We start from the raw sequence: 50208 nt of genomic DNA on the forward strand, positions 1-50208 counted from the left end.
TAATAGACCACATCTTTAGACGGTTCTTATCATTTAGACTCACAGACAATGGAATATTAATACCTCCCTGATATACTGTTGCTGAACCTTTGCTATTTCCGATCTTTTCATCTCGATCTCCTTCTGTCATACGGTAACCGGATTTACCGAAATATTCCGTTTTAAACATGATTTGTGCATTTATGTTAGTATATCCAATAAGTATAAATGCAATAACTAATATCTTTTTCATATTGAGTTTTTTTAATGAATAATTTGATTCTGTTTCATCAAAATTCATTTTTTTAGAATGTTATTACGATTTTTTTTGACGAATCATTGAGTTGCCTTTGACGAATGATAATAGACCTGTCAGTTAATGCGTTAAATTTGTAGTATGAGAATAAAAAACTATATAATAGAGAATTACATTATTCTTATCTTTTGGGTAATTGTAACTTTTGTTATGTGGTTACAGATCATTCCACAAACAGAGTCTTTGATTGAAGCTACATTATATCCAGTTTTGGCAATGTTATCTGTTTTCCCATTTGTAAAATATCTAAGCGAGACATTATTACAGAGGGCAATGAAGCAAAAAACAACAGTGGTCTTCATCCTTCAGTTTTTAGGTATTTCAATCATTACAGGTATAATTTTCACCTTATATCAATATTTTTTCACTTTTTTAGAGAAAGAAGGAGTTTTTCCTCTATCGATATATTTCAATATGGATGATCTTCCTAACTTTTATATACTTATCTTTCTCTCGTCAGGAATTTTGATCAATTTATGCATTTGTGGACTACGTTTTTTCAGGAAAATACAAAGTTGAAACGAACACTTATCGAGTACCAGCTTCGATCTTTACAACACCAAGTTACTCCGCATTTTATGTTCAATGTATTGAACCATATCCATATATTGATGCAGACAAATGTAAAATTGGCATCTAATCTGTTGATTAAATATTCCGAAATTTTGCGTTATCAACTATATAATGGAGACAAGCAAATAACATTGGAGCAAGATATTCAATTCCTGAAAGATTATATTGCGGTTGAAGAGTTTCGTTGGGAAGATAAATTAACAGTTTCTAGTTCTTGGGAAATAGAAAAACCTCAAATGGAGATACCATCATTGTTGTTTATCACATTTATCGAAAACGCATTTAAGCATGTATCGAAGTCCGGTTTTGAAAAAGGATATATCAATATTGACTTTGAGCAAAAAGAGAATACAATCTCCCTAAATGTGGAAAACTCTAAGTCCACATTATCCACAAAGAAAAAGAACGTAGGAGGTTTAGGTTTAAAAAATATAAAACAACGATTGGAAATTCTATATTTTGGAAAATATAACTTGTCTGTAAAAGAAACAGAGGCTACATACCATACCAAAATTATTATTAATATATAAAAATGACTGAACTAATCTCAAAAAATACAATACAAACTCAACTAAGCTGTTTAGTGGTTGATGATGAATCTATTGCGATAAAAGGAATTGAGAATTATATAAGCAAAATAGATTTTATGGAAGTTACTGATACATGTTCATCAGCATTAGAAGCAGCTGAGATATTCAAAAAGAAAAAGATCGATCTGATGTTTTTGGATATTAATATGCCTCATCTTTCAGGGTTAGAGTTCTTAGAATCACTTGGGAAACCTCCGTTAACGATAATCACTACCGCTTATTCTGAGTATGCACTTGATGGCTTCAGACTTAATGTCGTTGATTATCTCTTGAAACCAATTGCATTTCAGCGTTTCTTTCAAGCTATATCGAAAGCTCAGGATATGTTTCGATCTCAAGAGATATTGCAAAATGAACAAGAGGGAGTGAGGACAAATATGTATGTTCGGCAAGGAGATGCTTTTCAACGAATTGCATGGGAAGATATTCTTTATGCCGAAGGAATGCAGAATTATGTGAAATTGTATTTTACGAATAAGGTATTAACAATACATCAGACAATGGCTTCTTTGGAAGAAATCCTACCTCAAGATTATTTTTTCAGGATACACCGATCGTACTTGATAAATATATCTCATATTCATAAAATATCGGGAGGACAGGTTCTTATTAATGGCAGTCTTCTACCTATTGCGAAGCCAAGACGAGAGAAACTTTTAAACACTGTGGTATATAAAAATTTGATAAGTAAATGAGATTCTAAATATTATGTTATCTATTTGTAATATAGCTATTTGAAATAATGGAAACACAAAATTATTATCATTGTTGACTTTCCTATCTTTAAACATCTGTTATTCAACAGATAAATTTTATTTACCTCTTGTTCATACGGATTAAACGTTTCTATGAATACCAACTCCATATGAGTTTTGTTTAATTTCAGAATATTTTAGTGTAGTCGAATTCTGCTTTGCAGTTTTTTGTCTAATATCAAAACTTATTAATTTTAGATAATACTGTTTTTAAAACATCAAGTGCTATTAATTTAAAGCTTTTATAAGTTTTAGTAACTGTAGAAACTAAAAAATAATGTAATAATTTCGTAAACCATAAATCATAAATAACTTGTCAATCATAATATTGAGAAAAGATTTGAGGATATCAGTATTTAAAACAGTTTCATTAATATCAAAAAATAAAACATTTAGTTTTAGAAAGCATCTAATTTTTCATGATATAATTATTTTATAAAAACAAACATTAATATATATTTTGGGTTTAATAAATTAAAGTTTAGTTATGTATCTGATAATACTATCTTGTGCATTCATTTCTGTATGTTTTTTAGATTAAAATAATTTGAATATTTCAAATAAAATGCAAATAATATTTTCCTAATTTGATTTAATCCTTTTATAACTGGTTATAGAAAAATAAATTTAATTTGTTTAATTACTGTCTTATATCACAATAAATTTTAAAACAAAATAAAAGTCCTGTATTCTAGTGAAATATCAGGACTATTTAGTTTTAAACACTGAAAATTAATTTACTGAAAATTGTTCATAACTCTACTCTTAATTATAAGAAATAAAACATTTTAATATTAAATTTAAATATAAAGATCAATTTATTTTCAATTAAAAAATATTTTAATTATATTGCTGATAATTAACATATATTAGAATTATTATATGTTTTTTACTTATTGATTTTTGTGTTCTTGTATAACTTCTTTTAAAGAGTTTGTACCATTAATAGATGCCGGAAAACCTGCATAAACTGTCATCATTAACATGATCTCTTTTATTTCATCAACAGTCAATCCAATATTTAAACCTGCCTCAATATGAAATTTTAATTGGGGTTGTGCATTACCTAAAGTAGCTAAAGCCGAAATTGTTGAGATCTGTCTATACTTTTTATCCAAATTGTCACGAGAGAAGATATCTCCGTATCCATATTCAATAGTAAGTCTGACTAATTCTGGAGATAAATTTTGGAAATTTTCCTTTAGAATTTGCTCTTGATTATCTTTTAAAATGGCTAAAAATTTAGCTCCTAAAGTGTATTTATCAATAGTGGTATTTGTCGATGCTGTTTTTCCTTCTTTATCAATAATGCCTAAGGCTTTTCTTTCCTCTAAAACTTGCCTCAAAGCTTTCATTCCATTTATACATTTCGGAAATCCACAATAAACAGACATTTGTAAAATAATTTCTTTAACTTCATTAATAGTACTTCCGGTATTTAAAGCTCCATTTAGATGAACTTTTAGTTCAGGAATAGCACCTTGTGCAATTAAAGACGAAATGGCAACGATTTCTTTAGATTTATTATCCAAAGTAGTAAGGCTATAGACTTCTCCAAAAGAATATTCTATAATAAACCTGCTGAGTTCAGGTGAAATATCTTTTAATCCATTCACCACTTTTTCTCCTGCTTCTCCATCTATTTCTTTTAACTTATTCCAGCCTTTGTTATATTTCTCTGAAGTTTTGTTGGGTTGTGAGTTCATTATTGTAATATTTATAAGTGTTAAAAATATAAAAATGTATGATTTCATATTTGTTGATTTACATATTTTATTTGAATGCTAGTAAAATTTTTTCTTTTGTTTTTAACTTACATAAAAGATCAGATTTTTTTACATTTTCATCTATTAAAATCTTTGCTCCTTTTGATTTAATTGATATAAAAAGACAAAAATTGTTTTGCACAATTTCCAGATTATTTATTTAATATCTGTTTTTAATTTACAAATACAAAATTAGTGGGATCAGAAATATATATTATAGGATTTTTATAAGTGTTTTCGGTACTTTTTTAAAAATTCAGTAGGAGATAGGGTAGTTCTTTTTTTGAAAATACGAGCGAAATAGGAACTATCTTCAAAGCCTAGTGAAAAAGCTATTTCGCTTATATTGTTAGAAGTATAGATCAATAAACGTTTTGCTTCAGTTACTTTAATATCTAATATATATTGTTTTACAGAAATTCCGGTAATATTTTTACATAGAATATTTAAATTTTCAATTGGCATTCCGATTTTCTCTGCATATCTTTCAATTTTAATACAGTAAGGGTCTTCAAAAATTATTTGGTTTAATTTATTTATTGTTTTATTTACAACCGTTCTAACTACTTGACTTTCTTCTGCAACTCTTTTTAAAACAGAATGAAGATATAAAATTCCCGCTTTAATACTCTCATATGTCAAATGGTCATTACGTTTTTTTTCTTTTAATAAATTTGTAAATATATTTTCAATAAATAATTTGTTATATGTTATATCTAAGTAAGAAGCAATAGAGGTTAAATTAAGCTCTAAAACCAAGGTGGGATCGCATAATAAAATATATCCTTTACAATTTTCCGAATAGTTCCAATTATGAATTTGTTTCGGATAGACTAAAAACAATCGATTAGGGACTATTTCATATTCCTGCATATCAATAACATAAAACCCATTGCCTTGGGTAAACCAGACTAAGGAGTAAAAATTATGACGATGAGGCCAGTCTAATTCAGCATCTTCAGTATTTTCAAATGTTCCTACAAAATATGGAATATGTTGAGAAGGTAAATCAAGTATATCAGAGATGGAGTATTCTTTCAACATAGTTCAAATTTAATGAAAAACTTTCAATTCAGTATTTGTATGTTATACTGAATTTATATCAATAACACCTAATATTAATAAATAATATTTTATAACTTACGAAAGGAAGTTGTAAATAATTTAAAAAAAATATTTAAAATATTAAGTTTTTAGTTTTTAACATGATATCTTTTTGAACTTTTAATGAAAATTATATTGAGCTCTATAGGAAAACAAATAGCTAAAAATTTACTTATTTTTACTTTATATATGAACTGAATGAAAATATATCATTCACAGAATTAGGATTTTATTATCGTTGAAATAGAAAAATTGAAAAAGAAAATTTATTTTGTTAATTCGTTAGTAAATGTTAGAAGTCTTCCATAAATTTCAATATTTTGTATATTGTAATTGGATAAAAAGTTAAATTCTTTTTATATAATATAGAAAAATTAATAATTAAAAGTATCTCTCTGCATATTACCTAATAAAATAAATATTATAAACATGGAAAACACTCATAATGATGCACTAAAATTTAGTTATTCAAATATTTTTTTTTCATATTATTTTAATAATGAACGTATTTGTAGAAATATGATAAAAGATCATATGTTAGTATTTGTATATTCAGGAGAATTATTGTTGTTAGAAGAAAAAAATACAATAAAAATACATAAAGGAGAGTGTGTTTTTTTAAAAAAAGATAACCGGGTAAATATGATTAAACAGCCTAATGGTAAAGAAAAGTTCAGTGGAATATTTATGGTTTTTAATCGTAATTTTTTACGTGAATTTTATCAGTCATTAGATAAAAATAAAATACCTCAAAATATAGAAAAACTTAAGCAAAGTGTTATAAAATTACCCAAGAGTTCTGCCATAACCAGTCTTTTTCAATCAATGATTCCTTATTTTGATTCTGAAGAAAAACCGATGGAAAAACTTATGAAGCTTAAACTTTTAGAAGGTGTATATTCATTATTACAAATTGATGAGCATTTTTATACTTGTTTGTTTGATTTTACAGCTATATGGAAAATCGATATTATGGAGTTTTTAGAAAATAACTATATGTATAATCTTTCAATTGATGAAATTGCTCATTTTACAGGACGTAGTTTATCTACATTTAAAAGAGATTTTAAAAAGATAAGTGATTTATCTCCACAAAAATGGTTAATCGAAAGACGTTTGAAAACTGCTTATGATCTTTTGAAAAACGAAAATAAGAAAGTTTCTGAAGTGTATTTAGAAGTGGGATTTAAAAATTTTTCTCATTTTTCTACTGCATTTAAACGGCAGTATGGTTTTCCGCCTTCTAGATAAAAATGAGCGATTTTGCAAAATCTTTTGAGCTTCTGAAAAAACAGATAAGAATTTTTAATTTGTACCTTTCGTGTGTTGAATTGAAAAATAATATAATAAGTTACTTTATATAATAAAATTAATATAATTTACAGAATATTTAATTAAAAAGGGAGGGGTAGCCTATGCATAGGCTACAGATGTAACAGACTCTAATCAGGTGAAAAAATTAGTGGAAGCAGCAGTAGAAAAATTTGGCAAAACAGATATTATGATAAATAATGCAGGATTAATGCCACAATCTCCATTGGTCTGTTTGAAAATTGATGACTGGGATAGAATGATAGATGTAAATATTAAGGAGATATTGTATGGAATCGCAGCAGCTTTACCTTATATGAAAAAAACAAAAATCAGGACATATAATAAATTTTTCTTTAGTAGTAGGGTATAAGATATCACCTGGTAGTGAGGCTTATTCAGCAATAAAATTTGCAGTTCGTGTAATTAAAAAAAATAAAAGTTATTAGGTCATAAAACGGAATGTGAAAATTTTAGTTTATATGGAGACATATGTAACAGAAAAATGTTAGGTATTTAAAATAGTTAAAAAAACAATCATAAATAATCTTAGTATTATAAATAAACTTAAAAAAATGAAAAAAAGAAAATTAGGTAAAAGTGGACCAGAGGTATCCGCAATAGGATTTGGTTGTATGGGGCTAAATTATGCTTATACTCAAATATTAAATGAAAAGGAAAGTATATCACTTTTAAAATCTGCTTATGAAAGTGGAGTTAATTTTTTTGATACAGCAGAAATGTATGGACCATATACAAATGAAGAACTGGTAGGAAAAGCTTTAACATCTGTACGTGATAAAGTAGTAATAGCTACTAAATTTGGTATTAAGCTAGTAAATGGTAAGCAGGAACAGGATAGCAATCCTAAACATATTCGTAAATCAGTGGAAGGGTCTTTGAAAAGACTTGGAACTGATTATATTGATTTATATTATCAACATCGTGTTGATTTGAATACCCCAATTGAAGAAGTTGCTATGACAATGAAAGATTTAATTAAAGAAGGAAAAATAAGATATTGGGGTTTATCTGAAGCAGGTGTTGAAACTATAAAAAGAGCACATAGAGTTCAACCCGTAACAGCTGTAGAAAGTGAATATTCACTCTGGTGGCGAAAGCCAGAGGAAAAACTTATTCCAACATTAGAGGAATTAGGAATAGCACTTGTTCCATTTAGTCCATTGGGAAAAGGTTTTCTTACCGGTGAAATTAAAAAAAATGCAACTTTTGAAAAGGGAGATTTCCGTAGTATTGTGCCTCGTTTTACACAAAAAAATCTGCAAGCTAACCAAAAACTTATAGAGTTACTTCAAAAAATAGCACAGGAAAGAAATGCTACTCCGGCACAGATAGCTTTAGCCTGGTTATTAGCTCAAAAGCCTTGGATTGTACCTATTCCTGGTACAACTAAAAAAAATCGAATGCTTGAAAATAATAAAGCCGTAGAAATCGATTTGAACAGTCAATCTTTACAAGAAATAAACAGAGCACTCGAAAAAATTAAAATAGAAGGAGATCGTTATCCGGAAGAACTTGAAAAAAGAACAGGGTTATAATTTTATGAATACAAGATACTTTCTTTCAAAAGATTAAAAAATGTGAAAAAATAGAAATAAAATATTATTTTAAATGAATGTAAATTATTTTATTAGTAAAGTTCAGATAATAATATTATAAATCTGTTATTATTAAAAGGAATTCATTGAAAGCAGGATCAAAAAAATACACTGTACATACCAGTCAGCAGTTAGATTTTTCTTCTTAGACGATTTCCAATCTGAGGGGCTTACCCAAATTTCAGAGTATGAGCACCCAAATTTTGTTTCCGTTATCATGTGTAATTTACATTGCCGTTTTCAGTAATTACACCTTTGAAGTGATTTAGTAAAAAGCTCTAAAACCTAATATAGGAGCGGCTTTAGAGCTTTGGGTGACCAATGGGTCTCGAACCCACGACCTTCGGAACCACAATCCGACGCTCTAACCAACTGAGCTATGGTCACCGTTTTGAGAGTGCAAATATATAAATAGATTTTTTATTTTCAAACAAAATTTTCAAAATCTTTAAGACCGATCCATTGAGGTGAAGTAAACCCTTCTCCGGCATCAGTACCTATAAGTCTACCTAAATTTTCTGCTCTGTAAATAATACTTTTTTTAAAATTTTTGGATGTAATAGGTGTAATTGGTTCCTGAGATTTAGGATCATAAAATTGAGTTTTGTAAGCCATACAAGCTTCAGTTTTCTTGTATAAATATTCCGAAATATCTATAATAAAATCAGGTTTATCTTCATTCCACTGAATATAATTAAAGAGGTGTTTAGGTCTCCAACATTCTTGTTCAATGTTATTTATTTCCGTTTTAATTTTTCTTAATCCCGAAAGGAAACAAGAATCATAAACTAATTTAGAAGCTTTTCCATGATCCGGATGCCTGTCTGCTATAGCATTAGCCAATATAATAGTAGGTTTATATTTCCTAATAATTTTTATAATTTCTAGTTGATGTTTTTCATCATTTATAAAAAAACCATCTCTAAATTTTAGATTTTCTCTTATAGAAATTCCTAAAATTTCTATACTTTTTTCAGCTTCAATTTTTCTGGTTTCAAATGTTCCGCGTGTACCCAACTCTCCTTGGGTTAAATCTAAGATTCCTACTTTTTTATTTGAAGCAACCATTTTAGCCAAAGTACCTCCACAACCAAGCTCTACATCATCTGGATGTGCACCTATGGCAAGAATATCTAATTTTGTCATAATAAAGAATTGATGCTCATATATAAAGATACATTATAATACTAAAATTTTTATATAATAATTTTTAAAATATAATTTATAATTGAGATTCAACCTGTGCCATCAAACTTTCTATTTTAGATTTAATGTCTGAATTTGAGGATATTTGCCAGGCTCTTATAGTAAATGTATTACCTTTGGTTCTTATTATTAATCCGTAATCTGCACTTTTAGAAGTCCATATTCCTGGAGAAGATGGCTCTCCGAATGTTTGTTGTATTAGAGATTCCACTTTTTCTATTTTTTCAGGGGTAGATTGTATTTCATTACTATATTTATACATATTTTCTTGTGCTATACCAAAAACTGAAAAAATAGTTAAAAATAAAATTAAAAGTTTTGTTTTCATAATTGTTATTTCATTTGTTAGTTATAAAGTTGTTTTTTGTTAATGTATTAGGGGGGAAATGTATAAAATTAGAATAAATATCTTTTAAAAAAATATGCATTTATTAATGTCAATATTTGTGCCATAAGTTTAAATAAATATTATAAAAAAAGTAACCCTGTTCCGTATTTAGGATCAGGGTTGTTTTTCTTTAAGTAAAAAATATCTTTAAAAATATTATTTTTTATAATTTTTGTATTTATTAAAAAATTTATCTACTCTACCGGCAGTATCAACTAATTTTACTTTTCCTGTATAGAAAGGATGGGAAGTACTGGATATTTCCATTTTTATCAAAGGATATTCTTGCCCTTCGTATTCTATAGTATCTTTAGTTTCTGCAGTAGATCTGCAAATAAACATTTCGTCATTACTCATATCTTTAAATACAACCAATCTATAGTTCTCAGGATGAATGTCTTTTTTCATTATTATTAAATTTGAGATGCAAAAATACAATTTTTTTCTAAATTAACAAGAACTGTAATTTATTTTTCAAATATATTTTTTAAGTTTTCATTTATAATATCTAAAAAATCTTCAGTATTTAGATAATCATCTTTTGTCATTTCTTTTCCTTTAACTAAAAGCGCTAAATCTTTTGTCATTTTTCCGGATTCTACCGTATCGATACAAACCTTTTCTAAAGTTTCTGCAAATTTTGTTACTTCAGGAGTATTGTCTAATTTTCCTCTATGCATTAATCCTCTGGTCCAGGCAAAAATCGAAGCAATTGGATTGGTTGAGGTTTCTTTACCTTCCTGATATAAACGATAATGTCTTGTTACTGTACCATGAGCAGCTTCTGCTTCAACAGTTTTACCGTCAGGGGTTACTAAAACAGAAGTCATAAGTCCTAATGATCCAAAACCTTGCGCCACAGTATCAGATTGTACATCTCCATCATAATTTTTACAAGCCCAAACAAAACCTCCGTTCCATTTCATAGCCGATGCTACCATATCATCAATTAGTCGATGTTCGTAGGTAATCCCTAGTTCTTCAAATTTATTTTTATAATCTTTTTCGTAAATTTCTTGGAATATATCTTTAAAACGACCGTCATAAGCTTTTAATATAGTATTTTTTGTAGAAAGATACAAAGGCCATTTTTTTGTTAAAGCCATTTGAAATGATGAATGTGCAAAACCTTTAATAGATTCATCTGTATTATACATAGACATAGCAACCCCACTATCTTTAAAGTCAAATACTTCCCATGTTTGAGCTTCTCCATTTTCAGGAGTGAAAGTCATGGTAAGTTTTCCGGGACCATTGGTAAGAACATCGGTAGCTTTATATTGGTCCCCAAAAGCATGTCTGCCTATAACTATTGGCTGCGTCCATCCCTGAACATATCTGGGAACATTTTTCATAATTATGGGTTCTCTAAAAACAGTACCTCCTACAATGTTACGAATAGTACCATTGGGAGATTTCCACATTTTTTTTAAGTTGAATTCTTTAACTCGTGCTTCGTCGGGGGTTATAGTTGCACATTTTACGGCAACATTATATTTTTTAGTTGCTTCTGCTGAATCTATAGTGACCTGATCATTGGTTTTATCCCGGTTTTCAATTCCTAAATCATAATATTTAAGATCAATATCTAAGTAAGGGAGAATCAATTTATCTTTAATGAATTTCCAGATGATTCTTGTCATTTCATCACCATCCATTTCCACAATAGGGTTAAGTACTTTTATTTTTTGCATAATTACCTTTAATTGATTTCTTCAAATATAATAAGAGTCATCATAGAAAAAAAAATATTTACTTTATAAATATTAAACATTTATTAAAAACCTGTATTAAAAATTATATATTATTTAAGATTTTTTTAAATAATATTTTGGTTAAGTTATGTAAATATCAGTTTATAGCTGATTAATAAAATGTTTAAAATCTGTTTGAGACGATTGATTAAAATATGATTTTACATACAATTTGTTTATTTAATTGTATAATTAGTATCATATGAGAATATCATTTTTTTAATAAAAATGACAGGGTAATTGTTATATTTTTAACTTATAAAAGTTGAATTTAGAATAGAAATGAATATTATTTTAAAATTTGGTAACATAAAAATGCTATAAAATAAGCTATACCTGTCATAAAAAAGAGTTGTAAAAAAGGCCATTTCCATGAATTTGTTTCTTTTTTCACAATAGCCAGAGTACTTACACATTGCATAGCAAAAGCATAAAATAAAAGAATAGAAATACCAGTAGCAAAATTAAATGTTGGTTTTCCTGTATTATGGTTTATGTCTTTTTTCATTAATTCTTTTAGTTTTAAATTTTCAGCCCCGTCATCTTCCATACTGTATATGGAAGCTAATGTCCCAACAAAAACTTCTCGGGCAGCAAAAGAAGATAATATACCAATATCAATTTTCCAATCAAATCCTAAAGGTTCAAATATGGGTTCAATAGTCTTACCAAAAGCACCTAGGTAGGAATTTTCTAATGTAGTTTTTGTGAAATAGGAAGTTTCTTTAGATTTGTTATTAGCCTTACCAAAGGAACCTAGTACCCATAAAATAACACTGACGGCTAATATTATTTTACCGGCATTAGCAACAAAACTCCATGATTTTTCAAATAACCCGTAAAATACATTCCTCCAAAATGGAATTTTGTAATTAGGCATATCTAAAATAAGATAGCTTTTATAGGTAGATTTAAGAAACTTATTGGCAAATGCTGCTCCTATAAAGGCCATTATAACACCTAATAGATACATAATCATCATAGTTACTCCTTGTAAGTTAAATAAACCATGTCCTTTAGGTATAATTAATGCTATAATGATGGAATAAATAGGCAATCTTGCAGAACAGGTTATAAAAGGAGTTACAAGAATGGTAATTAATCTTTCTTTAGAATTTTCAATATTTCTTGCAGACATAATTGCAGGGATTGCACAAGCTGCACCTGATAAAAGTGGAACCACACTTTTTCCACTTAAACCAAAAGGTCTGAACCACCTATCCATAATGAAAACAACCCTCGCCATATATCCGCTTTCCTCCATTAATAAAAGGAAGAAAAATAAAATAGCAATTTGCGGAACAAAAACTACCACACCACTAATACCCGGAATTAAACCATCTGCTAATAACTCAGTTAACGGTCCGGCAGGTAATTTTTCTGATAAAAAGGAGCTAAAACTTGCAAAAAAACCTTCAATCCAGTCTTGAGGATAGCTTGATAAAAAAAATAAAGCTTGAAAAATCAAAAATAAAATTCCAAAAAATATTACATATCCCCAAAAAGGATGAAGTAAAACTTTATCCAGCTTATTAGTAATGGTTTGATATGTAGGATCTTTATATACAACCTTTTCAATTAAGTTATCTATAAATTGATGTCTGGATATGGTCTCTTTTATTTGTAATCTTTTGGGTATTATTTTGTATTCTTTAATAACTTCAGATACTTTTTTTCTGTATTTTTCAGGAATATTCTGTAAGTTGGTTTGTGATAAAAATAACCATGCTAAATAATCATTTGTATGAAATGTCTGGGTAATAATATTTATAGCTCCAGTTATTTCTTTAGGATAATTGAAAGTGTTTTGTTTTTTTTTACTTCCGCCATTATGTATGGCTTCTTTAAGTTCTTTAATACCTATGCCTTTTCTGGAACTTATAAGTATAACCGGAGTATCAAAACAAGTAGAAAGATTATCTTTTCGTAAAAGAATACCTTCTTTTTCTATTTCATCTATTTGGTTAATAGCTAATATGGTTGGTATTTCTAAATCTATTACCTGTTCATATAAAAAAAGACTTCTTTTCATATTATGAACATCGGCAACAACAATAATTAGATTAGGGTAATCTGAATTTGAAGGGTCGGAAAATGCATTTAAGACTACTTTTTCATCTTCAGAAGAAGGACATAAACTATACGTTCCCGGTAAATCTATAAGTGTATAGTTAACATCTTTATATTTGAATTTTCCTTTTTTTTGTTCAACAGTAATACCCGGATAATTTCCTGTTTTTTGGTGTAATCCACTTAATTGATTAAAAAGAGTGGTTTTTCCTGCATTTGGATTCCCTACAAGAATAATATTTTTTTCACTCATTTTATTATTTTATTCCAGCTTTATTAATATACAATTAGCTTCTTCTTTTCTTAACATAACCGCACTTTTTTCTTTGCCGTATTCTAAAAATAGCGGACCGTTCCAAGGAGCTTTTCTTTTAAGTCTCACAGATACTCCTGGAACAATTCCCATTTCCAAAATTTTATTTGGTATAATATCTTCAGTGAAGCCAATTACTTTAGCCATTTGAGTGGGCTTCAACTCGGAAAGGGAAAGTTTATTATCAGAAAGCATAATTCAAATTAAAAATATATGTACTATATATAATGTACTAATTGATGGCAAATATATATAATTATTTGTATTTAATCTAAATTAAATATTCTAAAAAAAAAATAGATATTTTTAAAATGTAATTGATAGTATAAATCCATTATTAATGTATATTATTTTAATTATAAAATAAGAGCAAAATATTAGTATGAATATTAAAAGATAGTCTTAGCTTTGTTTTCACACTCTAAGTTCAGATTTATGAAAAAAAGATTATCTTTTTTACTATGTTTTATGATTACTTTTTACTTATTACAAGCAGGAGGTTTTAGGGTTTCTTTACAAGGAATACGCCAAGCAGCCATGGCACATACCAGTGCACATACAAGAGATGCTAGTGTTGTTTTTTTTAATCCTGCCGGAATGTCTTTTATTCCTTCTAAATTAAGCATTACAGGAGGAATGTTTGCTGTGATAACAAAAGCTGAATTTCAGAGTGTTAATAGTTTATACAAAGCAAAAACAGATAATCCGGTTAGTCCTCCCTTTAATTTTGCTGCGGCATATAAGGCCACAGATAATTTATCTGTAGGTTTAAGTGTATCTACCCCTTATGGAAGTAGTGTAGATTGGGGAAAAGATTGGATGGGTAAAAATTTAATTACAAAAATTAAATTAGAAGCATTTTTTATTCAACCAACAGTAGCGTATAAAATAACAGATTGGTTTAGTATTGGAGGAGGTTATATTTTCGCGACAGCATCAGCAAATTTAGAAAAGGCTATATCTAATATAAATGGAAGTATGAAATTAAAAGCTGGAGGTGCTCCCGGGTATGGGTATAATCTAGGTATGTATTTTAGACCTACAAAAGAACTAGATGTAGGAATATCCTATAGGTCTGAAGTGAAAATAAAAGCTAGAAAAGGAAATGTTTATTTACATATCCCGTCTTCATTAATTGGAACAGATAAGTTTGCAACTACTACAGATCGTTTTGATACAAATATACCTTTGGCATCAGAATTAACATTGGGATTAACTTATAAAATTTCTAAATGTTGGTCAATATCTTCAGATTGGAATTTTTCCGGATGGCATGAATATAAAGATTTAACATTTAAATTTTATCAAAATAAAATAGGGAATGACCCTCATAATCCCACTATATCTTCATCTCCCAGAAAATTTAAAAACAGTAGTGCATACAGGATAGGTACAGAATATTCGCCTTCAGATAAACTTGCTTTTAGATTAGGGTATTATTATGACGAATCACCGGTAAAAGATGAATATTGGAACCCAGAAACACCCAGTACGGATAATCAGGCTATAACCGGAGGACTAGGTTATAAGTTGACAGATAATTTATATATTGACTTGTCAGGAATTTATTTTGTTGGAGAATCTAGAAATATAGATAATGATAATGCAGGATTTTATGGACAGGTAAAATCAAGTAGCTACATGGTTGGTTTAGGGTTATCATGGAATGCCTTTTAAAATTTATACTATTTAAAGAAACAATGAAAAAAATTTTATCCCCCTTTTTATTTAGTTTTTTAGCTATTATTTTCTCTTGTAACAACGATTTTGATGGGGAAGGAAATGTTTCTGATATTGAAGTGAACTCTGGAGAAGCGAATTTTTCTAAATATATAGCTTTAGGAGGATCATTAACATCAGGTTTTAAAGATGGAGCTTTATATATTGAAGGACAAAAACAATCTTATCCTGCTATTATAGCAGAACAAATGAAAAGAGCCGGAGGAGGGATGTTTAACATACCCTATATGGAAGATGAATTAGGCGGAATTCCTTTTTTAGGAATTTCTAATAAATTATCTTTAGAAATTGTAAATGGAGGTCTTTCTCCGACTGTAGCACAAGGTAAGGGAATAACCACATTAACGAATATTTATTCACAAGGTCCTTATCAAAATATGGGGGTACCCGGAGCTAAATCATATCATTTAATATCATTAGGATATGGTGATCCTACAAATCTACCATTAGGTGCAGCAAACCCCTATTTTATAAGATTTGCATCATCACCTAATACTTCAATACTAGAAGATGCTATGAAGCAAGATCCAACTTTTTTCTCTTTATGGATAGGGTATAATGATATATTGGGTTACGCTATGTCCGGAGGGGATGGGAGTAATACCCTCACCTCAGTCTCAACATTTCAAACTACATATAATACTTTATTAAGTAAATTAGTATCTAAAGGAGCTAAAGGAATAGTGGCTAATATACCCAATGTAACAGCAAGTCCTTTTTTTACCACTGTTCCATATAATCCATTAACCCCTCAAAATTTAACAAAAAACAACCCTAATCAGATTAAGGAGTTGAATAATGCTTTTGAATCTATAAATAATGTTTTTGATTTTTTACAACATCCGGAAAGAAAAATAAAGTATTCCTCTACGCAAGCTAATCCATTATTGATAAAAGATAAGGATTTAGTAGATTTAAAATCTCAAATTAAAATGGTTTTAATTTCTAAAGGTGTTTCTACAAATCAGGCCGAATTGATGGGGACTTTATATGGACAATCTAGACAGGCAACTGGTGAAGATTTTATTGTTTTAACAGCATTAAGAAGTATTGCTCAAATCAATTCAAAAGCTATCTCTGAAGGAATTCCTTCTAGTTTAGCGGTAAATGGAGTAACTTATCCATTAGTAGATTCATGGGTTCTTACAGCGAAAGAAAGAGAGAAAACAAATTTAGCAACAATGCAATTTAATAACATAATAAAGAATCTCTCAGATAAATATAACTTAGCTTTTTTTGATGCTAATGTCTTAATTAATGATTTAAATAAAAATTCTGGTCTAAATTTTAATGGGGTAAATTATACTAGCCAATTTATTACAGGTGGTGCTTTTTCTTTAGATGGAATTTATTTCACAAGTAGAGGATACGCTATAATTGCAAATGGATTTATAAAAGCTATTAATAAAAAATATAAATCAAATTTACCCTATGTAGATCCTAATGCATATGAAGGAATAAAATATCCTTGAGAACCTAATTAATAAATTAAAAAAATAGGTGAAATGTTACTCATTTTTTTATATATTACTTAAAAATAATAAATTTGTAACATCGTAAAATTTTATGGAACTATATAAATAAACTATAATAAATGAATCAGCCAGTTCATATTTTTGCAACAAGAGAAAATATTTCATTAGCAGAAACTATTTCTCAGTGTTATGGGATGCCTTTAGGGAAACTTAGTTTTTTGGATTTTAGCGATGGGGAATATCAACCTTGTTTAGAAGAATCAGTAAGAGGTTCTAGAGTTTTTGTAATAGGATCGACCTTTCCTCCGGCTGATAATTTAATGGAATTGCTTCTTATTATAGATGCTGCAAAAAGAGCTTCAGCAGAAAAGATTACAGCAGTAATTCCTTATTTTGGTTTAGCTCGACAAGATCGGAAAGACAAGCCTAGAGTTCCTATAGGAGCAAAATTAGTAGCAAATCTTTTAACAGCAGCCGGAGCAACGCGTGTAATGACTATGGATTTACATGCAGATCAAATTCAAGGTTTTTTTGAAATTCCGGTAGACCATTTGTTTGCATCTACAATTTTCATCAGCTATGTTAAATCCTTAAATTTAGAAAATCTTACAATAGCTTCACCGGACATGGGAGGAGCTAAACGGGCAAGAAGTTATGCCAGTTATTTAAATGCAGAGGTAGTAATTTGTTATAAAGAAAGGAAAAAAGCTAATAATGTAGATTTCATGACCTTAATCGGTGATGTTAAAGGAAGAAATGTTATTTTAGTAGATGATATGATTGATACGGCTGGAACATTAACTCGTGCTGCTGATTTAATTATGGATGCCGGAGCATTAAGTGTTAGAGCTATGGCTACTCATCCTATATTTTCTGGGGGTGCTTTTGATAGAATTAATCAATCTAAATTACAGGAAGTAATTGTTACGGATTCAATTCCGTTGAAAAATACTTCCATAAGTAAAATAAAAGTATTATCTTGCGCCCCTCTATTTGGTGAGGTGATGAACTTAGTTCATAATAGAGAATCCATTAGTACAAAATTTATCATGTAAATATAATTTTATGAAATCAATTACAATTCAAGGAGAAAAAAGAGAAAGCGTAGGTAAAAATTCATCTAAAGCCTTACGTAATGCTGAAAAAGTTCCTTGTGTTGTTTATGGGGAAAAAGAAGTATTACACTTTTCTACAAACGAAAAAAGTTTTAAGAATTTAGTTTATACTCCCGAAGCACACACAGTTACTTTAGAAGTAGAGGGTAAAAAAATAGAGGCTATTTTACAAGATGTTCAGTTCCATCCTGTAACTGATAAAATTATCCATGCAGATTTTTACGAATTAAACCCTAAAAAATTAGTAACTATGGAAGTTCCTGTAATTATTACGGGAAGATCTAAAGGGGTAGTTAGAGGAGGAGCACTTCGTGTTAACTTAAGAAAGTTAAAAGTTAAATCTTTACCTGCAAACTTACCGGATGAGGTAGTAATAGATGTTACTGACTTAGATGTTGGAGATAAGTTTGAAGTCTCTAAAATAGAAGCTGAAAAATTTCAAATTTTACATCCGTCTAATACGGTTATTGCAGCTGTTAAAACATCGCGTAATGTTAAAGGTGATGCAGATACAGCAGAAGATAGTACTGAAGCTGATTCAGCAAAATAAGAAAGAAGTTTTCAAAAATAAAAAAACTGCAATTTTTTGCAGTTTTTTTGTTTTCTTAATTTATATTTATAAAACTTTTAGATATAGAACTCAATATGTTTTTTACTTTTGAAATATTTAATTATCTATGTTAGGTTTCAAATGTAACATTTTGTTTGAAAATTCTTTTTTTAATTATATCTATAACTTGCTTCTGAAATCTTAAATTAATATTTCAAAAAGTAATTTCAATAAAAAATAGTTATTTTACCTTTTTATTTTTAGCTAGCATAAACACAGAAATCAATCCCATAATAATCATAATTATTAATTGTAAACTATGAGATAATATGGCATAAGAGTACCCAATATCTTTACCTAATTTAGCCGATTGATTCATACTTAAAAAAAGAGCTGAAAATCCTATCATCATAGCTCCATGATAAGCACCTATTCCTCCGGAAGCAGGAACTAGCATACCTAAAGTTCCAACAGCTAAAAGGAAAAAACCGGTTTTAATTGGTATAAAAGAGGTTTCTGGAAGAGCAAATACAACCATATAGGCAGCAAAAAAATAACATATCCATATACCAAAAGAAAGTAAGAAAAATTTGACTCTTTGCTTTAGTTTAAACACAGAAATTAATCCGGTAACTATACCATTTAAAAGATTTATTAATTTTTTTGTAAAAGATAATTTTAAAATTCTTTTTCTAAATACAAGGAAAGAAATACCTAAAAGAATACAGATGCCTAGAAAAATATAATATATTGTATAACTTTTTTCGACGTTTGATGTATCGGAGTTATTTCCAAGTAAATCAAAAAAGGAAAGAAGGGAACTATAATTAAATAAGAGAGCTAAAAGTAAAAATAAGATCATAAAACAAAAATCAATGATTCTTTCAGTAACGATAGTTCCAAAAGAGTTTGAAAAAGGAACATCTTCTACAGTTTGTAAAGCTGTAGCTCTTCCGATTTCTCCCATTCTGGGTATGCCTAAGTTTAAAAAATAGCCAAAAGATAAAGCCCATAAAGAATTAGAATTGCTTATTTTATATCCCATAGGTTCTAATAATAAATTCCATCTTATAGCTCTAATCCAATATGCCCCTAAACCAAAAATAGCAGCAATACCTACCCATAAGTAATTTGCACGTTTTACTACAGAGACTGTTTTTTGTATGAAATCACCACCAAGGCTTCGCGAAACTAAATACATCAAAGTACCCGCTATAAATAAAGATATAACAATAGTGATAAAATTTTTTAATTTTTTACTCATAAATAAAAGAAATTCGTTTAATATTTAATTGATAAATAATGATTTAAAAAGATAAAAAAATAACAAGCTAAAATATAATCTTAGTTTATACTTTTAAAATTAATATTATATCTTTTCTAATTTGCTATAAAAATAGCGTTCAATTTTACTTTAAAATTTATAATTTAATAGTAATTTTTTATATAATTAGCGATTTTTGTGTTATATATTTATAATGATAAATGAATAATCAAATATTTTATAGTATTCTAAGATTATCTATTAGTCGGACATCTCCGGCATAAGCTGCAATAAATGCACGGTAATGTGTACCTTGTAAAAATTCCTCAGGTGTCAGTAAAGATTCTTCATCAGCTATATTAAAATATTCAAGTTTCAGATCTGAATTATTAAATATTTTTTTAATAATTTTAATTATTTCCTTCGGATTATGATATTTAACTAACTCTTTAGCTTGTATTAATGACTTATAAAGTATTGTAGATTTATTAATATAATCCTGAGACAATCTAATATTTCTAGAACTCATAGCCAGACCATTTTCTTCTCTTTTTATGGGAATTCCTATAATGTTAATTGATAAATTTAGATCTTTAACCATTTGTTTAATTACTTGTAATTGTTGAAAATCCTTTTCTCCAAAATATGCATTGGTGGGTTGAGTTTGTAAAAATAATCTTTTTACCACAGTAGCAACCCCTTCAAAATGTCCAGGCCTAGAAGCTCCTTCCATAACAGAATTTAGCCCTTTTAAATCAATCGGATCAATTTCAGTACCTTTAGGATAAATATCTTCTATTTTAGGCAGATAGACAGCATCACACCCCACAGCATTTAACTTCTCTATATCAGAATCTTCAGTTCTAGGGTATTTTTCCAAATCCATTAAGTTATTAAATTGAGTAGGATTAACAAAAATGCTGCATATAGTATATTGGTTATCTTCTATTGATTTTTTTATTAAGGAAAGATGGCCAGAATGCAAAGCTCCCATTGTAGGTACAAAGCCTATGGTAAGCCCTTTATATTTAAGAGATTGAATAAAATCTGTTACCTCTTGTTTATTTTTTAATACCAGCATAACTATGGTAAATTTAATTATCAATATATTTGAAAACGACGCAAAAGTACTACATTTCATTAATTTTTTGTAACTTTGAGAATTAAAAATCAGTCTACAGTTTATAATGAGTTCAAAAAGAATACTTCATGTAACTTCTGAGTTAGTTCCCTATTTTAATGAAAATCCTATTTCATCAGGAGTTTACAATTTAGCCAAACAAATGTTTGCACAAGGAAATGATGTAAGAATTTTTATGCCAAGGTTTGGAATGATCAATGAGAGACGATTTCAGCTTCATGAAGTAATTAGATTGTCTGGAATGAATTTGATCATTAATGATTTAGATCAACCTTTAGTTATTAAAGTTGCTTCTTTACCTGGAGAAAGGATGCAAGTTTATTTTATAGAAAATCAAGAATACTTTAAAAGAAAAGCAATATATCATGATAATTCTAATCAATGGTTTGAAGATAATGATGAAAGATCTGTTTTCTTTACCAAAGGAGTATTAGAAACTATAAAAAAATTAAACTGGGTGCCCGATATTATACATATTCATGGTTGGATGGCCAGTTTTTTACCCATTTATTTAAGAACTATTTATGCAAACGATGCTTTCTTTAATGATATAAAGATTATAACATCTGTATATAATCATGGTGATGGGGGATTATTTAGTGAAAATCTAAAAGATATTTTAGAGTTTGATAATATAGATACTAGTAAATTACAATTTTTAACAGATAATTCGTATACAAGTATTATTAAACAGGCTATGAATGATTCAGATTCAATTGTTAAAGGGGAAGAAGTTTTATTAGACGAATTAGAAGATTTATTTAATAAATTAGATACTCCAAAATTTGGCTTTGTACAAGATGAAAATGTAGAAAATATCTATCAAGATACAAATGAAATAAATATTCAAGAGTAAAGGAATATATGAAAATATTGAAATTTAATCTTAAGTTATTGGTATTGTGTTTTATATCAATAACTTTTTTGTTAAGTTGTGAAAATGATACTACAGATATTGGAGCTAATCTCATTCCGGATAAATCTGCAGGAAATATTGCTTATGTTGATTTAGTTGCTTATAATGTTTCAAATAACGATACCATTAGAGCCGATTATAAAACTCTTACCAAAGGTTTAATTGGTGTTTATGAAGATAATATTTTTGGCAAATCGAAAGCTTCATTCAGTACTCAGTTAAGATTAAGTACTTCCGATGAAATTAAAGGTTCTATGCAAATAGTAGATTCTGTGGTATTATCTCTATTTCCTGAATATAACAGTTCTCAGTCAAAAGTAAAACAAATTACACTAAATCCGGGCACTACAAGTGGTATTGATACTATAAAATATATAACTCGATATCCTATAACTTCATTTTTAGGAAAAACTGGATCCACAATGCAACTGTCAGTAAACAAAATTAATACTTTTTTAGAATCAATAGAGTCTAAATTTTATTCAAATAAAACTGTAACTATAGGAGAACTTTTAGGTACTAAAACTATAGGGGATTCAGTAATAAGCACATCTATAAGAACCAGTAATGGAAGTACGATTTTGGAAGCAACAACTCCTGGTTATTATATAAAATTAGACCCTACTTATTTTAAACAAAATTTTTTCGATAAAAAAGGGAGTGTCAATATTGCGGATAATTCTCATTTCATTCAATACTTTCAAGGACTAAGAATTTCACCTATTAATGAATATTCTCAATTTATGTTTAATTTTCCTGTTAATAAAATAAAATTAATAGCATATTACAGATATAAAGTTAATTCATCAGATTCAAAATATACTAATGCTTCTTATTCCTTCACTATGGGAGGTAATTATAATACATCTTTAGGGGAATATAACTTTTATAAAAGAGCTACTGCTAGTAATGAATTTTTACATAATAGAGATAACCCAGATAAAATATCAGGAGAATCTAAATTATTTCTACAAGGAATGGGAGGTCCATCTATTCATATAAAATTAAATGATTCCCAGTTGTTAGCCGTAAAAGATTCAGTACAAAATAAAGGTTGGGCTATTATGGGAGCTAAATTAAAATTCTATATGACAGAAAATTTTGCTTCTAAGCCAAATTATATTTATGCATATAATGTTACTCAAAAGAAATTTTTGCCCGATCTGACTAATGGTTATGGAAGTTCATATATCTTTAATCCGATTTATGATATTATTGGGAATCCAGGATATTATACTTTAAATATAACAAAACAAATAAAAGATATAATAGAAAAAAATCTTCCTAATGATGAAATTTTAGTAGAAATGGGAGATTTTTTAAAAAATAGTTCAAATGCATATTTAGGATATACCAAAACAACACGGGCCTATGAACCATTCAGGTTAGTTTTCTATGGTAATAAAACAGCAGGAGACAAACAATTAAGGTTAGAAATAGCCTATACAAAAAATTAAATTGTAAATATTAACAGTAATTAAATTTTATTTTTTATGTGTGGAATAACCGGATATATAGGACATAAACAAGCATATCCAATCATTATAAACGGATTAAAAAGATTAGAATATAGAGGGTATGATAGTGCAGGAATTATTCTAAACGAAAATAATAGTTTTAAGCTAAAAAAGACAAAAGGAAAAGTTTCAGATTTAGAAAAAATATGTTCTAATTTGAATTCTACCGCAACTGTGGGGATGGGACATACCCGTTGGGCTACTCATGGAATTCCCAGTGATAAAAACTCACATCCTCATCTATCTAATAATGGTAAAATAGCTATAGTACATAATGGAATTATAGAAAATTATGATACCATTAAAAAAATGTTATTATCAAAAGGATTTACCTTTCAAAGCGAAACAGATACCGAAGTTTTGGTAAATCTTATTCAATACATTCAGGATTCTCAAAAATTAAATATAAGTACAGCTGTTAGAGTTGCTTTAAATGAAGTAATCGGGGCATATGCTATAGCGGTAATGGAAGTAGATCAGCCTCAAGAGATGGTCGTAGCTAGACTTAGTAGCCCCTTAGCTATAGGTATTGGAGATAATGAATATTTTGTAGCCTCAGATGCTTCTCCATTTATAGAATTTACCAAAGAAGCTGTATATTTAGAAGATGGCGAAATGGCAACTATTACACTCAAAGGAGTAGATGTACATAAAATAAAAGATAATAAAAAAGTTAATCCGATAATCCAAGAATTAAAGATTAGTTTAGAAGAAATCGAAAAAGGAGGGTATGACCATTTTATGCTAAAAGAGATCCATGAGCAACCTAAATCTATTATGGATACTATGAGGGGACGTTTGTTAGTAGAAAAAGGCATAATTCAGATGGCTGGAATTTGGGATTATCAGGAAAAATTTTTAAATGCCAAACGAATTATTATTATTTCTTGTGGAACCTCATGGCATGCAGGATTAATTGGAGAATATTTAATAGAAGATTTAGCCAGAATTCCTGTAGAAGTAGAGTATGCTTCTGAATTTAGATATAGAAATCCCATAATAACAGATGAAGATATAGTTATAGCTATATCGCAATCAGGGGAAACAGCAGATACTCTCGCTGCACTTAAATTGGCAAAAGAAAAAGGAGCATTTATATATGGTATATGTAATGTGGTAGATTCTTCAATTGCACGGTTAACAGATGCAGGGTCTTATACCCATGCAGGGCCAGAAATTGGTGTAGCTTCTACTAAAGCTTTTACAGCACAACTTGCAGTCCTAACTATGATTGCCATAAAATTAGCAAAACATAAAGGAACCATTAGTAAAGAAAAATTTAATTCTTTATTAACAGAATTGGAATCAATTCCAGCAAAAGTAGAACAAGTAATTAAAGATACAGAAGAGCAAGTTAAAAAAATAGCAGAATTATATGTAAATGTTAATAACTTTTTATATCTAGGTAGGGGTTATAATTATCCCGTAGCATTAGAAGGAGCATTAAAATTAAAAGAAATCTCTTACATCCATGCCGAGGGATATCCTGCAGCAGAAATGAAACATGGTCCTATTGCATTAATTGATGAAAATATGCCGGTAGTAGTAATAGCACCGAAAACTACTCATTATGATAAAATAGTTAGTAATATACAGGAAATTAATTCTAGAAAAGGAAAAGTAATAGCTATAGTAACTCAAGAAGATACACAAGTTAAGAATATAGTTTCTCAAGCTATAGAAATACCAGCTGTTTCAGAATATTTTGTTCCTATTTTAGCCTCTGTTCCATTACAATTATTAGCCTATGATATAGCTATAATGAGAGGGGTGAATGTAGATCAACCTAGAAATTTAGCTAAATCAGTTACAGTAGAATAATCTAAAAAAGTATATGTTATATAAAAGACTTAGGTATCTAAGTCTTTTTTTTGATAAATAGTACAAAAATCATAAAAAAATAGAAATATTTAGTTACATTAAAAAATAAAAATAGCCTATTTTTGCAAAAAATATCAAGAGATGAATAAAAAAGTAATTTTAATGATTTTAGATGGCTGGGGAATTGCCACAGATAAAAAAGTATCAGCAATAGATCAAGCAAAAACTCCATTTATTGACAGTTGCTTTCAAAAATATTCTAATACAACATTGATTACTTATGGACTAGATGTAGGCTTACCAAAAGGACAAATGGGAAATTCAGAGGTAGGACATATGAATTTAGGAGCCGGAAGGGTCGTATATCAAAACTTAGCAAAAATAAATCTTGCCGTTGAAAATGGAACTTTAGGAAATGAAGAAGAATTAAAAAAAGCCTTTGAATATGCCAAAAAAAATAATAAATCGGTTCATTTTATAGGATTAGTTTCTGATGGTGGAGTTCATTCGCATATTTCACATTTAAAATCTTTGGTAGAAGCAGCGAATACTTCCCAAGTAAAAAATATTTTTGTTCATGCTTTTACAGATGGACGAGATTGTGATCCTCAAAGTGGGAAAGGTTTCATTAAAGAAACCTTACAATTTTGCAATAAAAATAACGCAAAATTAGCATCAATTGTTGGTAGATACTATGCAATGGACAGAGATAAGAGATGGGAAAGAGTTAAAATAGCCTATGATACTATAGTAAATGCTGAAGGAATAAAAACTTCTGATCCACTGAATGCTATACAAAAATCTTATGAAGATGGAATTACTGATGAATTTTTAATGCCGATTATTGTGACGGAGAACGATAAACCTATAGCAACCATACAAGAAGGAGATGTAGTGATATGTTTTAATTTTAGAACAGATAGACCAAGAGAGATAGTAGAAGTTTTGACACAAAATGATTATCCAGAACAAAGCATGAAGAAACTAGATTTATACTTTGTTACAATGACGGAATATGATGAAAATTTTAAAAATATCCGAGTAATTTTTAAAGAAGATACCATTAAAAATACCTTAGGAGAAGTAATAGCCAATGCTACAAAAAAACAAATCAGAATAGCAGAAACTGAAAAATATCCACATGTAACATTCTTTTTTTCAGGAGGAAAAGAAGAAGAGTTTAAAAATGAAAGTAGAATATTATGTCCTTCTCCTAAAGATGTTCCTACCTATGATTTAAAACCTCAAATGGCAGCATATGATATTAAAAATGCCATTATACCGGAATTAAAAAAGAAGGAGGTAGACTTTGTTTGCTTAAATTTTGCCAATGCCGATATGGTTGGTCATACCGGTGTTTTTGAAGCAGCCGTTAAAGCTTGTGAGGCAGTTGATGAATGTGCTAAAGAAATATGTCAGACAGCTTTAGAAAATGGCTATGTTACAGTTATTATAGCAGATCATGGGAATTCAGATAAAATGAAAAATGAAGATGGCTCACCTAATACTCAGCACACTACCAATTTAGTACCAATGATAATTGTAGATAATCAACAATATAAATTACATCAAGGAAAGTTAGGAGATATAGCTCCTACAATTCTAACTCTTATGGGAATACCTATACCTAAAGAAATGACAGGAGATGTATTAATTTGAAAAATAATTAAAAATTAAAAAAAAGGAAGATTATAATCTTCCTTTTTGCTTTTATTTAGATAAATAATAATTAAATAAAAATCTTATTTTTTGAATTTTCAATTCAATATTTTTTTTCTGAATAATAATTTATAAGACATTATCTTATACCTGTGATATTCTTGAAAGAAAGTATTTTAATATTTAAAAATACTACTAAATATTAAATAAATGATATTTTTGGATTATAAAAAATAACTTATTTTATATTTGATTATAATACCCTTTATTATTTCGGCGCAATATTAATCTATATAAAATTATTCGAAAATAAAATCCTAAAAAATTATTTATTTAAAAACATTTTTTTATACTACTTTTTATATATAATTTCTTTATATTACTTTTTATTTTAATAGTATGATTATAATTTTAAATGTTTTTATATATAAAAAATATTTAATGCAAATAATTTCATTTAATTAAATTATTTAAAATTATTATGTCATAATATTAAATAATGTAAGCTATTAGAGTTTAAGAAATGAATAATTTAATTATTTTAATTTAAATATAAAATAAAATTATAAATAAATATGCATTATTGTTAATATAATATAAATATATTAAGAATTTATTTTTTATTAAGTTAAATAAAAGGAATGAAATTTGTTATATTCGAAAAAAAATATTATATTAATTATGAGTCAAAAAGTAGCGGATCAAGTAGTAGATATACTTGTACAAAGCGGAGTTAAAAGAATTTATGCTGTTACAGGAGATAGCTTAAATGAATTAAATAGCTCCGTAAAAAGAAATGGAAAGATAGAGTGGATACATGTTAGAAATGAAGAAGCAGGAGCTTTTGCAGCAGCGGCAGAAGCAGAGTTAGAAGGTATAGCTTGTTGTGCAGGAAGTTCAGGTCCTGGTCATGTTCATTTAATTAATGGTTTGTATGAAGCTAATAGAGGTCATGTACCCGTAATAGCCATAGCCTCCACCTGTATAAGTACTGAATTCGGAACAGATTATTTTCAAGAAACAAACACCACAAAATTATTTGATGATTGTAGTGTGTACAATCAAATAGCCACAACTCCGGAACAAGCACCTAGAATGTTACAGGCAGCTATACAACATGCTATAACAAAAAAAGGAGTAGCTGTTTTTGGTATTCCCGGAGATTTAGCAGCGAAACAAGCCAAAGAAGCATCTAGTTCACTTAAAATTTATAAACATACTTCCATAATAAGACCATCTGATGAAGAGCTATATCAAATAGCAGATATATTAAATAATAATGAAAAAATAACAGTATATTGCGGTATAGGTGTAAAAGAGGCACATTCAGAACTCATTCAATTAGCAGAAAAATTAAAATCACCAATAGGGTATTCTTTTAGAGGAAAAATGGCTACTCAATATGATAACCCCTATGAAGTAGGCATGACAGGATTATTAGGATTACCTTCCGCATTTCACAGTATGCATAAATCTGATGTTATATTACTTTTAGGAACAGATTTTCCTTATGCGCAATTTATGCCTTTAGATAAAAAAATAATACAAATAGATGAAAGAGCTGAAATTTTAGGAAGAAGAGCTAAAGTGGAAATAGGGGTATGTGGAAAAATTAAAGACACCCTGCAAGTTTTGTTACCATTAATTAAAAATAAAGCAAAAGACATATTTTTAAAGGAACAGCTTGAAAGATATAAGGAGGTAAAAAAAGGTTTGAAAATATATGTAGATGATAAAGGAAAAAAAGATCTTATTCATCCTGAATATGTTGCAGATACAATAAACAGATTAGCTGAAGACGATGCTATTTTTACTGTAGATACCGGTATGTGTTGTGTATGGGGAGCTCGTTATATACATGCAACAGGAAAAAGAAAAATGTTAGGTTCTTTTAATCACGGTACTATGGCGAATGCTATGCCTATGGCTATAGGAGCAGCACTTTCGCAACCTGAGAAACAGGTGATTGCATTTTGTGGTGATGGTGGTTTATCTATGCTTTTAGGCGATTTAGCAACTATTTATCAATACAAATTACCAGTTAAAATATTTGTATTTAATAATAGAGCCTTAGGTATGGTAAAGCTGGAAATGGAAGTAGATGGAATACCTGACAATGAAACAGATATGATAAATCCTGATTTTGGGATGATTGCCCAAGCAATGGGATTTAAAGGAATTAATATTCACGATCCGGAAAAAGTTGAAGCAGCTATTAAAGAAGCATTTAGTACTGAAGGACCGGTTTTGGTAAACTTTATGACCGATCCAAACTCTTTAGCATTACCTCCTAAAATTGAATGGAGCCAAATTAAAGGAATGAGTACTGCTATGATAAAAATGATGTTGAGTGGAAATGTTAAGGAAGTAGTAGATACTATAAGTAGTAATATAAAACATATTAAAGAGATCATTTAAAACCTAAAAATACATTAAAAGCAGTTATAGACTTATAACTGCTTTTGCATTTAAATAATCATATAATAGACAATTATTTGTTAGATAAAGCTTTTGTAAGAGGAGGGATAATTTGTTTTTTACGGGAAACAACACCTTTTAAAATGGCTTCATTTTCATGTAAAGTAATTCCAAAAGCATTTTCTGCTATAGGAGCTGCATTACCTAAAACCAAAATTTTAGAATCACTATCAAGAATATTAGTTACAACTAATAAAAATAGATCATAATTCTGAATTGATATTTCTTTATTAATAGCATTAATCAGTTCAGCTTTTTTACAAAAAACATCATTAAAATCAACACAATTTATTTGAGCCACACGTACTTTTTTACCATCAACTTCAAAAGATTTTGCATCCATAGATAACAATTCTTCAGCTTTTTTATCAGAAATGTTAGTACCCGCTTTAAGAAGGTCTAGCCCATATACATTAACATTTACTCCTGCAATGGAAGCCAGCTCATGGGCTGCTTTAATATCTTCTTCAGTACAAGTGGGAGACTTAAATAATAAAGTATCTGAAATAATGCCGGATAACATAAGTCCTGCAATTTCAGGAGGAATTTGTATATGGTTTTCCTTAAACAGCTTTAAAATAATGGTTTGAGTACAACCTACAGGTTCAGCACGGTAATATAATGGATTTACAGTTTGAAAATTCGAAATTCTATGATGATCTATGACGGCTCCAATAGTTAGGTCGGAAATATCAGAAACAGATTGTTGAAATTCATTATGATCTACCAACATTACCTCTAATGTTTCCTCTGAAGCTTTAGTAATGACTCTCAGAGTCTTCGTTTTAAAATAATCTAAAGCATACTGTGTTTCATCGTTAGGGATCCCAAGAGCTACAGGTTCTGTATTTTTACCTATAGCATTTTGGAGATAAGAAAAAGAAATTGCAGAAGTAATAGCATCTGTATCAGGATTTAAATGTCCGAATATTAATATTTTACTCATGAGTTATTATTTAAATTATTTATAATATAAAATGTTTATTTTATATTAAGGGTACAAAGATACATAATTTGAAAAAATCTTATTTTAATTGTAAGATAAAGATTAAATTCTATAAAGGTATCATATTTTTAAATTAACTAAAACTTTTCTATTTTTGCATAATATTATAATGAAGAACCATGTTTCAAAACTTACAAGATAAATTAGATAAGGCTTTACATAACATATCAGGAAGAGGAAAAATAACTGAGATAAATATTGCGGAAACAGTTAAAGAAATTCGCAGAGCCCTGGTAGATGCAGATGTTAGTTATAAAGTAGCCAAAGACCTTACAAAACGTATACAAGATAAAGCTTTAGGGCAAAATGTACTTACCTCCATTTCACCCGGGCAGTTAATGGTTAAAATTGTACATGACGAGCTGGCATTACTTATGGGGGGTGAAAATGTAGGCATTAATTTATCTGGGAATCCTACGGTTATATTAATTGCAGGATTACAAGGTTCAGGGAAAACTACATTTTCCGGGAAATTAGCTAATTACCTTAAAAACAAAAAACAAAAAAAGGTTTTATTAGTAGCTGGAGATGTTTATAGGCCTGCTGCAATAAATCAGCTAAAGGTGTTGGGAGAGCAAATCGGAGTAGAGGTATACTCTGAATTAGAAAATAAAAATCCCGTAGAAATAGCACAACATGCTTTAGACTATGCAAAACAAAATAAATTTACCGTTGTAATAATAGATACTGCTGGTCGTTTAGCTATAGATCAGGAAATGATGAATGAAATAAGAAATGTTCATCAAGCCGTAACACCTCAAGAAACACTTTTTGTAGTAGATTCTATGACGGGGCAGGATGCCGTAAATACAGCTAAAGCCTTTAATGATGTACTTAATTACAATGGTGTTGTGTTAACAAAATTAGATGGTGATACTAGAGGAGGAGCTGCGTTAACTATAAGGACTGTTGTAGAAAAACCCATTAAATTTATTTCTACAGGAGAAAAAATGGAAGCTTTAGATATCTTTTATCCTGAACGGATGGCAGATCGTATCTTGGGCATGGGAGATGTGGTTTCTTTAGTTGAAAAAGCGCAGGAACAATTTGACGAGGAAGAAGCCCGAAAACTTCAAAAGAAAATTGCTAAAAATCAATTTGGTTTTGATGATTTCTTAAATCAAATCAAGCAAATTAAAAAGATGGGGAATATGAAAGATCTAATGGGAATGATTCCTGGTGTAGGAAAAGCCATAAAAGATGTAAATATTGATGATGATGCATTTGTACATATTGAAGCTCTTATCTATTCTATGACTCCTCAAGAAAGAAGAAATCCAGCAATTATTAATACATCTCGTAAAAATAGGATCGCTAAAGGAAGCGGAAGGAGCATTCAGGATATAAATCAGTTATTAAAACAGTTTGAGCAAATGAGTAAGATGATGAAAATGATGCAAACCCCGCAAGGAAGAATGATGATGCAAGCTATGGCAAAACAAATGGGAGGTGGAGCAAAACCTTTTTAAATTATTATATATTTAATGTAATTTTCTAAATTTTAATCGTAAGGCTTTAGTTATAGGATAGACCCTTAAAGCCTTGGATATTTTAATTTTTTGTATAGATTCCATTGGATTTACAGGGATGTCATTCAATTCAGAAACTAATTTTTGTAAAATAATTTTATAATATTTTGGGAAACGTGAATCTCTATATTTTTTATCCATAGAAAATAATGTATCTAGTAAATATCTATTGTTAAAAGGAGAAATCACAGTTGTATAAATATTATAAATTGTTTTTAGGGAACCAAGCCAATTAGAAATTCTATGTTCCCAATATAAAAAGTCAAGTTCATCATATCCCATTTTTTTAAACTGAGCAAAATCATCTTGCCAGGTTTTAAAAATATCTAAATGATATTTGTCTTGTTCACATTTAACAATATAAGCCAGATCTTTAGGAGATAATTTTTGGGGCAAGGGTCGATAATAAAACCTTCCCACTTCACTTATATTTCCGTTAATTAAATACTTATCTTTAAAATGAGGTCGATAAAAATTATCAGTAATAATTTCAGAATTATAATCAGAAACAAATATAGCCTCTTGCGGAAAATGATTACTCAGATATTTATTAAATTCAAAAATATTTAACCTTTTTCCTAATCTATGCAATATTTCTTTAGCAATTTTTACATCTATATCTGAATAAGAATGAATTTTGTCTATAGTGAAAAAATCAATTTTATCAATATTTTTTTTATTACAGGCTAATAAAATACGAGAATCCCAACCGGAAGTTAACGCTGAAACCAAAGGTTTTCGGTGCATTAAGGAAATCATGGTGTTTTCTAATATTCGTATAATTTCAGATATACAATAAGAAGTGTCCTTTTTTTCAATTTTCTGAAAAGGATAAAAACGAATTAATTGTTTATTTTGAAAATCGTAAAAATGATTAGGAATTAATTTGCTTATTCTTTGATAAATAGTTTTGTAAAAAATATTTCGTCGATTATTTAATACATTAAGTGGAACATCTGCAGACACTATGCTATATTTTTCACCTAGTAATTTATATAGCAGGTGTGGTTGCTCTGCTAAATTAATTTCAGAAGAATCATGGGTAAAATAGCATTCTAATTGAGAAGAAGCATCATTCAATAATATAAACCGATCATTAAGTTTAATAAGTAAAATAAAATATCCTGTCCATTTGTCTATTTGCTTAATTATAGATTGTAAAGGCAATGAAAAATCTATAGATCTGACTACTTGATCATTTAGTAATTTTGGGTTTTCAAAATCAAAAGTTTCTCCAAAAAAAACATAATTATCACCAATAACTAACTTTTCTATATCATCTTTACAAATGGCAATAGATAAGCCCTGCCATTCGTAAATCTGAGCATTTTCTGCATATACTTTGTGTTGAGAAGAAATAACATATTGTTTAGGATAGAGTCTCATAAAATAATTATTTTCCTATATAAATTAAAAGTTCCCCTTGGCTATAAGAAACAGAAACATCATCCAAATAAGCCCTATTTCTAGTTCCGATCCGTGTAGCAAAAGATAAAACGTCATTATTTAACGGATATTGTAATCCAGTAGTTGTAATTCCTCGTGTTTCAAAAAAAGGAATAAGAGAAATAATTTTATTTTTTACTCCTCTTAATTTTGTTTTTTTATCAGTGAAAAAAAAGATTGAATAGTCATCATGAAAAGTAATTTTTATTTGGTTCTTAAAAAATAAAGCAGTAGATAGATTTCCTATAAAATGATCACTTTCTTTTCCCGATGCTCCCCAAATATCAACTTCGCGAATCCCTTTATTAATAAGTATTTCTAATGCTTTATGAAAATCAGTTTTATTCTGGTCAGGGGTAATTATAAATGGAATATCTTGGGGAATATGGGGAAGAGAAATACTATCCATATCTCCGGATATATAATTAATTTTTATAGGATATTTATATACATATTGAGTATATGCCCCATCTGTACAGGAAATGATTGAATAAGGATAATTAAAATCAGGTATCGATTTAGGAATTTCTCCGTTTATAAAAAGCAAGGCTTTATTCATTAGGAATCCATGAAGTAACATTCATTTTGCTAAATTAATAATTTATTCTGCAAGAAAGAATAAATAATTATATAATCCGTTTAAATAATTTTTAAGTAAACATATGTAAAAACAGCCAATAAAAATAGAGAATAAAAAAGGTAATTTTTAAATTATTCATAATTATTAAAATTACAGGAATGGTAATATATTAGTATTATTATAATAGTAAAACTTTATTGGTTTGGAGTCCAAAAAGTTTCCTTTATTCCGGCTTTATTTCCCAAATATCTGGCAAGAACAAATAAATAATCAGATAAACGGTTTAAATATTTTTGTAGAATAGGGCGTATTTCTTCAACTTTAGTTAATGAAATAATACTTCTTTCTACACGTCGGCATATAGTTCTTGCAATATGAGAAATAGAGGTAGGAACATTTCCTGTTGGGAGTATAAACTGAGTCAGAGTCGGAAGTTGCTCATCCATTGTGTCAATCCATTTTTCAAGTTGGGTAATATATTTTTCTGAAATTAGAGATTTAAGGCGTGGTTTACCATTTGTTAAGATCATCTTATTTTCTGGAGTAGCTAACTCTGCACCTATATCAAATAAAGAATTTTGTATAATTTGCAGTTGGTTGTCAATTTTTTTTTGATTATTATAACATCTTATCAGACCGATATAAGAATTTAACTCGTCCACCTCTCCAAAAGTATGAATTCGCATATGATTTTTAGATACACGATCACCTCCGTATAATAATGTAGTTCCCTTATCTCCTGTTTTTGTATATATTTTCATATAAAATATAAATTTAATTGAAAGAGTAAATTACGAAAAAATGACTTTTTAAATTTCTTTTTTTTCAATCTTTTTTAAATAGATAAAAAAATATAAAAAACTGTTTTGTGTGTGAATAAATTGGTAGTTGGTATTTTTTTAGATTTAAGATTTTGATTCAATAAATTGCTTAGCCCTTATTTCTGCCCAGGAATAAGAGGTATCTTTTAAACTAAAACCTACGTGTCCACCAAATTTAGGTTTTTCAAAGTAGAGGTTATGATTGGGAATCTCAAAGTTATTTAAAAAACTTTCAGGTGTTAAAAACGGATCATTTTCAGCATTCACTATTAAAGTAGGAATAGTTATTTGGTTTAAAATAAATAAAGGCGAGTTTTTTTTGTAATAGTCTTCTTTATTCTTAAAACCAAATAGAGGAGCTGTAAATAAATCATCTAATTCATCAAAAGATTTAATATCACGTAATTTTTTTTCATCAAAAATTTCAGGAAATTGAGATTGTTTAATTTTAAGTTTACGTTTAAAATCTACCATGAAATTTTTCAGGTAAATAATATTAGAACGTTTTCTGAAAACTGCAGCATTAGAAAGGAGATCTAGAGGAGTGGAAAAAGTAACACACGCTTTAATACAGAAAGGAGTATGCATTCGACCAAGAAAGTTTAAAGATAAAATGCCCCCCATAGAATATCCTATTAAATTAATTTCTTTATAACCGTGATTAATAGCATGCTTTATTACCTCATTTAAATCCTCAATAAGTCCCATGTGATACAATTTGGGTAACCTGTTTATTTCTCCTCCACAGCTTCTTTGGTTCCATGCTAAAATAGAATACCCGTCATTATGAAAGTAATTGGCACAACTATTGACATAAGTTCTTCTAGAATGACCTTCTAAACCGTGAGAAATAATAATAAGTTTGTCAGTATTACTTTGTTTCCACCAATCCAGAAGTAAAAAATCTCCATCGCTTAATTCTAAACGCTCCCTTATATAGGGTGGGATGGGATATTTTTTTAATATTCCGGGTATAATAGTAGATATATGAGCATTTTTATAAATAATATTGTCTGGAGGCTCATAACTTGATTGATTAATATATTGCATATATTAAAGTTAAATAATAAATTATTTTTTTCCTATTAATTTTTTAATTTTTTGTTTTTGGCTTTTTTTAGTGAGATAAATTTGATTTTTATCAATTAATATTTTTATAGTTTCTATTTCATTCCGATTTGTAAGTTTAGCATATGTTTTGCCTATTATTTTAATCATATCTTTAGTCATAGACAATCGTATAAAGTTTTGTAATCTATCATCCCATGATAATTCTTTAAAAGCCATTCTATTTAAATCAATTAATGAAAATTTATATAGGTTGTTTATTTTTTTTATTAATATATTGCCTGGAGATAAATCTTTAAATAAGATTTGTGAATTATGCACTTTATAGATAAATTCAGTAAATTTCTGTAAAATTATATTCCAGTCTTCAAACATTTCTTTCTTTTCAATAAGTTCTCTAAAAGTAAAATCATATTTATAATATTCTGAAAAATAAAACGAGTGAATTAGTTTTTTACCTTTTTTTTGTTCAAAAAAAGCAATAGGCTTAGGAGTATTTATATTTTTTGAAAGTAAAAATTTTGCATTATAAAATGAACGATAAGCTTTTGATTTTCTAAATGTTGAATAAATATATTGGTTTATTAAAATAGGTTTTTTAAAAGATTTTACAGCTAAAGTACCTAATACATCGTTATGAATCTTTCTTAAAGTATTCCTTTCTTTAAATATAAGACATCCTAGTGTATTGAAATTTTTAATAATATCAAAAAACAAATGTTTTTCATATTTAAATTCTTCAATAATGTGAATTTTCCATTTCATATTGACAAATATTTCTAATTTTTGTAGTTTTTTAATAGTTTTTTATTTTTAGTTTTTCAAATTAAATCTTTTCTTTTTGAGAAAAAAATTCGCTTAATATAATTCCTGTAGATATTGCTACATTTAAACTTTCTGTTTTTTGTTTTTTCCCAAATCTGGGAATTGTAAACTTGAGATTGGAAATTGATTTAATATCTTCCGATATACCATTTCCTTCATTTCCCATTACGAGAAAAGCCTCTTGAGGAAGGCAGGAGGTATAAATATTTTCTCCATCCATGTCTGTTGTACAAACAGGAATAGGAGAGGTAGTTAATAATTTTTTTAAATCTGTATAATTTACTTGTACTCTTGCTAAAGATCCCATGGTTGCTTGAACTACTTTAGGGTTATAAACATCTACAGACGTTTCACTGCAGAAAATCTGCTCTATACCATACCAATCTGCCAAACGTATAATAGTTCCTAAATTCCCGGGATCTTGTATAGAATCTAAAGCAATTTGAATTCCCTGAATAGAATGAGGTAAAGTATCAGGCAGTTCCACTAAAGCCAGGGCATTATGCGGATTTTTTAAAAAACTAATTTTTTTTAATTCTTCATGAGATATAATTTGATATTGATACTCCTGCATAAAGGGAATAGGTTCCGTAGTATATATATTAGAAATTAAAAAATTAGAGAAAACAAACTCTTTAATGTTTTTTATACCTTCAACCACAAATAAATTATATTTTTGTCTATATTTTTTTTTATTAAGAGACTGAATAAGTTTAACTTTACTTGAGGACAACATAAAATGAAATTAAAAAACAATATTACATTAAAGATATTAATTTTTGTTCAAATACTTTTTGTTTTTTCTTGTAGAACTAATAAAGTAGCTAAAAATGAACATCTTTTTATTGAAAGTAATTTTAAGTATTTAGATAAAAAAGGAGCTCCGTATTTGGATTTGTATGGAAATCCATATTTAAATGAAAAAGGACAACCTATTTTAAATAAATATAGAAGTCCTTATTTAGATGAATTGCCTAACTATGTAAAACAAAAACCTAATAGGAAAATTCTATTTTATATTCCTTTAAGACTTTGGCTATATGATATTTCTAACCCAAAATTTGACTCTGTTTATAGCGAATATTACGCTGTAAACTCAAAACAACGAAAACAAAGTTTATTAGACTCTTTATACATAAAATATAATATGAAAGAATATGTAGGGAAGTCACGTTGGATAGATCGTTTTTTTTATCATAATGGCGAAGCACCTGTAAAGATAGATGAAAATATATCTAAAGGGTCTGCAGAAAACTTACAAAAATACTTTATTAATAGAGGTTGGCGTAAAGCTATAGTTACAGATAGTCTTATTACCAATAAAAAGAAAGCCAAAACACAGTATGATATAAGGTTAGGCAGACCTATGACGATAGGATCTGTAAAGTATGATATTGATGATGGAATTTTAAATCCTATGTATGCAGGGTATTTACGATATGTAAAGGAAAGGTTGAAAAATAAAAAAGATACCATGAGTAAGGAGAAATTTATTTATTCTATTTTTGGAAGAGATTCTATTATAAAAAAAGGAGATAGGTTAGATGCATATGTGTTTGAAAATGAAATTTCTAAACTAGAAAATATTTTTAAAAATTTAGGATATTTTGGATTTAATGATTTAAAAGATGAAGTTATTTTTTATGTAGATACTGCAAAAAGTATCTATGAAGTTCCTGTAACCTTAAAAATAAGTAAGAGTTTATTGAATAATAATAACACATCAACCGATTCCTTAAAATCAGATACAATAAAAAAAGCCCCTCATTTCAAAAGGTTTACCTATAATCAGGTTAATGTTACTCTAGATAGAGCCAGATATCAGCCGAACCATGGAGTGCCTATAGATTCAACCTATTATATAGTTAAAAAAAAAGAATTAAAAAAAGATAATTTAGGAAAAATTGTTAAAATTAATGGTAAGAAAATTAAAACTCTAACACGAGATTCTATACTTATAGTAAATAAAAGTGGAGGAAGATATAAAAACCGTGTACTTTCGGATATGATGGTGTTTAAAATAGGTGATAAATATCGTTTAAATTCCGAAATAGAAACTCGTAGGAATATATATAAGGTAAATAATTTCAATATTTTAGGATTTAATACCTTTGCTGAAAGAGGTTCAGATTCTACTCTTATATCTAATATAATATTATCACCTATGGATAAATATTCTTATGAAATAGGATTTGAATCATTTAGTTCTCGTGTTGCCAATTTTGGGATTACCCCCAATCTAACATTTACAGCTAAAAATCTTTTCAGAGGTGCAGAAAATCTGAGTATAACTTTTGGCGGTTCTTTAGGTAATATAGAGTCTAAAAAAAATAACCAAAAACTCTTTAATGCTTCAGAAATATCAATACAAGCCAGTTTGTCTTTTCCAAGATTGTTAGTTCCGTTTAATGTTAAAAGTTTGGTTCCTAAAAAATGGGGACCTTCCTCTGCCATATCGCTTGGTTATAATGCACAATACAATATTGGTCTTGATAGACATAATTATAATGCGGCAATATCTTATAATGTAACTCCAACGCGAACTACCATACATCAAATTTCTCTTTGGAATTTACAATATACGCAATTTCTAAATCCAGGAAATTATTTTAATATCTATGAGGAAGATGGAAAAACAAGAAATGAAGTATATAAATATTATTTTAAATATAATCCTTCGGCCGGTGTAGATTATAATGATAACAAAACTATTAAAGATGATCAGCTATTAGTTACTTTACAAGACGACAGAACTTTTCAAGACTATTTACAAAAACAAAATGCGAAATTGTATGATAGTTATTATAATTTGGTCGAAAGACGAAGATATAGATTTACTCAGAATGTTTTAATATCATCATTTAAATATGATTTTACTTATGATCAGAGGTTAGGATTTTTTCCAAAAAAAAATCTACTTTATTTTAGGACTCAGGTTGAATTTGCAGGTAATCTACTATCTCTCTTTAATAATTCCTTAAAAGATTTTAAAACCTCAAACAATAAAATAGTAAAAGAAATATTTGGAGTTCCTTACTCACAATTTATAAAATTAGATATTGATATTAGAAAATATTGGAATTTTTCAGGGAAAAGATCCTTAAATGCTCGTTTTTTTGCCGGTATAGGAATTCCTTATGGTAATTCTTTTGATATGCCTTTTGATCGGAGTTATTCTGTCGGGGGACCCAGTGATGTTAGAGCATGGAAAGCTTTCGGATTTGGTCCTGGAACTTCAAAATTAAGTTCTAAGAACGGTTATGAATTAGTAGCTTTAGATAATTTCAAGTTATTTTCCTCAGTAGAATATAGATTGCCTTTACCAAGTAAAGGATTTGAAGGTGCTTTGTTTGTAGACGCAGGCAATGTATGGGGAACTCAGAAAAATTCTCACAATAAATTTGAATTTAATTCCTTCTATAAAGAATTAGGTATTGGAGGAGGTTGGGGAATTCGTTGGAATATAAGCAATTTTATTATTCGTTTTGATTTTGCTTATAAATTCCATGATCCTACAAGAGATGAAGATGATCGTTGGTATTTTAAATACATTAAACCTTTAAAACCACAAATTAATTTTGCTATAGATTATCCGTTTTAATTTAAAACTATTATAATGAAATTCTATTCTAGTATAAGGCTCAGTAACTCATTAGGATATTTTGTAGCTCTTATGGTAGCTGTAATAACTGTTATTTTTTCTAATGAAAAGGTCTATCAATTAAAAAAAGAAGAATCCGTAAAAATAACTAATTATGCAAAAACCTTACAATTATTAAATACAGAACAGTCATTACCCTCCAATACACAGCTATTTTTAGTACAATTAATAGAGCAAAATACTACTATTCCTGTTATTTTAGTAGATGAAAAAGGTAATTATCTGGATTCAAAAAATGTTGATAAAAAAATTATATCTAATCCCGGAAAACTAAAAAAAGAATTAAAAAATATGGGAGACACCTATGCTCCCATCCCTATAATTTTACCTTTTGGAAAACAATATGTATATTATAAAAACTCTATATTTCTTTCCCAGTTAGAATACTATCCCATATTGTTATTTCTTTTTATTACCCTGTTCTTTTGGTTTACTTACTGGTATTACAAATTAACCAAAAAAACAGAGCAAAGCCTTTTGTGGGCAGGTATGGCAAAAGAAACAGCACATCAAATAGGAACTCCTCTTTCCTCAATTATAGGGTGGGTAGAAATCCTCAAAAATGAACCGATAGATCCCAAACCTGTTCAGAATATAGAAAAAGATGTAACTCGTCTTCTTACCATTACAGATAGGTTTTCTAAAATAGGTTCTTTACCTTCCTTGGAAGAAGCAGACTTAGTACAAGTTTCACAACAAGCATTTTATTATCTGGAAAATAGAGTATCCAACCATATTCAATTTTGTTTTCAGGCACCGGAGAAACCTATGCCAGTAAAATTGAACATATCTTTGTTTAGTTGGGTTATAGAAAATCTTGTAAAAAATGCAGCTGATGCTATGAAAGGTGAAGGATATATAAAACTGGAAATAAAGGAAAATAAACATCATTTATACATAGATATTTCAGATACAGGTTCTGGAATTTCATCTCCAAACACTAAAAAAATATTCAGGCCCGGATTTACTACTAAAAAAAGAGGTTGGGGTTTAGGTCTATCTTTAGCCCGAAGAATCATTGAAGACTATCATCACGGAAAAATATTTGTATTACATACAGAAGTTCAAAAAGGTACTACATTCAGAATTATGTTAAAAAAATAATACCGCTTATACTGCAAAATACTAAGCCTTAAAATAAAAAATATATAATTCCTTTATTTGTTTTATTAAAAAGCTATAGTATTATTATTAATTAAGAAGGTAAAATCCAATGGTAATATTATAGATAAATTCCAGTGATTAATAAAAAAATAATATATAATTTAAAATTATTTTTGTGTTATAAATATTGTTGTATTAAAAAAAATTAATCATATGAAAAAATGGTGTAATATAATAGTCCCAACATTTATTTGTTTATTAATTGGTAGTACAGCTAAGTATTTTCAATCTGATTCGCTTAGAACTTGGTATCCATATTTACATAAATCAATATTATCACCGCCAAATATAGCCTTTCCTATAGCTTGGGGTATTATTTACTTATGTATGGGCATATCCATTGGGCTCATTTTCAATTTAAAGGGTTTACAAAAAAAATCTGCAGTATTTTATTTTTGTATACAATTATTTTTCAATTTTACTTGGAGTATTTCTTTCTTTTATTATCAAAACCCTCTTTTAGGACTTATTAACATTATTTTGCTAGATTGTGCTGTTTTAATTTTTACATTTAAGTGTTATTCTATACAAAAAATAAGCGCTTGGTTGTTTTTTCCTTATATAATTTGGTTGGGATTGGCCACTTATTTAAACAGTTATATTGTAATATATAATTAAAAAACAAGAGATTTGTTTCATGACTCATTTCATTTAATATTAATTACAAAAATTTAATAATCTAAAAAAAATAGAAATTTTGTTTATTCTGTGTTTTATCATCACTTAGTAAAAAATTAACAATATTCTATCATCTACGGATTAAAAAAAATATTATTTTTGAACCTATGATTTTAAAAGGAGACCATTTAATCAAAACATATGGAAGTAAAAGGGTAGTAAAAGATGTTTCCCTAAATGTACAAAGAGGAGAAATTGTTGGTCTTTTAGGACCTAATGGGGCAGGGAAAACTACAACTTTTTATATGATAGTAGGCTTGATAAAGCCCACACAAGGAGAAATTTTTTTAGATAAAATAGATATTACCCAAGATGCTATGTACAAAAGAGCACAAAAGGGGATAGGATATTTAGCCCAAGAAGCATCAATTTTTCGTAAATTGTCTGTAGAAGATAATATAAAGGGAGTTTTGGAAATGACTAAACTTTCTAAAAATGAAATAAAAACCAAAACAGATTCACTTATTGAAGAATTTGGTTTGGAACATGTTCGAAAAAATAGAGGGGATTTACTTTCAGGTGGTGAACGTAGAAGGTGTGAAATAGCTCGTTGTCTGGCTACAGATCCTAAATTTATTCTATTAGACGAACCTTTTGCTGGAGTAGACCCAATTGCAGTAGAAGATATACAAAAAATCGTTCGTTCTTTGGTAAATAAAAATATAGGTATATTAATTACAGACCATAACGTACAACAAACTTTAGCAATCACCAATCGTACATACATAATGTTTGAAGGAAATATATTAAAAGAAGGGTATCCAGAGGATTTAGCTAATGATCCTTTGGTTCGACAAGTATATTTAGGTGAAAACTTTCGTTTTGAAAAAATCTAAAGTTTTAATAATCAATAGATCCATGAGACATATTTTTTATTCTTTTTTATTAAGTTTTCTATTTTACCCATTGACAGCACAAAAAGTTCCAGAAAACCTAAAGAAAGAGTTTAGCCAAGAATCATTGATGCAAACTGTAGATAATATAGAAGGAGACAAAACTTCAATGCATTCTGTATTAAAAAAACATTTGGGCAAAATAGTCGTAATAGAATTTTGGGCAAGTTGGTGTAAAGATTGTCTATTAAGTATGCCTGAAACTCATAAACTTAGTGAAAATAATCCACAAGTAGATTTTATATACTTATCTTTAGACAGATCTGAGGATGCTTGGAAAAAAGGTATAGAAAAATATAATTTATCTATGGGTGATAACTACTGGTTTTCTTCTGGTTGGAAAAATCCTTTTAACGAATTTATTGATTTGAATTGGATTCCTCGTTACATGGTTATCGATACTAAAGGTAAAATAGCCAAATATTATGCAATTTCAGCAAAAGATCCCGAACTTCAAGAAACTATAAATTTATTATTGCAATAATTATAAGATAAATAGATGAAAAATATTTAATTAATTTATTTTTATTTTGGGTAGGCTATCCTCTATAAGTTGTCCGGCTTCTATTAATTGAGCGTACCAATCCTCTCCAAATTTTCGTATCAAAGGTTCTTTTAAAAATTCAAATACTCTAACTTTTAATTCTTTTCCCAAAACACAGGCATCAGAACAAATGTACCATTCATCATAGTTAACAGCGATATATTTACGCAATTTTTGTAACCTTATCGGATATAGGTGACAAGATATAGGTTTTTTATACTCTATTTTCCCCTCCTCATAGGCTTTTTCTATACCACATTTAGCTGTTTGATTTTCATCAAAAATAACATATGCGCACTCTTCCCCATCAATTAGAGGAGTGACATAATCTCCATCAAAATCAGTAATATATTTGCCTTGTTTTTCAATAGCTCTTCGACCTTTCTCTCTTAGATAAGGAGAAACTTTAGAGTAAATTCTGTCTAGTATAGGTAATTCATCTTTATCTAGAGGAGCTCCCGAATCTCCTTCTACACAACAAATACCCTTACATTTATTAAGGTTACAAACAAATTTTTTACGAAAAACATCTAAAGAAATAATAGTGTCGTCTATTTGAATCATATAGTAAAAAGTATAAAGGCAAAGGTACGGTTATAATTTATATTAAATTTAAAAAAATAGTAAATAAATTGTTTTTGGCGAAGTATTTGTTATGCATTTGATTTCACTTAAATATATAAAACTTTACATATGAAAAAAAAAATTTTACTAATTGGTGGTGGTTTTGCCGGTATAAATATCTTAACGCAGTTAAAAAATGATAAGAATTATGAAATTGTCTTAATAGATAAGAATAATTACAATTTTTTTCCTCCCCTTATATATCAGGTAGCAGCCAGTGTATTAGACCCAGTAGCCATAAGTTATCCTTTCAGAAGATTTATAAGACATAAAAAGAATGTACGTTTTCGTCAGGCCGAATTAATTGAAGTAAAGCCTGAAGAGAATAAAGTTATATTATCTAATGGAGAAATAGATTATGATATTCTTATAATAGGTACAGGAACACAAAGTAATTATTTTGGAATGGAAAACATAGAAAAATTTTCTATTCCTATGAAAACTTTAAATGATGCTTTATTACTAAGAAATACACTTTTGGAGAGATTAGAAAAGGCTTCAAGAGAAGAGGATTTGGATAAGCAAAAACAATTATTAAATATTGTTATAACAGGAGGTGGGCCTGCTGGAGTAGAGATTGCTGGGGTAGTACGGGAAATTATGAATCATATGATTCCTTTAGATTATCGTGAATTAAAATCGAAAGTAAATGTTTATCTGGTAGAAGGATCAGATGTACTTTTAGGACCTATGAGCGATAAATCACATAAAGTTTCATATGATACGTTGAAAAAATTAGGAGTAGAAATTTTATTAAATACCCAAGTAAAAGATTGTGATGAAAATTCTATTTTTTTTGCTAATGGAACCAAAATCGATACTAAAACTATTATTTGGACAGCAGGAGTAACATCCAGGGTTTTTGATGGCTTACCTAAAGATTTATATGCCAGAGGTAGAAGAATGCAGGTAGATGAATTTAATAAAGTAAAAGGTTATGATAATATATTTGCTGTAGGAGATACTTGTATTATGACTACCGATCCTAAATTTTCAGAAGGGCATCCACAATTAGCACAAGTAGCCATGCAACAAGGAGAAAATTTAGCAAAAAATCTGCAAAGGGAAATAAATGGCAAGGATTGGAAACCCTTTCATTACATAGATAAAGGATCAATGGCTATTATTGGTAAAAATAAAGCTGTAGCAGATTTAGTCGCTCCCAAAATGTTTCTTAAAGGTTTTTTTGCTTGGGCTATATGGTCATCTATTCATTTAATATCATTAGTATCTATAGGAAATAAATTGAATACCTTTTATAGATGGCTAACGATGTATTTTTCTAAAAACACTTCGTTAGGTATAAATTATAAAATAGGAGAGCCTAAAAAATAACTATAAAACTCACATAAAATGTCCATATTTTTTAAATATGGACATACTTTTAATTTTTATTTTTTTGATTTTGAGGAACAGAGTCAGAAATAGAAGTATCCATGCTTACAGTACCTTTATAAACAGCTCCGTTTTCAACTGTAAAATTTTTAAGTTCCATATTTCCTAAGATGGTTCCGGATTCTTTTAGAGATAAATTGTCAACATGTATATTACCTTCAACAATGCCAAAAACAATCAATTCTTTAGCTTTAATGTCTCCTTTTACCATGCCTGTTTTTCCAAGTATAACTCCACCTTCCTTATTTACAACATTGCCTAAAACATGTCCATCTATTCTTACATAATCTTTGCATTCTATAGAGCCATCAATAGAACAATGTTCCGCAATAATTGTAGTAATATTTTCAGGTATTGATTTAGAAGAATCATTTTTTTTTGATGCGAACATATATTTTAAATATTTAGTTTATGGAATATATAAATAATTTATAGGATTTTTCTTTTCGTTATTATGTATAATTTCATAATGAACATGTGGTCCGGTCGATCTGCCAGTACTACCTAATTTTCCAATAACGTCTCCCGCTTTTATATTTTGACCGACTTTAACATCAATTTCAGATAAATGCCCATAAAGGGTTTCATATTTGTATGCATGTTTAATAATTACACAGTTTCCATAACCACCTTTAATACTTGCAAAAATAACTTTTCCATCCGCGGTGCTTTTAATAGGATCTCCAATTGTACCTGCTAAATCTAAACCAGGATGAAATTCTCCTCCTTGATGAGAAAAAGGATTTCCCCTTACACCAAAAGTAGAAGTAAGACGACCAATATGTGGAAGTCCTATAGGAATAGATTGAATTTTATTTAGTATCTCCGAAACTCTTTCTTGCTTAGATTTAATTAAATCAGAATTCATTTCTTCTACAGAATAATATTCTCCACCTACTTCAGAACGAGTATTTCTTTCATTTCTTTTAGAAGATGTTAGGGTTTTAACTTCACGTTCATTTAAATATTTTTCAATTTTAAGTAAATATTCTTCTGCTTTATTAAGATTATCTAGCTTTTGATGAATTGAATTCTTATTGTTTTTTTGATTATTTAATTTATTTCCCAGTTTGTTTTCAAGCATTACAACTTTATTATATAATTTTTCTTTTTCATGTCTCTCATATTTTATAAAAATAAAAAAACTAAAAAATAAAATTAAAGTAAACAAAGAAAAATAAAAAACCATTTTTTTATAAAGAGCAATATTTTTTACATGTTTATCCTTTATTGTGTATATTTTAGTCTTGTTACTGTGTTTATTGGTAATTATAATGGTCGAATAGTTAGAATTTTTCATAGAAAATTTAACATTATTATTAAAATGAGCAGTAAAAGTATTAGATATTTAGTAAATACAAAAAATAAAATAAAAATTTAACAATTCTTTAATAAAACAACGAGATATTTTTTTTATATTTTATTAATAAAGAAAAGAATAGGAAAGTTAAATTAACAAAGGAAACAAGAAACTTTTCAAAATAAAATTTTATAAATATCTTCTACTTTAGATACTTTTTCAACTCTTATATTATATTTCTTTGTATCAATTTTATTATATTTAGAAATAAAAATAACATCATAACCTAATTTTTCACCTTCTAAAATTCTTTGTTCAATTCGATTTACAGCTCTAATTTCTCCACTTAATCCTACCTCTCCAGTAAAAAGGCAATTATCAGGTAAAGGTATATCTTCGTTAGAAGATAAAATAGCACTTATTACCGCTAAATCAATAGCGGGATCGTCTATTCTAATGCCCCCTGTAATATTTAAAAAAACGTCTTTTACCCCTAAGTGAAAACCGGCTCTTTTTTCTAATACAGCCAGTAACATATTGAGTCTCTTTGCATCAAATCCCGTTGTAACCCTTTGCGGAGTACCATACACGGCTGTAGATACAAGTGCTTGAATTTCAACTAACATAGGACGTAAACCCTCAAGAGTAACCCCAATAGCATTGCCAGATAGATTCTCATCTTTTTTAGATATCAATATTTCAGAAGGATTTTTGATCTCCTTTAGTCCCGATGAAAACATTTCATAGATACCTAATCCAGAAGTAGATCCATATCTGTTTTTGTTGGCTCTCAGTAGACGGAAAATATAATTTCTATCCCCTTCGAATTGTAGGACTACATCTACCATATGTTCTAAAATCTTAGGTCCGGCAATAGTGCCTTCTTTATTAATATGTCCTATTAAAATAACAGGAACAGAAGTTTCTTTTGCAAATTTAATTAATTCTGATGTGCACTCTCTTATTTGAGAAATACTTCCGGGAGAAGATTCAATATAAGAAGAATATAAAGTCTGTATGGAATCTATCACTACAAGATCTGGTTTTAGTTCTTGCGCTTTTTTTATAATTTTTTGAGTTTGAATTTCAGTTAAAATATAGCAATCAGAATTAAGTATTTCCATTCTGTCGGCCCTCATTTTAATCTGGTTATTACTTTCTTCTCCGGATACATATAAAACTTTTTTAGATATTTGTAACGAAATTTGTAATAAAAGTGTTGATTTTCCCACTCCAGGTTCTCCACCTATTAAAATAACGCTACCGGGAACAATTCCTCCCCCTAAAAGATTATCTAATTCCAGATTACCAGTGATAATACGCGTTTCCTCTTGTGAGGATATTTCAGTTATTCTATGTATTGTATTTTTAGGCTTTTTATCAGTAAAAGATGAATTATATTTATTTTCTTTTTCCATCACTACCAATTCCTCAACAATAGTATTCCATTCACCACAAACCTTACATTGGCCTACCCATTTGGGGTATTGAGTTCCACAATTTTGACAAAAAAAAGTTGTTTTTGTCTTTTTCATTTATTCTGTTTAATTTAAATATTTACAAAGTTAAAGTTATTATAAAAGATAATGAGTATAATTAAAATATTATCTATAAAAAATTTTATTAAAAAAATCATAAGAACGAGAAAAGAGATTAGGTTATATTTACCCTTTTTATGGATAGTAATAATACAATAAAATTTAAAATTTGTAAAATGAAATTTTTAAATAATTTAACTTATAGATAGATATACTACTAATAAAAATTATGATTAACATATTTTAATAAGAAAGATTTAACTTGATAAATAATATTAAAGAGATTTAAATAAAAATAATAATTGATTCATTACTTACAGATAATTAATGCATTATCAAAAATATAAAAAAAATATTAAAAAAAAGTTTTGTAAAAATTTGGAAGCAATAAAAAAAGTCCTATCTTTGCACTCCAATTTAATAATAACAAAATATTAAATTGAAAACGAACAGATCATTGACATAAAAATTTTAAGATAAAAAGTAGCAAAAACGACTTGGGAAAGCTCTATTAAAAATTAGGGTACAGGGAAAACTTTTGTAAAATTAAAAAGAATTACAATGGAGAGTTTGATCCTGGCTCAGGATGAACGCTAGCGGGAGGCCTAACACATGCAAGCCGAGGGGTATTTTGGAGCTTGCTTCAAGAGAGACCGGCGTACGGGTGCGTAACGCGTATGTAACTTACCTATATCACGGGGATAGCCCGGGGAAACTCGGATTAATACCGGATAACATATAATGTAGCCTTACATTGTATTAAAAGGATTTATCGGATATAGATAGGCATGCGTAGGATTAGTTAGTTGGTAAGGTAACGGCTTACCAAGGCAATGATCCTTAGGGGGCCTGAGAGGGTGAACCCCCACACTGGAACTGAGACACGGACCAGACTCCTACGGGAGGCAGCAGTGAGGAATATTGGACAATGGGTGAGAGCCTGATCCAGCCATCCCGCGTGAAGGACGACAGCCCTATGGGTTTTAAACTTCTTTTGTATGGGAATAAACCACATTACGTGTAATGTGCTGAATGTACCATACGAATAAGCATCGGCTAACTCCGTGCCAGCAGCCGCGGTAATACGGAGGATGCGAGCGTTATCCGGATTTATTGGGTTTAAAGGGTCCGTAGGCGGATTTGTAAGTCAGTGGTGAAATCCTACAGCTTAACTGTAGAACTGCCATAGATACTGCGAGTCTTGAATAGTATTGAAGTAGCTGGAATGTGTAGTGTAGCGGTGAAATGCATAGATATTACACAGAACACCGATTGCGAAGGCAGGTTACTAAATACCGATTGACGCTAAGGGACGAAAGCGTGGGGAGCGAACAGGATTAGATACCCTGGTAGTCCACGCTGTAAACGATGGATACTCGTTGTTGGGGAGTAAATTCTCAGTGACTAAGCGAAAGTAATAAGTATCCCACCTGGGGAGTACGACCGCAAGGTTGAAACTCAAAGGAATTGACGGGGGCCCGCACAAGCGGTGGAGCATGTGGTTTAATTCGATGATACGCGAGGAACCTTACCAGGGCTTAAATGGGAATTGACGTACTTAGAAATAAGTATTTCTTCGGACAATTTTCAAGGTGCTGCATGGTTGTCGTCAGCTCGTGCCGTGAGGTGTCAGGTTAAGTCCTATAACGAGCGCAACCCTTATCATTAGTTGCCAACGGGTAAAGCCGGGAACTCTAATGAGACTGCCAGTGCAAA

The 50208-nt window shown here is 28.8% G+C and carries 44 protein-coding genes, 1 tRNA gene and 1 rRNA gene (1 of these 46 cut by a window edge); 23 read left to right on the forward strand and 23 right to left on the reverse strand.

The features are described from left to right. Positions 1-232, reverse strand: partial view of a DUF6268 family outer membrane beta-barrel protein gene (locus C4S76_RS02275; RefSeq protein ID WP_105192348.1) — the beginning only. The gene continues 671 nt to the left of window position 1, outside the view; 232 of the gene's 903 nt are visible here — the first part of the coding sequence; the start codon lies at positions 230-232; its stop codon lies off the left edge, out of view. Positions 233-376: 144 nt separating this feature from the next. On the opposite strand from C4S76_RS02275, the gene C4S76_RS11885 reads away from it, so the two are divergent. From C4S76_RS11885 to C4S76_RS02285, 3 genes are read left to right on the forward strand one after another with little or no spacing between them, the layout of a single operon-like run. Further along, positions 377-814: a hypothetical protein gene (locus C4S76_RS11885; RefSeq protein ID WP_221404973.1), complete on the forward strand. Its 438-nt coding sequence runs from the start codon at positions 377-379 to the stop codon at positions 812-814. Then, entirely contained in the window at positions 811-1398 is a 588-nt protein-coding gene (locus tag C4S76_RS11890) for a sensor histidine kinase (protein WP_221404974.1), read from the forward strand. The genes C4S76_RS11885 and C4S76_RS11890 overlap by 4 nt, the downstream gene beginning before the upstream one ends. 2 nt (positions 1399-1400) lie before the next feature. Next, the gene (locus C4S76_RS02285; protein WP_105192267.1) at positions 1401-2153 is read left to right on the forward strand and encodes a LytR/AlgR family response regulator transcription factor; all 753 of its coding nucleotides are present in this window, start codon (positions 1401-1403) and stop codon (positions 2151-2153) included. 953 nt (positions 2154-3106) lie between these two features. Here C4S76_RS02285 and C4S76_RS02290 read toward each other — a convergent pair. After that, positions 3107-3919, reverse strand: a complete 813-nt coding sequence (locus C4S76_RS02290) for a carboxymuconolactone decarboxylase family protein (RefSeq protein WP_105192349.1) — start codon at positions 3917-3919, stop codon at positions 3107-3109. 285 nt (positions 3920-4204) lie between these two features. Beyond that, on the reverse strand, positions 4205-5023 hold the full coding sequence (locus C4S76_RS02295; RefSeq protein WP_105192269.1) for an AraC family transcriptional regulator: 819 nt from the start codon (positions 5021-5023) through the stop codon (positions 4205-4207). Positions 5024-5512: 489 nt separating this feature from the next. Between C4S76_RS02295 and C4S76_RS02300 the strand changes: the two genes are divergently transcribed. The 3 genes from C4S76_RS02300 (at position 5513) to C4S76_RS02310 (ending at position 7953) form a co-directional block, all read left to right on the forward strand. Continuing rightward, positions 5513-6334, forward strand: coding sequence for a helix-turn-helix domain-containing protein (locus tag C4S76_RS02300; protein WP_105192271.1), 822 nt, complete (start codon positions 5513-5515; stop codon positions 6332-6334). 199 nt (positions 6335-6533) lie between these two features. After that, a complete protein-coding gene (locus tag C4S76_RS02305) occupies positions 6534-6767 on the forward strand; it encodes an SDR family oxidoreductase (RefSeq protein WP_221404975.1) in 234 nt (77 codons plus the stop codon). 202 nt (positions 6768-6969) lie between these two features. Continuing rightward, positions 6970-7953, forward strand: coding sequence for an aldo/keto reductase (locus C4S76_RS02310; protein WP_105192273.1), 984 nt, complete (start codon positions 6970-6972; stop codon positions 7951-7953). Between the two features lie 373 nt (positions 7954-8326). Here C4S76_RS02310 and C4S76_RS02315 read toward each other — a convergent pair. The 7 genes from C4S76_RS02315 to C4S76_RS02345 all read right to left on the reverse strand — a co-directional run bounded on the left by C4S76_RS02315 (position 8327) and on the right by C4S76_RS02345 (position 13939). Continuing rightward, positions 8327-8400: transfer RNA gene (locus C4S76_RS02315), tRNA-His, on the reverse strand. Between the two features lie 39 nt (positions 8401-8439). Continuing rightward, complete coding sequence (gene bshB1, locus C4S76_RS02320; RefSeq protein WP_181044035.1) at positions 8440-9159, reverse strand: bacillithiol biosynthesis deacetylase BshB1; 720 nt, start codon at positions 9157-9159, stop codon at positions 8440-8442. Positions 9160-9235: 76 nt separating this feature from the next. Further along, the gene (locus tag C4S76_RS02325; protein WP_105192277.1) at positions 9236-9547 is read right to left on the reverse strand and encodes a hypothetical protein; all 312 of its coding nucleotides are present in this window, start codon (positions 9545-9547) and stop codon (positions 9236-9238) included. A gap of 216 nt (positions 9548-9763) precedes the next feature. Beyond that, positions 9764-10015 carry a type B 50S ribosomal protein L31 gene (locus C4S76_RS02330; protein ID WP_105192279.1) on the reverse strand — a complete coding sequence of 84 codons (252 nt, stop codon included), beginning with the start codon at positions 10013-10015 and terminating at the stop codon, positions 9764-9766. A gap of 59 nt (positions 10016-10074) precedes the next feature. Beyond that, positions 10075-11301, reverse strand: coding sequence for an isocitrate dehydrogenase (NADP(+)) (locus tag C4S76_RS02335; RefSeq protein ID WP_105192281.1), 1227 nt, complete (start codon positions 11299-11301; stop codon positions 10075-10077). A gap of 349 nt (positions 11302-11650) precedes the next feature. Continuing rightward, entirely contained in the window at positions 11651-13684 is a 2034-nt protein-coding gene (gene feoB, locus C4S76_RS02340) for a ferrous iron transport protein B (protein WP_105192283.1), read from the reverse strand. Between the two features lie 9 nt (positions 13685-13693). Then, positions 13694-13939, reverse strand: coding sequence for a FeoA family protein (locus C4S76_RS02345; RefSeq protein WP_105192285.1), 246 nt, complete (start codon positions 13937-13939; stop codon positions 13694-13696). A 240-nt stretch (positions 13940-14179) separates the two neighbouring features. Here C4S76_RS02345 and C4S76_RS02350 point away from each other — a divergent pair, with 240 nt between their 5' ends. The 4 genes from C4S76_RS02350 to C4S76_RS02365 all read left to right on the forward strand — a co-directional run bounded on the left by C4S76_RS02350 (position 14180) and on the right by C4S76_RS02365 (position 18624). Continuing rightward, complete coding sequence (locus C4S76_RS02350; protein ID WP_105192287.1) at positions 14180-15421, forward strand: OmpP1/FadL family transporter; 1242 nt, start codon at positions 14180-14182, stop codon at positions 15419-15421. A 23-nt stretch (positions 15422-15444) separates the two neighbouring features. Further along, on the forward strand, positions 15445-16956 hold the full coding sequence (locus C4S76_RS02355) for an SGNH/GDSL hydrolase family protein (RefSeq protein WP_105192350.1): 1512 nt from the start codon (positions 15445-15447) through the stop codon (positions 16954-16956). A gap of 122 nt (positions 16957-17078) precedes the next feature. Then, on the forward strand, positions 17079-18014 hold the full coding sequence (locus C4S76_RS02360; RefSeq protein ID WP_105192289.1) for a ribose-phosphate pyrophosphokinase: 936 nt from the start codon (positions 17079-17081) through the stop codon (positions 18012-18014). A gap of 10 nt (positions 18015-18024) precedes the next feature. Further along, positions 18025-18624 carry a 50S ribosomal protein L25/general stress protein Ctc gene (locus C4S76_RS02365; RefSeq protein ID WP_105192291.1) on the forward strand — a complete coding sequence of 200 codons (600 nt, stop codon included), beginning with the start codon at positions 18025-18027 and terminating at the stop codon, positions 18622-18624. A gap of 241 nt (positions 18625-18865) precedes the next feature. On the opposite strand, the gene C4S76_RS02370 is transcribed toward C4S76_RS02365, so the two are convergent. Then, positions 18866-19888 carry a lysylphosphatidylglycerol synthase transmembrane domain-containing protein gene (locus C4S76_RS02370; RefSeq protein ID WP_105192293.1) on the reverse strand — a complete coding sequence of 341 codons (1023 nt, stop codon included), beginning with the start codon at positions 19886-19888 and terminating at the stop codon, positions 18866-18868. A 238-nt stretch (positions 19889-20126) separates the two neighbouring features. Continuing rightward, positions 20127-21029: a pantoate--beta-alanine ligase gene (panC, locus tag C4S76_RS02375; protein WP_317045833.1), complete on the reverse strand. Its 903-nt coding sequence runs from the start codon at positions 21027-21029 to the stop codon at positions 20127-20129. Between the two features lie 46 nt (positions 21030-21075). On the opposite strand from panC, the gene C4S76_RS02380 reads away from it, so the two are divergent. The 5 genes from C4S76_RS02380 to C4S76_RS02400 all read left to right on the forward strand — a co-directional run bounded on the left by C4S76_RS02380 (position 21076) and on the right by C4S76_RS02400 (position 29360). Continuing rightward, positions 21076-21885, forward strand: coding sequence for a glycogen/starch synthase (locus C4S76_RS02380; RefSeq protein WP_105192295.1), 810 nt, complete (start codon positions 21076-21078; stop codon positions 21883-21885). A gap of 8 nt (positions 21886-21893) precedes the next feature. Further along, positions 21894-23402 carry a DUF4270 family protein gene (locus C4S76_RS02385; RefSeq protein WP_105192297.1) on the forward strand — a complete coding sequence of 503 codons (1509 nt, stop codon included), beginning with the start codon at positions 21894-21896 and terminating at the stop codon, positions 23400-23402. 36 nt (positions 23403-23438) lie between these two features. Beyond that, on the forward strand, positions 23439-25283 hold the full coding sequence (glmS, locus tag C4S76_RS02390; RefSeq protein ID WP_105192299.1) for a glutamine--fructose-6-phosphate transaminase (isomerizing): 1845 nt from the start codon (positions 23439-23441) through the stop codon (positions 25281-25283). A 141-nt stretch (positions 25284-25424) separates the two neighbouring features. Beyond that, on the forward strand, positions 25425-26942 hold the full coding sequence (gpmI, locus tag C4S76_RS02395; protein WP_105192301.1) for a 2,3-bisphosphoglycerate-independent phosphoglycerate mutase: 1518 nt from the start codon (positions 25425-25427) through the stop codon (positions 26940-26942). A gap of 681 nt (positions 26943-27623) precedes the next feature. Next, on the forward strand, positions 27624-29360 hold the full coding sequence (locus C4S76_RS02400) for a thiamine pyrophosphate-dependent enzyme (RefSeq protein WP_105192303.1): 1737 nt from the start codon (positions 27624-27626) through the stop codon (positions 29358-29360). A 73-nt stretch (positions 29361-29433) separates the two neighbouring features. Here the strand turns inward: C4S76_RS02400 and C4S76_RS02405 are convergent, their stop codons facing one another. Then, on the reverse strand, positions 29434-30366 hold the full coding sequence (locus C4S76_RS02405; RefSeq protein ID WP_105192305.1) for a manganese-dependent inorganic pyrophosphatase: 933 nt from the start codon (positions 30364-30366) through the stop codon (positions 29434-29436). A gap of 179 nt (positions 30367-30545) precedes the next feature. On the opposite strand from C4S76_RS02405, the gene ffh reads away from it, so the two are divergent. Next, entirely contained in the window at positions 30546-31895 is a 1350-nt protein-coding gene (gene ffh / locus C4S76_RS02410) for a signal recognition particle protein (protein WP_105192307.1), read from the forward strand. Positions 31896-31907: 12 nt separating this feature from the next. Here ffh and C4S76_RS02415 read toward each other — a convergent pair whose 3' ends face one another. From C4S76_RS02415 to C4S76_RS02440, 6 genes are all read right to left on the reverse strand, one after another. Beyond that, on the reverse strand, positions 31908-33341 hold the full coding sequence (locus C4S76_RS02415; protein ID WP_105192309.1) for a hypothetical protein: 1434 nt from the start codon (positions 33339-33341) through the stop codon (positions 31908-31910). A 7-nt stretch (positions 33342-33348) separates the two neighbouring features. After that, positions 33349-33960 (reverse strand): thiamine diphosphokinase, encoded by a 612-nt coding sequence (locus C4S76_RS02420; protein ID WP_105192311.1) that lies wholly within the window; start codon positions 33958-33960, stop codon positions 33349-33351. Between the two features lie 215 nt (positions 33961-34175). After that, positions 34176-34742 carry a cob(I)yrinic acid a,c-diamide adenosyltransferase gene (locus C4S76_RS02425; protein ID WP_105192313.1) on the reverse strand — a complete coding sequence of 189 codons (567 nt, stop codon included), beginning with the start codon at positions 34740-34742 and terminating at the stop codon, positions 34176-34178. A gap of 144 nt (positions 34743-34886) precedes the next feature. After that, positions 34887-35852 (reverse strand): YheT family hydrolase, encoded by a 966-nt coding sequence (locus C4S76_RS02430; protein ID WP_105192315.1) that lies wholly within the window; start codon positions 35850-35852, stop codon positions 34887-34889. A 21-nt stretch (positions 35853-35873) separates the two neighbouring features. Then, the gene (locus C4S76_RS02435; protein WP_105192317.1) at positions 35874-36635 is read right to left on the reverse strand and encodes a lipopolysaccharide kinase InaA family protein; all 762 of its coding nucleotides are present in this window, start codon (positions 36633-36635) and stop codon (positions 35874-35876) included. A gap of 61 nt (positions 36636-36696) precedes the next feature. After that, positions 36697-37431, reverse strand: coding sequence for an RNA methyltransferase (locus C4S76_RS02440; protein ID WP_105192319.1), 735 nt, complete (start codon positions 37429-37431; stop codon positions 36697-36699). Between the two features lie 3 nt (positions 37432-37434). Here C4S76_RS02440 and tamL point away from each other — a divergent pair, with 3 nt between their 5' ends. From tamL to C4S76_RS02465, 5 genes are all read left to right on the forward strand, one after another. Continuing rightward, positions 37435-40296, forward strand: coding sequence for a translocation and assembly module lipoprotein TamL (gene tamL / locus C4S76_RS02445; protein ID WP_105192321.1), 2862 nt, complete (start codon positions 37435-37437; stop codon positions 40294-40296). Between the two features lie 15 nt (positions 40297-40311). Then, a complete protein-coding gene (locus tag C4S76_RS02450) occupies positions 40312-41460 on the forward strand; it encodes a sensor histidine kinase (protein ID WP_105192323.1) in 1149 nt (382 codons plus the stop codon). A 213-nt stretch (positions 41461-41673) separates the two neighbouring features. Beyond that, the gene (locus tag C4S76_RS02455) at positions 41674-42138 is read left to right on the forward strand and encodes a TspO/MBR family protein (protein WP_105192325.1); all 465 of its coding nucleotides are present in this window, start codon (positions 41674-41676) and stop codon (positions 42136-42138) included. Between the two features lie 167 nt (positions 42139-42305). Further along, positions 42306-43034 (forward strand): LPS export ABC transporter ATP-binding protein, encoded by a 729-nt coding sequence (gene lptB, locus C4S76_RS02460; RefSeq protein WP_105192328.1) that lies wholly within the window; start codon positions 42306-42308, stop codon positions 43032-43034. A 22-nt stretch (positions 43035-43056) separates the two neighbouring features. Further along, positions 43057-43575 carry a TlpA family protein disulfide reductase gene (locus C4S76_RS02465; RefSeq protein ID WP_105192352.1) on the forward strand — a complete coding sequence of 173 codons (519 nt, stop codon included), beginning with the start codon at positions 43057-43059 and terminating at the stop codon, positions 43573-43575. Positions 43576-43605: 30 nt separating this feature from the next. Here the strand turns inward: C4S76_RS02465 and C4S76_RS02470 are convergent, their stop codons facing one another. Further along, positions 43606-44199 (reverse strand): DUF3109 family protein, encoded by a 594-nt coding sequence (locus C4S76_RS02470; protein ID WP_105192330.1) that lies wholly within the window; start codon positions 44197-44199, stop codon positions 43606-43608. A gap of 129 nt (positions 44200-44328) precedes the next feature. Here C4S76_RS02470 and C4S76_RS02475 point away from each other — a divergent pair, with 129 nt between their 5' ends. Continuing rightward, the gene (locus C4S76_RS02475) at positions 44329-45594 is read left to right on the forward strand and encodes an NAD(P)/FAD-dependent oxidoreductase (protein WP_105192332.1); all 1266 of its coding nucleotides are present in this window, start codon (positions 44329-44331) and stop codon (positions 45592-45594) included. A gap of 49 nt (positions 45595-45643) precedes the next feature. On the opposite strand, the gene C4S76_RS02480 is transcribed toward C4S76_RS02475, so the two are convergent. The 3 genes from C4S76_RS02480 to radA form a co-directional block, all read right to left on the reverse strand. Beyond that, positions 45644-46045, reverse strand: a complete 402-nt coding sequence (locus tag C4S76_RS02480) for a bactofilin family protein (protein ID WP_105192334.1) — start codon at positions 46043-46045, stop codon at positions 45644-45646. An 18-nt stretch (positions 46046-46063) separates the two neighbouring features. Next, complete coding sequence (locus C4S76_RS02485; protein WP_105192336.1) at positions 46064-46954, reverse strand: M23 family metallopeptidase; 891 nt, start codon at positions 46952-46954, stop codon at positions 46064-46066. Between the two features lie 176 nt (positions 46955-47130). Continuing rightward, a complete protein-coding gene (gene radA, locus C4S76_RS02490) occupies positions 47131-48489 on the reverse strand; it encodes a DNA repair protein RadA (RefSeq protein WP_105192338.1) in 1359 nt (452 codons plus the stop codon). A 561-nt stretch (positions 48490-49050) separates the two neighbouring features. Between radA and C4S76_RS02495 the strand changes: the two genes are divergently transcribed. Then, positions 49051-50208 (forward strand): 16S ribosomal RNA (locus tag C4S76_RS02495); the annotation flags it as partial.

The sequence above is a fragment of the Apibacter adventoris genome (assembly GCF_002964965.1).
Lineage (GTDB): Bacteria > Bacteroidota > Bacteroidia > Flavobacteriales > Weeksellaceae > Apibacter > Apibacter adventoris.

What these genes read in the sequence shown, in the direction of transcription:
- C4S76_RS11885 (WP_221404973.1), top strand. Translation starts at nt 377, where the DNA reads ATGAGAATAAAAAACTATATAATAGAGAATTACATTATTCTTATCTTT.
- C4S76_RS02285 (WP_105192267.1), top strand. Translation starts at nt 1,401, where the DNA reads ATGACTGAACTAATCTCAAAAAATACAATACAAACTCAACTAAGCTGT.
- C4S76_RS02290 (WP_105192349.1), bottom strand. Translation starts at nt 3,919, where the DNA reads ATGAACTCACAACCCAACAAAACTTCAGAGAAATATAACAAAGGCTGG.
- C4S76_RS02295 (WP_105192269.1), bottom strand. Translation starts at nt 5,023, where the DNA reads ATGTTGAAAGAATACTCCATCTCTGATATACTTGATTTACCTTCTCAA.
- C4S76_RS02300 (WP_105192271.1), top strand. Translation starts at nt 5,513, where the DNA reads ATGGAAAACACTCATAATGATGCACTAAAATTTAGTTATTCAAATATT.
- C4S76_RS02310 (WP_105192273.1), top strand. Translation starts at nt 6,970, where the DNA reads ATGAAAAAAAGAAAATTAGGTAAAAGTGGACCAGAGGTATCCGCAATA.
- bshB1 (WP_181044035.1), bottom strand. Translation starts at nt 9,159, where the DNA reads ATGACAAAATTAGATATTCTTGCCATAGGTGCACATCCAGATGATGTA.
- C4S76_RS02325 (WP_105192277.1), bottom strand. Translation starts at nt 9,547, where the DNA reads ATGAAAACAAAACTTTTAATTTTATTTTTAACTATTTTTTCAGTTTTT.
- C4S76_RS02330 (WP_105192279.1), bottom strand. Translation starts at nt 10,015, where the DNA reads ATGAAAAAAGACATTCATCCTGAGAACTATAGATTGGTTGTATTTAAA.
- C4S76_RS02335 (WP_105192281.1), bottom strand. Translation starts at nt 11,301, where the DNA reads ATGCAAAAAATAAAAGTACTTAACCCTATTGTGGAAATGGATGGTGAT.
- feoB (WP_105192283.1), bottom strand. Translation starts at nt 13,684, where the DNA reads ATGAGTGAAAAAAATATTATTCTTGTAGGGAATCCAAATGCAGGAAAA.
- C4S76_RS02345 (WP_105192285.1), bottom strand. Translation starts at nt 13,939, where the DNA reads ATGCTTTCTGATAATAAACTTTCCCTTTCCGAGTTGAAGCCCACTCAA.
- C4S76_RS02350 (WP_105192287.1), top strand. Translation starts at nt 14,180, where the DNA reads ATGAAAAAAAGATTATCTTTTTTACTATGTTTTATGATTACTTTTTAC.
- C4S76_RS02355 (WP_105192350.1), top strand. Translation starts at nt 15,445, where the DNA reads ATGAAAAAAATTTTATCCCCCTTTTTATTTAGTTTTTTAGCTATTATT.
- C4S76_RS02360 (WP_105192289.1), top strand. Translation starts at nt 17,079, where the DNA reads ATGAATCAGCCAGTTCATATTTTTGCAACAAGAGAAAATATTTCATTA.
- C4S76_RS02365 (WP_105192291.1), top strand. Translation starts at nt 18,025, where the DNA reads ATGAAATCAATTACAATTCAAGGAGAAAAAAGAGAAAGCGTAGGTAAA.
- C4S76_RS02370 (WP_105192293.1), bottom strand. Translation starts at nt 19,888, where the DNA reads ATGAGTAAAAAATTAAAAAATTTTATCACTATTGTTATATCTTTATTT.
- panC (WP_317045833.1), bottom strand. Translation starts at nt 21,029, where the DNA reads ATGAAATGTAGTACTTTTGCGTCGTTTTCAAATATATTGATAATTAAA.
- C4S76_RS02380 (WP_105192295.1), top strand. Translation starts at nt 21,076, where the DNA reads ATGAGTTCAAAAAGAATACTTCATGTAACTTCTGAGTTAGTTCCCTAT.
- C4S76_RS02385 (WP_105192297.1), top strand. Translation starts at nt 21,894, where the DNA reads ATGAAAATATTGAAATTTAATCTTAAGTTATTGGTATTGTGTTTTATA.
- glmS (WP_105192299.1), top strand. Translation starts at nt 23,439, where the DNA reads ATGTGTGGAATAACCGGATATATAGGACATAAACAAGCATATCCAATC.
- gpmI (WP_105192301.1), top strand. Translation starts at nt 25,425, where the DNA reads ATGAATAAAAAAGTAATTTTAATGATTTTAGATGGCTGGGGAATTGCC.
- C4S76_RS02400 (WP_105192303.1), top strand. Translation starts at nt 27,624, where the DNA reads ATGAGTCAAAAAGTAGCGGATCAAGTAGTAGATATACTTGTACAAAGC.
- C4S76_RS02405 (WP_105192305.1), bottom strand. Translation starts at nt 30,366, where the DNA reads ATGAGTAAAATATTAATATTCGGACATTTAAATCCTGATACAGATGCT.
- ffh (WP_105192307.1), top strand. Translation starts at nt 30,546, where the DNA reads ATGTTTCAAAACTTACAAGATAAATTAGATAAGGCTTTACATAACATA.
- C4S76_RS02415 (WP_105192309.1), bottom strand. Translation starts at nt 33,341, where the DNA reads ATGAGACTCTATCCTAAACAATATGTTATTTCTTCTCAACACAAAGTA.
- C4S76_RS02420 (WP_105192311.1), bottom strand. Translation starts at nt 33,960, where the DNA reads ATGAATAAAGCCTTGCTTTTTATAAACGGAGAAATTCCTAAATCGATA.
- C4S76_RS02425 (WP_105192313.1), bottom strand. Translation starts at nt 34,742, where the DNA reads ATGAAAATATATACAAAAACAGGAGATAAGGGAACTACATTATTATAC.
- C4S76_RS02430 (WP_105192315.1), bottom strand. Translation starts at nt 35,852, where the DNA reads ATGCAATATATTAATCAATCAAGTTATGAGCCTCCAGACAATATTATT.
- C4S76_RS02435 (WP_105192317.1), bottom strand. Translation starts at nt 36,635, where the DNA reads ATGAAATGGAAAATTCACATTATTGAAGAATTTAAATATGAAAAACAT.
- C4S76_RS02440 (WP_105192319.1), bottom strand. Translation starts at nt 37,431, where the DNA reads ATGTTGTCCTCAAGTAAAGTTAAACTTATTCAGTCTCTTAATAAAAAA.
- tamL (WP_105192321.1), top strand. Translation starts at nt 37,435, where the DNA reads ATGAAATTAAAAAACAATATTACATTAAAGATATTAATTTTTGTTCAA.
- C4S76_RS02450 (WP_105192323.1), top strand. Translation starts at nt 40,312, where the DNA reads ATGAAATTCTATTCTAGTATAAGGCTCAGTAACTCATTAGGATATTTT.
- C4S76_RS02455 (WP_105192325.1), top strand. Translation starts at nt 41,674, where the DNA reads ATGAAAAAATGGTGTAATATAATAGTCCCAACATTTATTTGTTTATTA.
- lptB (WP_105192328.1), top strand. Translation starts at nt 42,306, where the DNA reads ATGATTTTAAAAGGAGACCATTTAATCAAAACATATGGAAGTAAAAGG.
- C4S76_RS02465 (WP_105192352.1), top strand. Translation starts at nt 43,057, where the DNA reads ATGAGACATATTTTTTATTCTTTTTTATTAAGTTTTCTATTTTACCCA.
- C4S76_RS02470 (WP_105192330.1), bottom strand. Translation starts at nt 44,199, where the DNA reads ATGATTCAAATAGACGACACTATTATTTCTTTAGATGTTTTTCGTAAA.
- C4S76_RS02475 (WP_105192332.1), top strand. Translation starts at nt 44,329, where the DNA reads ATGAAAAAAAAAATTTTACTAATTGGTGGTGGTTTTGCCGGTATAAAT.
- C4S76_RS02480 (WP_105192334.1), bottom strand. Translation starts at nt 46,045, where the DNA reads ATGTTCGCATCAAAAAAAAATGATTCTTCTAAATCAATACCTGAAAAT.
- C4S76_RS02485 (WP_105192336.1), bottom strand. Translation starts at nt 46,954, where the DNA reads ATGAAAAATTCTAACTATTCGACCATTATAATTACCAATAAACACAGT.
- radA (WP_105192338.1), bottom strand. Translation starts at nt 48,489, where the DNA reads ATGAAAAAGACAAAAACAACTTTTTTTTGTCAAAATTGTGGAACTCAA.